Raw genomic sequence first — 57,671 nt, 5'->3', positions numbered from 1 at the left:
CCGCCAGATTCGGGCGGCCGCGCCGGATGAGGTCGCCGTCGAGCACGTCGTCATGCAGCAGGAGCGCGCTGTGCAGCACCTCGAAGGCCGCGGCCACCACGGCGGCCGACCGCTCATCCCCTCCCCCGAGGGTGCTGTGGGTCAGCATCACCAGCCGGGGACGCAGACGCTTCCCTCCGCGCGCGGAGAGCGCCGCACGTCGCCAGAGGGCGGCGGCCTGTGGGCCGAGCGCCTCTGCACGCGCGATGCGACGGGCGAAGTAGTCGTCGATGACCTCGGAGACGCGGTCGTCGACCACCGTCTGGTGCACGGTCATCGCACGGTCTCCCGCCAGGCGGCTGCGGAGATAACACCATCGCCACCCGACATCTCCTGTGCCTGGAGCACGAGCCACGGGCTGAAGGCCCAGGGAGCGGCAGTGAGAGCCGCGGCGAGATCCTCGGGTTCCATCCATCTCGCATCCATGGCCTCGTCGGGGCGCAGCACCGGCTCGCCCACCGCCACCGCGGTGTACACCGGGCAGATCTCGTTCTCGACCACGCCGGACGCATCGACGGCGCGGTACCGGAAGTCCGGGAGAACCAGCTGGAGATCGTTCAGCTCGAGGCCGAGCTCCTGCTCGGCGCGACGCTCGACGGCTTCGGGGATCGGTTCGAACGGCTGCGGGTGGCCGCAGAAGGCGTTGGTCCAGGTGCCCGGCCAGGTGCGCTTCGTCAGCGCACGCCGCGTGACGAGCAGTCGCCCGCGCTCGTCACGGACGTGACAGGAGAACGCGAGGTGAAGAGCCGTGTCGACGTGATGCACCGAATCCTTCGGGGCCACGCCGCACGGCGATCCGGTCTCGTCGAGGAGCACCACTCGCTCAATCGCATCGCCCACGTGACTCTCCCTGTCGATTGCTAGCCTAGCTAGTTACATGGTTACCATATATTTCGACGGGTATCCATTAATCACGTGTGCGCACACGAAAACGGCCGCAACAGCTCGGAGGAGCTGCGGCGGCCGGATCCATACGATTCGCGTGGGCTAGCTGTCGCCACCCTGCCTGCGGTCCCAGCGGTCGTTCATGCGGTCCATAAATCCCCCGCCCTGACGGGGGGAACGACGCGCAGACCCGCCGCTCGAGCTCGGCGTGGGCACGGTGCCCTTCACGGGGGTGACGGCGAGGATGACGCCGCCCACCATGGCGGCGAAGCCGACCACCCCGAGCACCAGCCCGAGTGCCAGGCTCGTGCTCCACAGGGCGATTCCGGCGATGACCGCACCGAGACCGCCGAGCACCACGACGGCGCCCACGATCAGGTTGCGGTAGCTCAGTACCTGCGGGCCCGCGGGCGCGCTCACGACGTCGGCGTCGTTCTGCATGAGATGGCGTTCCATCTCATCGAGAAGGCGCTGCTCCTGTTCGGAGAGTGGCATGTGTCCCCCTCAGTGATGAATAGCCCTCATTCTAGTCTCGGGCCGGAGAACTAGGCTAGGCCTGTGACGCCCCCGCACCCCTTTGTTGAAGAGATCTCTCAGCGTCTCGATAAGTTCGTGGCGGAGCGCCGGGCGGAGGCGAGCGAGCTGGGTGAAGAGGCGCTCTCGCTCGTCGATCACGCGACCGTGAGCCTGCAGGGCGGAAAGCGGCTGCGCGCGCGGTTCTGCTGGTGGGGCTGGCGCGGCGTCGCCGAGCGCACGGGCGCACCGGAGAGCGACGCGATGGCCGTCGTCGGCGTGGCCGCATCCCTGGAGATCTTCCAGGCCGCGGCACTCGTGCACGACGACCTCATCGACAACTCCGACACCCGACGCGGGCGGCCGTCGGCGCACCGCGCGCTCGAAGCGGGTCACCGCGCATCGGGCTGGGCGGGAGACGCCGACGCCTACGGCCGCGCAGCGTCCGTGCTGCTCGGCGATCTGCTGGTCGCCTGGAGCGATGACCTCCTCGAGGAGTCGCTCGCCCTCCTTCCCCCGGCGGCGGCGACCGCGGCGCGCGCCGAGTACGCGCGGATGCGGCGCGATGTGACCATGGGTCAGTACCTCGACATCGCCGAGGAGTCGGCGTGGAGCACCGCGGGCGACGATCCGGACGCGCATCGGGCGCTGCGCATCGCCTCATACAAGTCGGCGCGCTACAGCGTGCAGCAGCCCCTGGTCATCGGAGCCGCGCTCGCGGGCGCCGACGAAGCTCAGCTGCAGGCGATGCGCGACTTCGGCCATCCGATCGGGATGGCCTTCCAGCTGCGCGATGACGTGCTGGGAGTCTTCGGCGACGCCGCCGAGACCGGCAAGCCGGCCGGCGACGATCTGCGAGAGGGCAAGCGCACCGCCCTCGTCGCGTTCGCGCGCGCGAGCGCGACGCGGGAGGATCGTGCACGCATCGATGCGCTCCTCGGCGACGCGATGATGCGCGACGAGGACATCGCGTGGTTGCGCGCCCGCATTGAGGAGACCGCTCTCGGGCGCGTCGAGAACCTCATCGCCGACTACGCGGATGAGGCGGAGAAGGCGCTGGCATCGGCGCCTCTCGGGGCCGATGCTGCCCAGGAGCTCCGCGCACTCGCCCGCGCCGCGGTCGACCGCCGGGCCTGAGGTCGCGAGCCCGCCCGCTCAGAGCAGCGTGGCGGCGACGCGGCGCACTTCGGCCTTGCGGCCGGCGCGCAGCGCCTCGATCGGAGCGACGCCGATCGACTCCTCCGGGGTCAGCAGCCAGTCGATGGTGCCGTCGTCATCGAAACCCGCGTCGTTCAGCACGAAGATCGTGCCCCGCAGCGACGAGAGCACCTCGCCGTCGAGGAAGAAGACGGCGGGGATCTTCAGCGGCCCCTCGCGACGCGATGCCACGAGAGCGTTCTCGTCGAGGAGTCGTCGCACGCGCCCCGGAGTCTCGCCGAGGAGGTCGGCGACGTCCGGGATGCTGAGCCACTCGGTCTGGATCTTGTCGTGCGCGGTCACCGTGCAACTATCTCATCCGTCCGCTGGGAGGCGGGCATGCGAGTGCGGTTGTCGGAGCGACGCCGTCTGTTCACCGCAGTGATCTCATCAATCACACCAGTCGCAAGAACCACAGTGATCACAGAGGCACCTCTTTCCCCTCCCACACCGCAGGTCACTCCAGATAGCACTGGTTGACACAGTTACCGTTACGTGACACGGTTTTCGGAGCCGAATCTCCTGCGCTCCCGACGCGCCGGAGACGACAGAGGGGACCCACCGTGCATCGTCGCAACCCGACACGCGCCAGCCACGCAGGACAGACTCCGCCCATGCGCGCGCTCTTGAGCTCCGTGCCCGTGGCGCTCGCGGGATCGATCGCGCTCTCTCTGGGAGCCAGCCCCGCCGCGGCCGCAGAGGTCAAGGAGGGCCTGCGCGAGGGCCAGACAGATGCGTTCGGAGCTGTCCGCGGCGCCAACGCCATCAAGGCGGCTCCCGCACCTCGTGTCGAGACGGCGGTGCGCACGCCTGCCACCGCGGCGACCCACACCGTTCAGCCCGGCGACACGATCACGCGCATCGCGATCCGCGCCGGCCTGCGCACCATCGACGTTCTCACGTGGAACCGCCTCAGCTGGTCGAGCACCATCTACCCGGGACAGGTGCTTCGTCTCACGCCGGGAGGCTCCGTCGCCGCCGAGCCCGTGGTGGCCCGCCCCGCGACCGCCGCCGGCGCCACGTACACCGTGAAGGCCGGGGACACCGTCTGGGGCATCGCCTATCGCCACAAGACGACGGTCGACGCGGTCCTGCGCGCGAACGGCCTCGGCACCTCCGCGGTCATCTACCCGGGCCAGGTGCTTCGCATCAACGGATCCGCACCCGCGACCGCCGCGAAGCCCGCTCCTGCCAAGCCCGCTCCCGCTCCCGCCGCCGTGACGCCCGCGCCGGCGAAGGCCACCGGGTCCTACACCGTCAAGGCCGGCGACACCGTCTGGGGCATCGCGAACCGCCACGGCATCAGCGTCGCCACCGTCATCAGCCTCAACGGCCTGAACGCATCGGCCACGATCCACCCGGGCCAGACGCTCAAGGTCTCCGGATCGACTCCCGCCGCCGCGAAGCCGGCTCCGGCCGCTGTGTCCGCGCCGGCGCCCGCGCCCGCGTCTGTCGCTCCCGCCCCTGCGGCTGCCCCCTCGAAGTCGGTCGGCGGCAAGACCTACGAGGTGAAGGCCGGCGACACCCTCTGGGGCATCGCGTTCAACGCGGGCACGACCGTCGCGAACCTCCTGAAGGCGAACGGACTCTCCGCGGGCGCGATCATCTACCCCGGTCAGAAGCTGAAGCTGTCCGCTCCTGCGGCGGCCGCACCGGCCCCGGCGAGCGCCCCGGCCGCTGCCGAGGATCCCCGCATCCAGCGCACCGCGGTGCTCGATGCCCAGCAGATCGAGAACGCGAAGATCATCATCAGCGTCGGCCGCGAGATCGGTGCATCCGACCGCGCCATCGCGATCGCGCTGGCCACCGCCATGGTCGAGTCGGGCATCCGCAACCTGAACCACGGCGACCGGGACTCGCTCGGGATGTTCCAGCAGCGTCCGAGCGCCGGCTGGGGAACCCCCGAGCAGGTGCGCGACCGTTACCGCTCCACGCGCGTGTTCTTCGGCGGGCCGAACGACCCGAACGGCCACAAGACGCGTGGGCTATACGACATCAAGGGCTGGGAGAAGATGACCTTCACCAACGCGGCGCAGGCCGTGCAGGTGTCGGCGTTCCCGAACCGCTACGGCCAGTGGGAGACGGCCGCGTACGGCTGGCTCGCCCAGTTCGGCTGATCCGCAGATCACAACACCATTACGGCTCACCCCGGGGTACTCCCCCGGGGTGAGCCGTTCCCGGGCTCTCAGGACGCCGAAAGTAGAATTCACACGTGAGCACGAGTCAGCAGGTCGATCCCCTCATCGGGCGGCTTGTCGACGGCCGGTACCGTGTGCGCGCCCGGATCGCCCGCGGAGGCATGGCCACGGTGTACGTCGCCACAGACCTGCGCCTCGAGCGTCGGGTCGCGCTGAAGGTCATGCACGGCCACCTCAGCGACGACAGCGTGTTCCAGAGCCGCTTCATCCAAGAGGCCCGATCCGCCGCGCGCCTCGCCGACCCGCACGTGGTCAATGTCTTCGACCAGGGGCAGGACGGCGAGCTCGCGTACCTGGTGATGGAGTACCTGCCGGGCATCACCCTGCGCGAGCTGCTCAAGGAGCAGCGCCGTCTCACCGTCAGCCAGACCATCACGATCATGGACGCCGTGCTGTCCGGCCTCGCCGCCGCGCATCGCGCCGGTCTCATCCACCGCGACGTCAAGCCCGAGAACATCCTGCTCGCCGAGGACGGCCGCATCAAGATCGGCGACTTCGGCCTGGCGCGCGCCTCGTCGGCCAACACCGCGACCGGTGCGCAGCTGCTGGGCACGATCGCGTATCTGGCACCCGAGCTCGTGACACGCGGCACCGCCGACGCCCGCAGCGACATCTACGCGTTGGGCATCCTCCTCTACGAGATGCTCGCGGGCGAGCAGCCCTACAAGGGTGAGCAGCCCATGCAGATCGCTTTCCAGCACGCCACCGAATCGGTGCCGCGCCCGAGCGTGAAGAACCCCGGTGTGCCCGAGCATCTCGACGAGCTCGTGCTGTGGGCCACCGAGAAGGAACCGGACGAGCGTCCGTCCGACGCGGCCGAGATGCTCGAGCGCCTTCGCGAGATCGAGCGCGAACTGGGCATCGCGCCCGTCACCACGCGCTCCTCGCCCGCCTCGTTCGAGACCCGGATCCTGCCTGCGGACAACCCGACGGGTGGCGCGACGAAGATCCTGCCCGGACTGCTGCCGCACACCGCCGAGCTGACGGGCGAGGTGCCCGACGCCGCACCGGCGGCCGACAACACCGCGCGCCTGCGCCGTCGCGCCGAACAGCGGAAGCGGCGCGGTCCGTGGCTCCTCGTGGCAGTGGTGCTGCTCGCCGCTGCCGCCGGCTTCGCCGGGTGGTGGTTCGGCTCGGGTCCCGGATCCCAGGTCGCCGTCCCCGAGGTGCGCGGCCTCTCGTTCGAGGACGCCGCCTTCCAGCTCCAGGAGCGCTCCCTCACCGCGGTGCGCGCCGAGGACGACAGCCCCACGGTCCCCGCCGGCGAGGCGATCCGCACGGATCCGGAGGCGGGCGCACGGATCGACAAGGGATCGGACGTGCAGGTGGTCATCTCGACCGGCGCCGCCGAGGCGGTGCTGCCTTCCTTCGAAGGCAAGACGCTGGCCGACGCCCAGGCTCTCCTCGACGGCGTCTTCATCGCCTACGACGACGCGGAGAACCTGCTGCTCTTCTCCGACGCACCGGCTGACCAGGTGATCGGACTCGATGTCCTCCCGCGTGGCAGCGAGGAGCGCATCGACTGCTTCGCCGGCTGCACGGTCCACGAGGGCGACACCGCCGACTTCATCGTCTCGCTCGGTCCCTTGCCGGCCGCGGTCGGCATGCCCATCGCCGACGCACAGGCCGCTCTCGCCGACGCGGGTCTCGACGTCACCGTGAACAAGGAGTTCTCGGGCGACTCGGCCGCCGGCACGGTGCTGCGCATCGAGCCGCGGGCGGAAGAGGGCAACTGGCGCCCCGGCGACGCCATCACGCTCGTCGAGTCGCTCGGCCCCCTGCCGGATGTCGCGAACATGCCGGTCGCGCAGGCGCAGCAGGTGCTCACCGACGCGGGCCTGACCCCCAGCGTCACAGACGAGTACCACAACACCGTGCCGTTCGACGCGGTCATCCGGGTGGAGCCGCGCGCCCAGGAGGGCAATTGGCGTCCCGGAGATGCGATCACCATCGTCCGCTCGCTCGGCCAGCAGCTGTTCGAGGTTCCGGACGTGAAGGGCCTGACGCGCGACGAGGCCGTCGCCGCTCTCTCTGAGCATTTCGAGGTCGCGGGTGTGGTCTTCCCGTGGAACATCGCCGTCAACAGCCTGACCGAGGTGAAGAAGCAGTCGGTCAAGGCCGGGTCGCAGCATCCCGCCGGCACGGTGGTCGAGATCACGATCGACGTCCGGGACTGACACACGGCGCGCATCACGCCCGCCCGCAACACGAAGGGCCCCTGCCTCGCGGCAGGGGCCCTTCGTCGCAGGCGGGTCAGCGCTTTTCGAGCTCCTCAGCCACGAGGAAGGCCAGCTCGAGCGACTGCATGTGGTTCAGACGCGGGTCGCACAGCGACTCGTAGCGCGTCGCGAGGGTGGCCTCGTCGATCTGCTCCGAACCGCCGAGGCACTCGGTGACGTCATCGCCCGTCAGCTCGACGTGGATGCCGCCGGGGTACGTGCCGACGGCGCGGTGGGCCTCGAAGAAGCCGCGCACTTCGTCGACGACATCGTCGAAGCGACGGGTCTTGTAGCCGTTGGGGGTCGTGATGCCGTTGCCGTGCATCGGATCGGTGACCCACAGCGGCAGGGCGCCCGAGTCCTTCACCGTCTCCAGCAGCGGGGGCAGCGCGTCACGGATCTTGCCGGCGCCCATGCGGGTGATGAACGTCAGGCGACCCGGCTCGCGCTCGGGGTCGAGCTTGTCGATGAGCTGGAGCACCGTCTCGGACGAGGTCGTGGGGCCGAGCTTCACACCGATGGGGTTGCGGATCTTCGAGAAGTAGTCGACGTGCGCGCCGTCGAGCTCGCGCGTGCGCTCGCCGATCCACACGAAGTGCGCCGACGTGTTGTACGGCAGATTCGTGCGCGAGTCGATCCGCGTCATGGGGCGCTCGTAGTCCATGAGCAGTCCCTCGTGACCCGTGTAGAACTCGACGCGCTTGAGCTCGTCGAAGTCGGCGCCCGCGGCTCCCATGAACTTGATGGCGCGGTCGATCTCGGCCGCCAGGCGCTCGTACCGGTGGTTCGCCGGGTTGGACGCGAAGCCCTTGTTCCAGGAGTGCACCTCACGCAGATCGGCGAAGCCGCCCTGCGTGAAGGCGCGGATGAGGTTCAGCGTCGAGGCGCTCGTGTGGTACGCCTGCAGCAGACGCTGCGGGTTCGGCGTGCGTGAGGCCTCGGTGAAGTCGTAGCCGTTGGCGATGTCGCCCCGGTACGCCGGCAGGGTCACGTCGCCGCGCGTCTCGTTGTCATTGGAGCGGGGCTTGGCGAACTGTCCCGCCATACGACCCATCTTGATGACGGGCATCGAGGCGCCGTACGTGAGGACGACGGCCATCTGCAGCAGCGTCTTGACGCGGTCGCGGATCTTGTCAGCCGTCGCGCCCGCGAACGTCTCGGCGCAGTCGCCACCCTGCAGGAGGAACGCGCGCCCCTGGGCGGCCTCCCCCAGACGGTGCTTCAGCGAGTCGACCTCGCCGGCGAAGACGAGCGGCGGAAGCTGCGACAGCTCGGTCGAGACGCGCTCGACCTCGGCATAGTCCGGCCACTCCGGCTGCTGCTTGATCGGGAGGGAGCGCCATGCATCGAGGGCGCTCGGATCATGAAGAGCCGTGTGCGTCATGACTGAATTCTAGTGGGGCGTGGGAGGTCCCGAAGACCGCCCGATCCGGCTCGTCAGCCGGCGGGGGCGGCGTCCGTGCGGGGCAGCGAAGCGCTCGCGTCCACGAACGGCGGCTCGACGGCCTCCGCGCCCGATGGCTTGTTGCGCTTCGACGATGCGTAGACGTCCTCGTAGCGCTGCTGGCCGAGCTGCTGGAGCGCGATCATGATCTCGTCCGTGACGGAGCGCAGCACGTAGCGATCGTTCTCCATGCCGGCGTAGCGCGAGAAGTCGAGCGGCTTTCCGATCACGATGCCCACGCGCACCACACGCGGGATGTTCCTGCCGATCGGCATCATCGTGTCGGTGTCGACCATGACCACGGGCACAACGGGCACCTTGGCCTCCATGGCCATACGCGCGATGCCGGTGCGTCCGCGATACAGCACGCCGTCGGGGCTGCGGGTGCCCTCGGGGTAGATGCCGAGCAGCTCATCACGGCCGAGCACCTGCAGCGCCGTGTTCAGCGCGGCTTCGGATGCGGATCCGCCGGAGCGGTCGATGGGGATCTGGCCGGTGCCCTTCATGAACCACTTGGTGGCCCAGCCCTTGATGCCGCGACCGGTGAAGTACTCGGCCTTCGCGAGGAACGCCACCTGACGCTCGATCATCAGGGGAAGGAAGATCGAGTCGGCCACCGACAGATGGTTGCTGGCGAGGATCGCCGCACCGGACGGAGGGATGTTCTCGGCGCCGATGATCCACGGCCGCCAGATCGCCTTGGCGATCGGACCGACCACGATGTACTTCATCAGCCAGTAGAACACGGGGGTCAGTCTATGCGGGCCCACACCGCGGCTCGATTTGACGGCATCATCACATGATCAGCGCGTCATTCTCGCCGACATTGTCGAGTGGATCCAGGTCGCCGCCTCCTCCCGTCTCCGCGCCTGTTCGCAGCTAGGATCGAGCCGACGGGGCCCACCCAGTCCCGGTACCGAAGGAGTTACCGTGATCGAGTTCTCGACACCGCCGCTTGTCCGCCATGACCCTGATCTGAACATCGGCGGCCTTCTCGCGGATCGCGTCCGCGAGACGCCCGACCGCGCGCTCTTCGCCGTGCCCGACGGCGATGGCTGGCGCGATATCACCGCGCGGCGCTTCGAGGACGAGGTCATCGCACTCGCCAAGGGGTTCGTCGCCGCCGGCATCCAGCCCGGCGACCGCATCGGCTTCCTGGCGAAGACCACGTATGAGTGGACGCTGGTCGACTTCGCCCTGCACTACGCCGGAGCGGTGATGGTGCCGGTCTATGAGACGAGCGCGCCCGCGCAGATCCAGTGGATCCTGTCTGACTCGGGAGCCGTCGGCCTGATCCTCGAGACGGCCGAGCACTTCGCCTCCTATGAGGAGGTCGCCGCCGAGCTGCCTCTTGTGAACAACGTGTGGCGCATGGACCAGGATGTGCTCGCTGAGCTCGCGCGCAGCGGCGAGGCCGTGGACGACGCCGAGATCGAGCGTCGGCGCTCGCTCGCCAAGGCGTCCGACATCGCGACCATCATCTACACCTCGGGGTCGACCGGGCGCCCCAAGGGCTGCGTCCTCACCCACGCGAACTTCGTGGACACCGCCCGCAACGCGGCCGAAGCGCTGACCGATGTCGTGCACCAGCCCGACGCGTCGACCGTGCTGTTCATCACCACGGCGCACGTCTTCGCCCGGTTCATGTCGGTGCTCTACATCCACGCGGGTGTGCGCACGGGCCACGAGCCGAACACCAAGAACCTCGTGAAGACCCTGGGCTCCTTCAAGCCGAGCCTGCTGCTCGCCGTGCCGCGCGTCTTCGAGAAGGTGTACAACTCGGCCCAGCAGAAGACCGAGGCGGAGGGGAAGGGCAAGATCTTCCGCGCCGCCGCCGCGACCGCCATCGAGCACTCGCGCCGTCTGCAGGACGGCGAGAAGATCGGCCTCGGCCTGAAGATCAAGTTCGCGCTCTTCGACAAGCTCGTCTACTCGAAGCTCCGGGCGCTGATGGGCGGCCGCGTCACCCACGCGGTGTCGGGATCCGCTCCCCTGGGTCCGCGCCTCGGCCACTTCTTCCACAGCCTCGGCATCACGATCCTCGAGGGCTACGGCCTCACCGAGACCACCGCCCCGGCCACGGTCAACCTTCCGGCCATGCTGAAGGTCGGCACGGTCGGCCCGGCCCTGCCGGGCGTGAGCCTCCGCATCGACGACGAGGGCGAGGTGCAGGTCAAGGGCGTCAACGTGTTCCGCGAGTACTGGCAGAACCCCACGGCGACGGCCGAGGCCTTCGACGGCGAGTGGTTCAAGACCGGTGACATCGGCTCGTTCGACGAAGACGGATGCCTCACCATCACGGGCCGCAAGAAGGAGATCCTGGTCACCGCGGGCGGCAAGAACGTCGCTCCCGCGGCACTCGAGGATCCGATCCGTGCGAACCCCATCGTCGGCCAGGTGGTGGTCGTCGGCGATCAGAAGCCGTTCATCTCCGCGCTCATCACGCTCGACCCCGAGATGCTTCCGGCCTGGCTCCACACCCACGGCGAGAGCGGCGACCTCACGCTCGAGCAGGCCGCGAAGAGCCCCGTGGTGCGCGCCGAGGTGCAGCGCGCCATCGATGCCGCCAACAAGAAGGTCTCGCGCGCGGAGTCGATCCGCAAGTTCACGATCCTCGGCACCGAGTGGACCGAGGCGAGCGGACATCTCACGCCGAAGCTCTCGATCAAGCGCAACGTGATCCTGAAGGACTTCGCGCACGAGGTCGATGACATCTACGCGGCAGGCGACGCGACCAGCAACCTCTCCGTCGCGGGCTGACGCACAAGGGAGAAGGCCCGATCCGGATCATCCGGGTCGGGCCTTCTTCGTGTGCTCAGGTCAGAACCAGTCGCTCTCGCGGACCGCCTTCATCGCCTTGGCGCGCTCCTCCTTCGGGAGGCGCTGCAGGTAGACCATGCCGTCGAGGTGGTCGGTCTCGTGCTGCAGCATCTGGGCCATCAGCCCCTCGCCCTCGAGCACCACGGGCGCTCCGTCCAGGTCGATGCCCTCGACCTTCGCATAGGGGTGGCGCAGCGCGTCATGCCAGAGGTTCGGCACCGAGAGGCACCCCTCCCCCGTGGGCTGCGGCTCGCCCCGCACCTCGACGATGCGGGGATTGAGGATGTATCCGATCTCGCCGTCGACGTTGTAGCTGAACGCGCGCAGGCCCACACCGATCTGCGGCGCCGCCACACCGGCGCGGCCCGGCAGCGCCACCGAGTCGAGCAGATCCTGGACGAGAGCGCGAACGCCCTCGTCGATGGTGGTGATCTCCGCGCTCGGAGTGCGCAGCACGGGGTCGCCGTAGAGGCGGATCTCGCGGACGGTCACGCCTGGCGTTCCCGACGCAGGCCGTCGACGACGCGAGCGGCGAGGTCACGCGCGGCATCGCGGGTCGTGGGCTGCAGATCGCGATAGACGATCGCGGCACCGGTCGCGAGAGCACGGTCGTAGGGCAGGTGCACGATCGATCCCACGCGGCTGCCGAAGTGCACCTCCAGCTCGTTCAGGCGCACCATGGGCGTGCCCTCGGACTGCTGGTTGAGCACAACGATGGCCTGGCGCGCGAGGTCTTCGTAGCCGTTCGACTCGAGCCAGGTGATCGTCTCGGAGGCGAGGCGCACCTCGTCGAGGTTCAGACCCGTGACGATGATCAGCTGATCGGCGTGCGCGAGCGTCGCGGCCATCACCGAGTGGATGATGCCGGTGCCGGTGTCGGTGAGGACAAGCGAGTAGAAGTGCTCGGCGACGTCCGCGACGCGAGCGTAGTCGTCCTCGCCGAAGGCCTCCGCGATGCGCGGATCCGGGTCGGATGCCAGCACGTCCAGTCGCGTCTCATCACGAGCGACGAAGCGGGAGATGTCGTTGAAGCCGCGGATCTCCGTGGCCTTGTGCACAAGGTCTCGCACCGTCTTGTCGGTGCGCTTCGCGATGCGATCAGCCAGGGTGCCGCGATCCGGATTCGCATCGATCGCGATCACGCGATCGTCGCGGCCGTCGGCGAGCGCCATGCCGAGGAGGGTCGTGACCGTGGTCTTGCCCACACCGCCCTTGCGGCTCAGGACCGGGACGAAGCGCGTCTCGCCCGACAGCGGCGCCGCCACGCGGGCCTCGATCGCCTTGCGGGCTCGCACGCTGCGGCTGTCACCGAGGTTGAGCTTGCCACCCGTGAGGCCGTAGATGAATTCGGGCCAGGCACCCTCGGGCGCGGCCTTGGCCACACGACTCGGGTTCAGCACGCGGTCGGCCGTGAGCAGATCGCTGGACTCGCGCTCGGCGTTCTTGCCGAGGTCCTCGAGGCGGCGGGCGGTCATGGTGATGGCTCCATTCGTGGGCGTCTGCGTCTCCAGCTCCTGCGCCGGGCGGGTCGCAGCGGACTCCTCGGCCCAGATCCGGGCGAAGGACTTCTGCTTGTCGGCGTCGGCTGCGGCGGGAACGACGGCGGACGCGTCGTCGCGCTCGTCGGCCAGCAGCGCATCGAAGTCGCCCCCGGCCGTCGCGTCGGGCTCGGTGGCCTCGGGCTCGTCGGTTGCCGTCTCCGGCTCGTCTACCTCGATCTCGTCGGCCGCGAGCTCATCAGCCGCGAGCTCCTCAGCCTCGGGCTCGTCGGCCTCGGGCTCGTCGGCGTCGGCGTCGACGTCGGACTCATCCGGCACGTCGCTCTCGGCGATGCTGGCGGCGTGCTCAGCGGCGAGCTCGGCCGCAGCGGCGCGCCAGGCATCGACCCTCGCCTGCCTGGCTGCCTCGGTGGCGTCCGCACCTCGGTCGTCGTCCTGGGCGCCCGGTTCCTCCGCGGGCTCGTCGATGCCATGCTCGGCCGCGTCGTCGGCTGTCTCCAGCACCTCGACGGTCTCCGCTTCGTCGCCCTGATCCGCGTCCGCGACGACCACGACCTCGATCACCTCGACGGTCTGCTCGGCCTCGTCACCGGTCGCGGCATCAGCACCCGCGCGCACCACGGAGACGACATCGTCCTCGATCTCCCCCGTAAACGCCCGCTCCTCGTCGCCGGGCGTCGCGGCTTCCGCGTCCGCCGGCTCGTCGAGGTCGTCCTCCGAGCGGTTCTCGCTCGGCAGCTCGATCACGATCCCGCCGCTGCGGATGTCCCCGGGCTCGAGCTCGTCGTCGACGACCTCGTCGTCCGGCTCCTCCAGGCCCGAGGGCAGCAGCACACGCACCTGAGCGGTGTGCGGTGTGAGGATGCCGATCGCGGAGGTGTCGAGGGCGGTGTCGGCCAGGACGCCGTGGTCGTCGCCGTCCACGGCCTGCGATTCGGGATCGGTCGTGATCTTCTTCACCACTACGGGTTCACTCCAACGGTGCTGCGGCTTGCGCAAAGGGCGAGAGCCCGCGCGGCCCCGCGGATGCGGGACCCCACGGGCTCCCCAAGGTTACTTGTCGGTGCTGATGACAACCAGGAGGTCGCCGGCGTCCACCTGCTGTGTGGCGCTGATCGCCAGACGCTCCACCACACCGGCGTTCGGCGAGGTGATGGCGGCCTCCATCTTCATGGCCTCGATCGAGGCGACGGCCTGGCCCGCCTCGACGCGGTCGCCCACGGCGACCTTGAGGGTCACGACGCCCGAGAACGGCGCGGCGACCTGCCCCGGCTTCGAGGTGTCGGCCTTCTCGGCGCTGATCACCTCGACCGAGATGCTGTTGTCGCGAGCGGAGACCGGACGCAGCTGGCCGTTCAGCGTCGCCATGACGGAGCGGAAGCCCTTCTCGTCGGGCTCGCCGATGGCCTCGAGCCCGACCAGCAGGTTGACGCCGCGCTCGATCTCGACGACGTGCTCGCCGCCCTGCTCGAGGCCGTACAGGTAGTCGGCCGTGTCGAGCACGGACAGGTCGCCGTACGTCTCGCGCGCGGCCTCGAAGGCCTTGGTGGGCTGCGGGAACAGCAGACGGTTCAGCGTGGAACGACGCGTGGCGGAATCGCCGTCGAGCGCGTCCTGGTCGGCCGCCTCGAGAGGCGTGACGCCGGGCTTGATGTCGCGCCCCGCGAGCACCTTCGAGCGGAAGGGCTCCGGCCATCCGCCGGGCAGATCGCCCAGCTCGCCGGCCATAAAGCCCACGACCGAGTCGGGCACGTCGTACTTGTGCGGGTTCTCGGCGAAGTCGGCGGGGTCGGCCTTGACCGCGGCGAGGTGCAGCGCGAGGTCTCCCACGACCTTCGACGACGGGGTCACCTTGGGCACACGGCCCAGGATGTCGTTCGCCGCGGCGTACATGTCCTCGATCAGCTCGAAGTCGTTCGCGAGACCGAGAGCGATCGCCTGCTGACGCAGGTTCGACAGCTGGCCTCCGGGGATCTCGTGCTTGTACACGCGTCCGGTCGGCCCGTCCAGGCCCGACTCGAACGGCTTGTACTGGTGGCGCACGGCCTCCCAGTAGGGCTCGAGGTCGGACACCGCCTGCAGATCGAGACCCGTGTCACGGTCCGTGTGCGCGAGGGCGGCCACCAGGGCCGACAGCGAGGGCTGGCTCGTCGTTCCCGCCATCGGGGCCGAGGCCGCGTCGACCGCGTCGGCACCGGCCGCGCTGGCGGCGAGCAGCGTCGCCAGCTGACCACCCGGGGTGTCGTGCGTGTGCACGTGCACCGGCAGATCGAAGCGCTCGCGCAGGGCGGCCACCAGCTTCGAGGCTGCCGCCGGACGCAGCAGACCCGCCATGTCCTTGATGGCCAGGATGTGCGCACCCGCATCGACGATCTGCTCGGCGAGACGCAGGTAGTAGTCGAGTGTGTAGAGGTCCTCGGCGGGGTTGAGCAGGTCGCCCGTGTAGCAGAGGGCGACCTCGGCCACGGAGGTGCCGGTGTTCAGCACCGCGTCGATGGCGGGGCGCATCTGCGAGACGTCGTTGAGCGCGTCGAAGATGCGGAAGATGTCGATGCCCGAGGCGGCGGCCTCGCGGACGAACGCGTCGGTGACCTCGGTCGGGTACGGCGTGTAGCCGACCGTGTTGCGGCCGCGCAGCAGCATCTGGATCGCCACGTTCGGCAGCGCCTCACGCAGCTTGTCGAGACGCTCCCACGGGTCTTCCGCGAGGAAGCGCAGCGCGACATCGTAGGTCGCGCCGCCCCAGGCCTCGACCGACAGCAGCTGCGGCGTCAGGCGAGCGACCGCCGGAGCCGCGGCGACGAGGTCCTTGGTGCGCACACGCGTGGCGAGCAGCGACTGGTGGGCGTCGCGGAACGTCGTCTCGGTCACCGCGAGGGCGGTCTGCTCGCGCAGGGCCTTCGCGAAGCCGGCGGGACCCAGCTCCTGCAGCCGCTGGCGCGAACCCGCCGGAGCGGGGACGCTCACATCGACGGCCGGGAGCTTGATCGACGGCTGGTACGACAGCGGGTTCTCGCCGTTCGGCTTGTTGACCGTGACGTCGACGAGCCAGTTGAGCACCTTCGAGCCGCGGTCCTTGGAGACGCGACCCTTGAGCAGCTCGGGACGCTCGTCGATGAAGGACGTCGACAGGTCGCCCACGACGAACGCCGGGTCATCGAGCACCGCCTGCAGGAAGGGGATGTTCGTCGAGACGCCGCGGATGCGGAACTCGGCCAGAGCACGACGGGCGCGCGCCACGGCCGCACCGAAGTCGCGACCGCGCACGCTGAGCTTGGCCAGCATCGAGTCGAAGTGAGGGCTGATCTGCGCGCCCGCCGCTGTGGTTCCGCCGTCGAGGCGGATGCCCGCGCCGCCGGGCGAGCGGTACGTGGTGATCTTGCCGGTGTCGGGCCGGAAGCCCTGCGAGGGGTCCTCGGTCGTGATGCGGCACTGCAGGGCGGCGCCGCGCAGGTGCACGGTGTCCTGCGAGAGACCGAGGTCGGCGAGCGACTCGCCCGAGGCGATCCGCATCTGCGACTGCACGAGGTCGACGTCGGTGACCTCCTCGGTCACCGTGTGCTCGACCTGGATGCGGGGGTTCATCTCGATGAAGACGACCTCGCCCGTGCGGGGTCCGGCGGTCTCGAGCAGGAACTCGACGGTGCCGGCGTTCTCGTAGCCGATGGACTCGGCGAAGGCGACCGCGTGACGGTGGAGGTCCTTGCGGATGGTGTCGTCGAGGTTCGGCGCGGGCGCGATCTCGATCACCTTCTGGTGCCGGCGCTGCACCGAGCAGTCGCGCTCGAAGAGGTGGATGGTCGCGCCGGTCTTGTCGGCGAGGATCTGCACCTCGATGTGCCGCGGGCGCAGCACGGCCTGCTCGAGGAACATCCGCGGGTCACCGAAGGCGCTGCCCGCCTCGCGCATCGCCTCGGCCAGTGCGGGGGCGAGCTCGGCCTTGGTCTCCACGCGGCGCATGCCGCGTCCGCCTCCGCCGGCGACGGCCTTCGCGAACAGCGGGAAGCCGATCTCGTCGGCCTGGGCGACCAGAGCGTCGATGTCGTCGGACGCCTCGGTCGAGCGCAGCACGGGCACGCCGGCCTTGATCGCATGCTCCTTCGCGGTCACCTTGTTGCCCGCCATCTCGAGCACCTTCGACGAGGGGCCGATGAAGGTGATGCCCGCGGCGGCGGCCTTGGCGGCGAGATCCGGGTTCTCCGAGAGGAAGCCGTAACCCGGATAGATCGCGTCGGCACCGGACTCCACGGCGACGCGCACGATCTCGTCGACATCGAGGTACGCGCGGACCGGGTGGCCCTCGGTGCCGATCCGGTAGGCCTCGTCGGCCTTCAGCCGGTGCAATGAGTTGCGGTCCTCATGCGGGTAGACAGCGACCGTGCGCGCGCCGAGCTCGTAGGCGGCGCGGAAAGCGCGGATCGCGATCTCGCCTCGGTTTGCGACAAGGATCTTCGAGAACATGGGCGCCCTTCTGTTCTGGCCAGGCAGGTGGGGACATGCCGGGTCGGAGCGGGAGTCTCCCAACGGAGCAGACTCGCCACCGTGGGGAATTCATGGGGCGACTGTGAGTCGCCGACCTGGTTCCCAGCATACGGCGTTGTAACGTTGGGGATTGTGCACGTACTCAGCGTCAGTTCCCTCAAGGGAGGTGTCGGCAAGACGACCGTGACCCTTGGTCTCGCCTCCGCCGCCTTCGCCCGATCGCTGCGCACGCTCGTGGTCGATCTCGATCCGCAGGCGGACGTCTCGACCGGTCTCGATGTCCAGATCGCCGGACGCCTCAACATCTCCGACGTCCTCACGAGTCCCAAGGAGAAGATCGTCCGCCAGGCGATCACCTCCAGCGGATGGACTCGTGTGCACGACGGCACGATCGACGTGCTGCTCGGCAGCCCGTCGGCCATCAACTTCGACGGGCCGCACCCGACGGTGGCGGACGTGTGGAAGCTCGAGGAGGCCCTGGCGTCGATCGAGGCCGAGTACGACCTCGTCCTCATCGACTGCCCGCCGTCTCTCAACGCGCTCACCCGCACCGCCTGGGCCGCCAGCGACCGCGTGATGGTGGTCACCGAGCCGGGACTGTTCTCCGTGGCGGCCGCCGACCGCGCCCTCCGCGCGATCGAGGAGATCCGCCGCGGCCTCTCCCCCCGCCTTCAGCCGCTCGGCATCGTGGTCAACCGCGTGCGCCCGCAATCGGTCGAGCACCAGTTCCGCATCAAGGAGCTGCGCGACATGTTCGGCCCGCTGGTGCTCGAGCCCCAGCTGCCCGAGCGCACCTCGCTGCAGCAGGCACAGGGCGCGGCGAAGCCGCTGCACGTCTGGCCCGGCGAGTCGGCTCAGGAGCTGGCGGCCGACTTCGACGCGCTCCTTGACCGGATCATGCGCGCGGGCCGCATCACCGATCCTGCCGAAGAGACATCCGAGTAAGACCCCCGACATGAGGAAAGCCCCGCTTCGGCGGGGCTTTCTTGTCGTTGCGGCGACCGGCAGCGGGCATCGCCCGCAACACGTCAGGCGGTGCGCTTGGCGCGACGCTGAGCGAGTTCGTCGACGGCGTCGGGCATCGTCGCCTCGAAGTCGACGAGCGTCGCCTCGACCTCGTGGAGCACCTTGCCGACGGCGATGCCGAACACGCCCTGTCCGCGGCTCACGAGGTCGATGACCTCGTCGTTCGACGTGCACAGGTACACGGAAGCCCCGTCGCTCATAAGCGTCGTTCCGGCGAGGTCGCGGATGCCCGCGGCGCGCAGCTGCTCGACGGCGGTGCGGATCTGCTGAAGCGAGATCCCGGTGTCGAGCAGGCGCTTGACGAGCTTCAGCACGAGGATGTCGCGGAATCCGTAGAGGCGCTGCGAACCGGATCCGCTCGCGTTGCGGATGGTGGGCTCGACGAGTTCGGTGCGGGCCCAGTAGTCGAGCTGGCGGTAGGTGATGCCGGCCGCGCGCGCGGCCACCGCGCCGCGGTAGCCGGCCTCCGGGTCGAGCTCGGGGAGACCGTCGGTGAAGAGGAGATCGGTCATGCCGCGATCGTCGCGATCGTCAGCGTTCATGGGTCCTCCTCGGGGTGGGTGTTCCTCCACCGTATGGGAGGCCCTCGACACCGGCAATGACATCCGTCCGTTCGTGAACGCGTGTCGCGAACGCGTTACCGAACAGTGACCTTCAACAAGAGGTTAAAACCTGGGCGCTCCGCCGACTCAGTCGACGAGTCGTCCGAGAGCGTCCTTGACGAGGATCGTGCGCACCTCGTCGAGGCGGGACGCGAGCTGCGGCGCGAGCTCGCTGGCCTTGGCGCGAGAGGCCGCATCCGTGCGGCGCAGCAGCGCCGAGAGGGCCGATTCGACGAGGGCCACCTCGCGCTCGGCACTCTGGCGCAGGCCGCGAACGTGCCGGGGCTCGATGCCATGCCGCGACAGAGCGACGAGCGCGCGGAGCAGAGCGAGCGCCTGATCGTCATACGAGTCGGCCGCCTTCAGGAGCCCCGTGCTCACAGCGTCGTTCAGCAGCTGGGGCGCAGCCCCGGCCTCGCTCAGCAGCTCCTGACGGGAGTGGCGGCGTGCCGCCGGGTGGATCGACGCCGGAAGCGGCGGCAGAGCGGTCGCTCGCCCCGCCTCGACGTCGTCGAGGTGCTCGCGGATCACCTGCAGGGGCATGTAGTGGTCGCGCTGGAGCGTGAGTGCAAGACGCAGTCGCTCGACGTCCGCAGGCGCGAACTTGCGGTAGCCCGAGGCCGTGCGCTGCGGCGTGACGATGCCCTGGACCTCCAGGAAGCGCAGCTTGCTGGAGGTGAGCGCCGGGAACTCGGGCGTGAGCTTCGACAGCACCTGACCGATGCTGAGCAGCCCGGCAGGCCGGCTCGGGAGCGGCTCCCGCGCGGCGGCTGGCGCCATCAGGCGCCCTGCCCCGATCCGTTCTGACCCGGCGCGGCCAGGTCCTGCGGAGACACGAAGAAGTGGAGCCGGAACTTTCCGATGCGCACCTCGGCGCCGTTGCGCAGCTCGGCGCGGTCGACACGCTCGCCGTTGACGTACGTGCCGTTCAGCGAACGCTGGTCGACGATCTCGAACGACGTGCGGTGACGCGTGATCTCGGCGTGACGACGCGAGACGGTGACGTCATCGAGGAAGATGTCCGCCTCAGGGTGACGACCGGCGGTGGTGACGTCGGTGTCGAGGAGGTAGCGGGCGCCGGCCGTGGGGCCCGAGCGCGCCAGCATCAGCGCCGAACCCGACGGCAGCGCCGAGATCGCATCGCGCTCTGCGGGGCTGAGCTCGCCCGCGAACGGCACAAAAGACAGATCGGAGTCGTGCCCGAACGTCTGGGTCGAATCGCCCGAGCCGTCGTGGCCGAACCCGTCGCCGCGGTGAATCGGCGAACCGGCGCCGTACTCGTTCTGTGACACGTCTTCCCCTCCTTTCGGACCAGCCTAACCGATCCGTTTACCGAGATCACAAGTCGGTCACGGCAGTCCGGGCGGGTCACGCGGCCGACGGTCAGGATGACGGGGCTAGCGTGGACGGCATGCCCGTCGCGCGCACCTCGCACCTGCACCGTCTGACGACTATCGGCCTCGCGGCCCTCTTCGTCATCATCGGATCCCTCGGCGTGGCGGGGCCCGCGGCGGCCCACGATGCCCTCGTGCCCGAGGCATCCGATCCCGTGCCGGGTTCGACGATCGAGGCCATGCCCGCGGAGATCACGCTCGCCTTCTCGTCGGAGCTGCTCACGATGGGCCCGGCCGACACGATCATCGAAGTGCTCTCCCCCTCCGGCGAGGCCGTCTCCACCGGGGACGCCGAGGTCAACGGCGCTCTCGTCACGCAGGCGATCGGCGAGGCCACCGAGGCCGGCACCTACACGGTGAACTGGCACGTCGTCTCGAGTGACGGGCACCCCACCGAGGGCACCTACACCTTCAGCGTCACGACCGCCGCCGCTCCGTCGGCCGAGCAGACCGATCCCCCGGCCGCAACCGAGGAGCCCGCCGCGACCGAGGAGCCCGCAGCGACGACCACCCCCGTGGCAGCACCCGACGACGAGGCATCCGCGCCCGACGCGTGGCCGTGGATCCTGCTCATCACCGCGGCCATCGTGGTGGTGGCGGCCGTGCTGCCGCTGGTGATCCGTCGCGGACGGGACGGACGCATGAACGGACCGTCCGGCCAGAGCTGAGGAAGCCGCGCGGCGACTAGGCTGGAGCCATGGCTCATTACGACCTCGTCATCCTCGGCGCGGGTCCCGGCGGCTACGTCGCGGCCGTTCGCGGCGCGCAGCTCGGACTCAACGTTGCGATCATCGAAGAGAAGTACTGGGGCGGCGTCTGCCTCAACGTCGGGTGCATCCCGTCGAAGGCGCTGCTGAAGAACGCGGAGATCGCCCACACCTTCACCCACAAGGCCGACCTCTTCGGCATCTCGGGTGACGTGCACTTCGACTTCGGCAAGGCGTTCGACCGCAGCCGGACGGTCGCCAACACCCACGTCAAGGGCATCCACTTCCTGATGAAGAAGAACAAGGTCGTGGAGTACGAGGGCCGCGGCACGTTCACCGGTCCGAAGGCGATCTCGGTCGCCAAGGCGGACGGCTCCACCGAGGAGCTCACGTACGACAACGTGATCATCGCCACCGGCTCGAAGGTGCGCCTGCTTCCGGGCGTCACCCTCAGCGAGAACGTCGTGACCTACGAGGAGCAGATCCTCTCCCGCGAGCTCCCCGAGTCGATCGTCATCGTCGGCGCCGGCGCCATCGGCATGGAGTTCGCCTACGTGCTCTCGAACTACGGCGTGAAGGTCACGATCATCGAGTTCGCCGACCGCGCTCTTCCCAACGAGGACGTCGAGGTCTCGAAGGAGATCCAGAAGCAGTACAAGAAGTACGGCATCGAGATCCTCACCTCGACCGGCGTCAAGACGGTCACCGACAACGGCTCGTCCGTGCACGTCACCTACGCCTCGCGCGACGGGGTCGAGGGCGAGATCACCACCGGCAAGGTGCTGATGGCCGCCGGCTTCGCGCCGAACATCGAGGGCTTCGGTCTCGAGAACACCGGCGTCGCGCTCACCGAGCGCGGCGCGATCGAGATCGACGACTACATGCGCACGAACGTCGAGGGCATCTACGCCATCGGCGACGTGACCGCAAAGCTTCAGCTGGCCCACGTGGCCGAGGCGCAGGCCGTCGTCGCCGCCGAGACCATCGCCAAGGCCGAGACCCAGACCCTGGGTGACTACCGCATGATGCCGCGCGCGACGTTCTGCTCGCCGCAGGTCGCCTCGTTCGGCCTCACCGAGGAGCAGGCGCGCGCCGAGGGCCGCGAGATCAAGGTCGCGAAGTTCCCCTTCAGCGCCAACGGCAAGGCGAACGGCCTGGGCGAGCCCGTCGGCTTCGTCAAGCTCATCGCCGACGCCGAGCACCTCGAGCTCATCGGCGGCCACCTCATCGGCCCCGACGTCTCGGAGCTGCTGCCCGAGCTCACGCTGGCGCAGAAGTGGGACATCACGGCGCTCGAGGCCGCTCGCAACGTGCACACGCACCCGACGCTCTCGGAGACCCTGCAGGAGGGCTTCCACGGCCTTCTGGGGCACTTCATCAACATGTGATGAGGCCCGGCGCGCGACGCGCGCCGTGACCTGCAGAAACGGCCCCCGGAATCCGGGGGCCGTTTCGCGTCATGTGGACTCAGAACCCGAGCGCGCGCGCCAGTTTCGACGCCGAACTCGCGGGACGCGCTCCGGCGCGGTGCGCGGCTTGGGCTACCGCGGCGAAGAAGCTCTCGCGCGCGGCGCGGTCGGCAGGGGCGGCGGCACCCAGCTCGACCTCCCACTCGTGCCATTCGCGCTCCACGCCCTGGCGCAGGTCGACGGCATGCACGTGATCGTCCACGAACTCGGCGAGCACGCCGCCCGCCTCGTCACGCAGCTCGTAGGCCGTGCGGTCGTTGACGATGCGCGCCAGCGGGCTCAGTGCATCCTTCGTCCACCGGGCGAGCTCCTCGGCCACGGCCGCAGGAGGCTCGTCGCCTTCTCCGATCGGCCAGCCGAGCTCGGTGCGGCCTCCGTCGACCAGCGGGCCCTTGATGTGCCATCCGGCGTCCGGACCTCCGCTGCGACGGCGCAGGGCCACGCCCTGACGTCCGAGGGCCCCATCCGCCGTGTCGAGATAGAGCGCATCCAGATGCCGCTCCTCGCCCGCCGTCACGGACGCGACGCCCGGCACCGCCGTCCAGTCGGGCACAGGGGTGCCCGCGTCGACATCGAACTTGCGCTCGACCTCGATCGAGCGGGAGGGGGATCCGTCAGCGCTGCTCACTCGCCGGGCCGGACATCGTCGTCGCCGGGGGTCACTTCCTGCGGCTCCGAGGCGAAGCGGAACGCGACCTGCGTCGGGCCGTCGTCCTCTCCGGTTCTCTCCGCGGCGCCGTCGCGCTCGTAGACGAGCTGGCCCTCCGAGTACGGGAGGATCAGCTGATCCTGATCGGGGTCATCCAGGGGCAGGACCTGTCCGTCGAGGGGTCCGCCATGCAGTCGTGCGATCGCCATGGCCCCACCCTAGTCCCGCGGATCCTGTGCGCCCGGGGGGCTTGACGCGCGCTCCTTCTCCTCGGCATCGCGCGCCTCCTGCAGTTCGCGCACCGCGGTCTGCACGGCCGATTCAGCACGACGCACCTTGCGCTGCGCGAAGGTCTCCGCGCCGAACCGCTCGCGCAGATGATCGTGCTGCTCGTTGACCCCGACGATGATGTACGCGCACGCGATCAGCACGACCTGGACGGAGAGATTCACCCACAGCAGCAGCGCGATGAGCACCGCGAACGTTCCCAGCAGAGGATTGCGGGTGGCTCCCCCGACGAACAGGCCCGACAGCTGCTGGAGGACGATCAGACCCACCGCGCCGATCACCGCACCGGGCAGCACCACACGCAGCGAGGCCTTCATGCCGGAGAGCATCCAGAACATGATCGCGATCAGCGCTGCGTCGAGCACCAGCGTGACGATGATCGCGATGGCGCGTGTGATGAACACCGCGATGCCCGACTCCGAGATGCCCACCCACTCGAGCAGCGTGGTGACCAGCGCGGTGCCCATGAACGTCGTCACCGCGGCCGCGACGATGAGGGCGGCGAGGATGAGGGCGAAAAGCAGGTCGCGCACGATCAGCAAGATGGGCGACACGGCCTGGTGCGTGGTGCCGGCCGTGATGCGGATCGCATCTCGGAGCGCGGCGACCGCGCCGATGGCGGCGAAGAGGAGCGCGACGAGGGAGATGATTCCCGTGATCGTGAACTGGGCGGGCTGATCCAGCAGCACCCCCGGATCGACGAGGTAGCCCTCGCCCTTGCCCACGAGGCCCGGGATGACGTTGTTCACCGCGGAGACGAGCGCGTCGAACAGCTCCCGCTGGCCCGCCAGCCACACCGCCGCGATCGAGAAGCTCAGCAGCACCGCCGCGGCGATCGAGAACAGGGCCCGGTACGTGACCGCGGCCGCCAGCAGGGGACCCTTCTGCTCGGAGTACAGCAGATAGGCCCTGACCGGCTTGCGTACGAGCGCCCACGCGATGAGCGCCTTCACCTTCTCGATGATCCCCGCCATGCGGCCACGCTACCCGGCGGCCACGAGCCCGCGCGGAGGGTTGACACCGGGTCACACCAGCAGACCCGCCCACGCACCGGCGAGCATCCACGGGCCGAAGGCGATGTGCGTGTCGCGGCGGGCGCGCCGCAGCGCGAGCAGCGCGACCGCGTGCCCCCCGCCCAGCACGAAGGCGAGAACCGCGCCCACCGCGAGCTCGGCCCACCCGTGCCAGCCGAGCACCACGCCGACCAGCGACGCCAGCTTCACGTCTCCCCCGCCGAGGCCTCCCGGAACCAGCAGGCGCAGCGCGAGGTAGGACGCGAACAGCACCACCCCCGCGACGGCGGCGCGGCCGATCCGGCTCGGCTCGGCCAGACCGAGCAGCAGAGCGATCCCCGCCGCCGACGGCAGCACGATCGCATCGGGCAGCCGGTGCTCGCGCACGTCGATGCGGATCAGCCACAGCGACACCGCCAGGAACGCGACGTGCGCGACCAGCGCGACCAGCGCGAGCGCATCCGATCCGGACATCCCCACCTCCCCGCTCGAGGTTAGGGAAGATCCCGGATGCGCTCTGTGGGGGTGTGGATAAGTGTCAGAGCTCGAGCACGTCGAGGTGCACGTGCGCGGTGCCGCCCTCCACCAGGTTCTCCCTGTCTCGCACGGCCTTCTTCAGCGGCAGCGCGTAGGCGTCGCGTCCCGGGAAGATCGAGGTGCGCCAGGTGGTCGTGCCGATGCGGGCCTCGACGCGCAGCGATCCGAACCCGCGTGGCGGGGCGGGAAGCTCACGCAGATCGTGCGAGATCTCGGCCGGGACGTTCACGAAGAACCACGACTCCGTGCGAGCCTCCCACCGGTAGACCTCGGCCTCGAAGGAGATGCGCACGCCCATGCCGACAGGCTAGCGAGGTCACTCCCCCATGCGGTTGCGCGTGCGCATGGCGCGCTCGGCCTCGCGCTTGTCCTGCCGCTCGCGCAGGGTCTGGCGCTTGTCGTACTCCTTCTTGCCCTTCGCGACGCCGATCTCGACCTTCGCGCGGCCGTTCAGGAAGTAGAGCTTCAGCGGCACCAGCGTGTAGCCGCCCGCCGAGACGGCGTGGCTGAGCTTGACGATCTCGTCGCGGTTCAGCAGCAGCTTGCGGATGCGCTTGGACGAGTGGTTGGTCCAGCTGCCCTGCGAGTACTCCGGGATGTGCACGGCGTCGAGGAACACCTCGTTGCCGTTGATGTACGCGTAGCCGTCGGACAGGTTCGCGCGCCCCTGGCGTAGCGACTTGACCTCGGTGCCGGTGAGCACGAGACCCGCTTCATAGGTCTTCTCGACGTTGTACTCGTGGCGGGCGCGACGGTTGGTCGCGACGATCTTCTCGCCCTGTTCCTTCGGCATGTGCTCACCTCCTGCAATCGTGCACAGCCCTTCAGCCTACCGCGCGGCGCACCGATCCGGATCCGCGGCGCACGCGAGCGTTCGGAGCGGGTGCCGCGCGGCGACTGTGACGCAGCATGACCGCGAGATTGCTCCTGTCGGAACCCGCCGGTTCGATACAGGGATGACCCGTGTGATCCGCTTCAATGCCTTCGACATGAACTGCGTCGCGCACCAGTCGTCCGGACTGTGGCGTCACCCGAAGGACCGCTCGCGCCAGTACAACACTCTCGAGTACTGGACCGAGCTTGCGAAGCTGCTCGAGAAGGGCACCTTCGACGGCATCTTCATCGCCGACGTGCTCGGCACCTACGACGTGTACGGCGGCACCAACGAGGCCGCGATCCGCAACGGCGCGCAGGTGCCGGTGAACGATCCGATCCTGCTCGTCTCGGCGATGGCGCTCGTGACCGAGCACCTTGGATTCGGGATCACCGCCGGCACGGCTTTCGAGCACCCCTATCCGTTCGCCCGCCGACTCACGACCCTCGACCACCTCACCAGGGGACGCGTCGGATGGAACGTCGTCACCGGCTACCTGCCCAGCGCCGCGCGAAACATGGGGCAGGAGGACCAGCTGAAGCACGACGACCGCTACGACCACGCGGACGAGTACGTCGAGGTGCTGTACAAGCTGTGGGAGGGGTCGTGGGAGGACGACGCGGTCGTCGAGGACCGCGAGAACGGCGTGTTCACCGATCCCTCGAAGGTGCACGCCATCGGTCATCAGGGCACGCACTTCACCGTGCCCGGGATCCACATCTCGGAGCCCTCGCCGCAGCGCACCCCCGTGATCTACCAGGCGGGCGCCTCGCCGCGCGGCGTGCGATTCGCCGCAGAGAACGCGGAGGCGATCTTCGTCGCCGCGCCGTCGAAGGAGGTGCTCGCCGGCACGGTGAAGCGCATCCGCGACGCGCTGGAGGCCGCCGGGCGCGACCGTTACGACGCGAAGATCTACACCCTGCTGACCGTCATCACGGCCGCCACCCACGAGGAAGCCGTCGCCAAGCACGAGGAGTACCTGCAGTACGCCAGCGCAGAGGGGGCGCTGACGTTCATGTCGGGCTGGATGGGCGTCGACCTCTCGCAGTACGCCGAGGACGAGCCCGTCGGCAACGTGGAGTCGAATGCGATCCAGTCGGTGCTGCACCACCTGCAGGAGGAGGCCGATCTCGGCCGCGAGTGGACGGTCGGCGACCTCGGCCGCCACAATGCCATCGGCGGACTCGGACCGACGATCGTCGGATCGGGCGAGGAGATCGCCGATGAGCTGCAGTCGTGGGTCGAGGAGACCGACATCGACGGCTTCAACCTCGCCTACGCGGTGACCCCGGGAACCTGGGAGGACGTCATCGAGCATGTGATCCCGGTGCTGCGCGAGCGCGGCGCCTACCCGGAGGCCTATGCGCAGGGCACCCTGCGCCAGAAGCTGCACGGCTCGGGCGACCGCGTGAAGGACACGCACCGCGTCGCGCGGTACCGCTACACGGCGTCGGCGTCGGCGTCGGCATAGGCGTCAGTCGCGCGCGATTCGCCCCGGCCGCCCCGCCGGAGTGGGATGCTGGGCGCATGACGGAGACCCAGAGCACCGCACTGTTCGACGCGCTCGTGGCGGATATCACCACGCGCGCCGCGAGCGGACGGATCCTGATCGCGATCGACGGTCCCGACCCGGAGGCCACGGGTCGCTTCGCTGACCACGCCGCAGCGGCGCTGCGCGATGCCGGCCGCACCGCGGAGCGCGCATCCGCCCCCGGCGAGGTCTACCGCCACGATGCCGACTGGAGCGGGCTGCGCGCCACGCTGAGCGCGTTCCGCACGGAGGACGGCGACGGCTATCTGCTCGTCGACGGTCGTTTCCTGCTGAGTCCGGGCATCCGTGGCGCCTGGCACATCAAGATCTGGCTCGAGGGCGATCTCGAGCTGTCGCCGGAGGCGTACGCCGAGCAGCTGAAGTACGTGCGAGACGAGGGGCCCCGTGCCCACGCGGACGCGATCTACGACGTCACCGACCCCGCGCTGCCCCGGCGCGTCTGGGGCGACTCCTGCTGACCGGCTGACGCGGGGCGACGTCCCGCGCGCCCCGGTCCTCGGAGGCCTCGGCCCGCGGGCCGGAGCTCAGGCCCGGAGCCAGCGCCGGATGGCGAAGCCCGCCGACAGGGCCGCGAGGATCACGCCGATCGCGACGACGACGGGCACCACCAGGAACGCATCGCCGAGTCCGACCCACGGGATCGTGCCCATGCGCTCGGTCAGGTATCCCTCGACCCCGAACTTGACGCCCACGAGCACCGCGCCGCTGGCGAGCAGCGAGCCGATCAGGGCAGCGACCACGCCCTCCAGCACAAACGGCGTCTGGATGAAGCGGTTCGAGGCACCGACCAGGCGCATGATGCCGATCTCTCGCCGACGCGCATACGCCGACAGGCGGATCGTCGTGGCGATCAGCAGCACGGCGGAGATGAGCATCAGCCCCGCGACTGCGATCGCCCCGTAGGTCGCGATCGTCAGCGCCGAGAACAGCGGATCGAGGTACTGCAGCTGATCCTTGATCTGCTCCACTCCCTCCTCACCGGTGAACGCCTCGACGATCACGTCAGAGCGGGTCGGGTCCAGCAGCGTGATGTGGAACTCGGCGCTGGTCTGCGCCTCGCTGAGGACCCCGGCGTTCTCGGGGAAGTTCTCCACGAATGAGGCATACGCCTCGGCGGGAGACAGGAAGGTGTACTCCTGGATCAGCGGAGACAGCGTGCTGCCCTCGAGCTCTGCCTTGACCGCCGAGATCTGCTCCTCGGTGGCGGCGCCGCCGGTGCACGTCTCGCCGACCTTGAGGTCGGAGCACATGTAGACGTCGACCTGCGCGCGGTCCTGGAAGTAGTCGCGCATCGTCGCGATCTGCGCCTGCATCAGGATCGCGGCGCCCACGAAGGTCAGCGACACGAAGGTCACGAGGATGACCGACACGACCATCGACGCATTGCGGCGCAGGCCGGTCAGGACCTCGGAGAGGATCAGTCCCACTCTCATGTCGTCGGGCCCACCTCGTCGTCGCCTGCCTGAAGCCCGAGGCGATCCGCCATGCCGAGCTCCTCGATGTCGATATCTGTGCTGCGCCGGGGCTCGTCGCGTTCCTCGGGAGCGGGCGTCTCCGGTGAGGCCTCCTCCTCGGCGGCCGACGCCGGGACCGGCTGGGGCGCGGGATCCGGCACCACAAGCGGCTCGGGTGCGAGAAGCGGCTCGGAGGAGATGATCGCCTCCTGCTCCATCGGGGTGGCGTCACGCAGCTGAGGGATCGCGCCCGTGGGGTTCGCGACCGCCTCGCGGTGGACATCGAGCACCGAGGTCAGCGCCGCGATCGCGGCCGTCCCGCGCTCGATCTGAGGCTCGAGCGTCTTGATGCCCGAGCGGTCGCCGTAGCCGCCGTGGCGCTCATCACGCACCAGCTGACCGCCCTTGAGCTCGATCACACGGCGCTGCATCTGGTCGACGAAGGTCGCCTCGTGCGTAGCGCAGAGGATGGTGGTGCCCGAGGCGTTGATGCGCTCGAGGAGCATCATGATGTCGACCGACGTCGCCGGGTCGAGGTTTCCGGTGGGCTCGTCGGCGAGGAGCACCTGCGGACGGTTCACGATGGCGCGTGCGATGGCGACGCGCTGCTGCTCACCACCGGACAGCTCGTGCGGGAAGCGCTTGGCCTTGTCGGCGAGCCCCACCAGCTCGAGCGCCTGCGGCACGGCCTGCTTGATGAACGCGCGGGAGGATCCGATCACCTGGAGGGTGAATGCGACGTTCTGGAAGACCGTCTTCGACGGCAGCAGGCGGAAGTCCTGGAAGACCGAGCCGATGTGGCGGCGGAAATAGGGGGTGCGACGATTCGACAGCGTCTTCGTGTCGCGTCCGAGCACAACCACGCGGCCGTCGCTCGGGGTGTCCTCTCGGAGGATCAGCCGCAGACAGGAGGACTTGCCGGATCCCGAGGCGCCCACGAGGAAGACGAACTCCCCGCGCTGCACCTCGAAGTCGACATCGTCGAGGGCCGGTCTGGCGGTCCCCCGGTATCGCTTGGTGACGTGTTCGAACCGGATCATGGCGTACCGAGACTAAGCGCCGCCTTCCGCGAGCCCGGGAGCGACACCCGCGGATCCGGATCCCCTGCCGCAGGTATTCCGGTTCTCCTGCGGCAGGGGGCGGTCATGCTCAGCGCATGTCCTCCAGCTCCATGCCCTTCGTCTCGCGGACCTTCCACCACACGAACACGAGGGACGCGAGGGCGCACGCCGCGTAGAGGCCGTAGGCGAACGAGAGGCCGATGCCGCTCAGCACCGGGAAGGTCGTCGAGACGATGAAGTTCGCCACCCACTGCGCCGCCGCGGCGACCGCGAGAGCGCTCGCGCGGACACGGTTCGGGAACATCTCGCCGAGGAGCACCCACACCACCGGGCCCCAGGTGGCACCGAAGCCGATCACGAAGAGGTTGGCCGCGAGCAGCGCGACCATCGACCAGGGCCCCTCGAGCGTGACCTCGCCGCCGACGACGGTGGCGAAGGAGAACGCGACGGCCATGGTGCCGAGCGCGACGGTCATGATGATCGAACCGGCGATCAGCAACGTGCGTCGTCCGACCCGGTCGACGAGCAGGATCGCGACGATCGTCGCCAGGATGTTGATCACGGAGGTGATCACCGACGTGAGCAGGGCGCTGCTCTCGTCGAAGCCGACGGAGCGCCAGAGCGTGGTCGAGTAGTAGAAGATCACGTTGATGCCGACGAACTGCTGGAACACCGACAGCAGGATGCCGACCCACACGATCGGCCGGAGCCCGAGGGCGCTGCCGCGCAGGTCGCGCAGCGACTCCTTCTCCTCCGACTCGAGGGAGTCGCGGATCTGCTGGATCTTGAGGTTCACGTCGGTCACGCCGCCGAGGTCGAGCAGCACCTGCGAGGCCTTGTCGACATCTCCCCGCAGCACCAGGTAACGCGGCGACTCCGGCAGACGGAAGGCCATGATGCCGTAGACCAGCGCGGGCACGGCAGCGACGACGAACATCCAGCGCCATGCGGGGATGCCGAACCAGAGCACCTCGGCGGCGCCGCCCGAGAGACCCGCGAGCCAGGCGTTGGAGAGCAGAGCGGCGAAGATGCCGGTCACGATCGCGAGCTGCTGGAGGGATCCGAGCCGGCCGCGGATCGCGGCCGGTGAGACCTCGGCGATGTAGGCCGGCACGATCACCGAGGCGGCTCCGACGCCCAGACCGCCGACCACGCGCCAGATGATCAGGTCGACGACGCCGAAGGCGAAGCCGGAGGCGATCGAGGAGACGAGGAACAGGATCGCGGCGATCACCATCACGGGGATGCGCCCCCAGCGGTTCGCGATCGATCCGGCGAACCACGCGCCGACCGCGCATCCGAGCAGGGCGCTCGAGACGGTGAAGCCCTCGATCGCGCCGTCGATCCCGAAGTCGTCGGAGAGCGCGACGACGGCGCCGTTGATCACGGCGGTGTCGAATCCGAACAGGAAGCCACCCAGGGCTGCGGCGAGGGCGATGCCCGTCACCCGCGCATTCACGCGTCGATATGCCGTCTCGGTCATGTGTCCAGCGTAAAGCGGGTCGGAGTGCCGCCGGTCTCCCGCACGGACGCGCGGTCGCGTGCGAGGGGGCCGCTTCGCATCATCCGCGCAGGGCGAGCGCGAACGGGAGCACCGTGCCCGCGCCGGCGCGTCGCAGCTCCCGCGCGGCGACCGTGAGGGTCCAGCGACTGTCGGCGAGATCGTCCACGAGCAGGATCGGACCCGCCGGCAGGTGCAGCGACGAGGCGTCGAACCGACCGTGCAGATCGGCGACACGGAATGCGCTGTTGCCGCCGGGTCGGCCCGCCGGAGCACCCGGATCGGCGGCGAGTTCGCCGAGGAAGGGAAGGCGGCCGATGCCGGCGATGCCCTCGGCCAGCGAGGCCACCAGCCGCGGGCGCGTTCGCGAGGGCACCGCGACGACCGCGACGGGGCGCTCGGACCAGCCCCAGCCGGCGAGGACCCGCACACACGCGTCGAGCAGACGCGCAGGCACCTCCTGATCGGGGCTGCCTGCCGCGAACAGCTCGCGCAGCGCGCCGCCCCAGCCGAGGTCGGTGAGGCGGGCCAGCGCGCGGCCCTCCTCTGCCTGCTCGCCCTGCGGGATGCGTCCGGAGAGCGGCACCCCGAGGCTCGCCAGCCCCGACGGCCACTGGCGCCGCGGCTCGATCGGGACTCCCACGCGGTCGAGCGCCGACGCGGCCTCACTCGCCTGGGCGCGGCCGATCTCGGCCGTCAGCCAGGGCCCCGCGCAGTTGTCGCAGCGACCGCACGGCACCGCGGTGGCGTCATCGAGACGGCGCTGGAGGAACTCCATCCGGCACTCGGTTGTGGTCTCGTAGGCGAGCATGTCGTCCTGCTCGGCCCGCCGCGCCGCCGAGATGCGGGCGTAGCGCTCGGCGTCGTACGTCCAGGGTTCGCCCGTCGCCACCCATCCACCGCGCTCGCGGCGCACCGCCCCGTCGACATCGAGCACCTTCAGGAGGAGCTCGAGCGGCGTGCGGCGGATGTCGACCTGCGCCTCGAGCGCCGGCGTGGAGAGCGGCCCGCTCGACGCGGCGAGCGCTGCGAGGACGCGCTCGGCGCGATCCTGATCAGGCATGGAGGCCGTGGCGAAGTAGTGCCAGATGTCCCTGTCCTCGGGCCCGGGAAGGAGGATCACGTCGGCGGAGTCGGTGGCGCGTCCCGCGCGGCCGACCTGCTGGTAGTAGGCGACGGGCGAACTCGGCGCGCCGAGGTGCAGGACGAACCCGAGATCGGGCTTGTCGAAGCCCATGCCGAGGGCGCTGGTCGCGACGAGAGCCTTGACCTCGTTGCGCTTGAGCATGCCCTCCGACTCCGCGCGCTCATCCGCATCGCTCTGCCCCGTGTAGGCGCGCACGTGATGGCCGTGCTCGTTGAGGAATCGGGCGGTGTCGACGGCGGCGGCCACGGTCAGGGTGTAGATGATGCCCGACCCGGGCAGCTCGTCGAGATGGGACAGCAGCCACGCGAGGCGGGCCGTGGCGTCGGGCAGCCGCAGCACCCCGAGACGCAGCGAGGCGCGGGCGAGCGGACCGCGGATGGTGGTGACGTCGTGCGAGCCGAGCTGGTCGACCACGTCTTCGACCACCCGGCTGTTGGCGGTCGCGGTGGTGGCGAGCACAGGCACGGACGGCGGCATCTGGGCGATGAGATCGCGAAGGCGACGATAGTCGGGTCGGAAGTCGTGCCCCCAGTCGCTGATGCAGTGCGCCTCGTCGACCACGAGCATGCCGATGCGCCGCACGAGTGTCGGCAGCTGCTCGTCGCGGAACGACGGGTTGTTGAGCCGCTCGGGAGAGACCAGCAGCACGTCCACCTCGTCGCGGTCGAGCTGGGCGAGCACCTCGGCCCACTCGTGCGCGTTGGTCGAGTTGATGGCCACCGCCCGCACTCCGGCACGCGCAGCCGCCTCGACCTGGTCGCGCATCAGGGCGATGAGCGGCGAGACGAGCACGGTCGGCCCGGCTCCCCGATCGCGCAGCAGGCGCGTGGCGACGAAGTACACCGCGGACTTGCCCCATCCGGTGCGCTGCACCACCAGCGCGCGGCGTCGCTCGCCGACGAGCGCGGCGATGGCCTCGAACTGCCCCTCGTGGAACACCGCGTCGTCCCGGCCCACCAGGCGACGAAGGGCGGCCAGGGCCTCGGTCTGCAGCGCGTCGGTCATGCACCCAGCCTCGCAGGAGCCTCCGACATCCCTCGCATGTGCGCGCACAGATGGCAGGTCCTGCGGGTGCTTCGCCGTCGAAGCACCCACCCCGCCTCGCCTCGCCGAGGCCGGGAGGGAACGGCAGACTGGAGCGGATGTCCTCCCCCGCCGCCGCCCTCCGCCCCGTGTTCCCGGGGCTGACGGAGCGCGCGTTCGAGGAGGCGGCGGGCGCGTGCGGCTTCGAGCTGGGCGCCGCTCAGCGGGGCGCGGTGCGCGTGCTCGCGGCCCCGGAGCGGAGGAACCTGTACCTGCACGGCCCGGCGGGGCGGGGCAAGACGTGGCTGATGGACGTGGCCTTCGCCTCGGCTGACACCGAGCACAAGCGACGGGTGCATTTCCACGACTTCTTCCCCGCGCTGCACGCCGCGATCTTCCGTCACCACCACCGGCTCGACGCCGCGCTCGATGAGCTCGTCGGCGACCTCGAGCTGCTGTGCTTCGACGAGTTCCACGTGCACGACGTCGCCGACGGGGTGCTGGTGCGCCGGTTGCTGTCTGCCCTCGCCGAACGCGACATCGCCACCGTGCTCACCTCGAACTACTCCCCCGAGAGTCTCCTGCCCGACCCGCGGTTCCACGGGTCCTTCCTGCCCGCGATCGCGGAGATCCGGGAGCGCTTCGAGGTGGTGCGGGTCGACGACGGAGCGGATCACCGTGAGAGCGGCCTCGCTCGCGGCGGGTTCGCGAGCGGACGGTGGATCGCTGGGGACACGTCCGGCGCAGACGACGAGAGCGAGCTGATCCGGATCGGCGACCGCGACGTCGAGATCGGAGCGCTGACGGCGGGAGAGCTGCGGGCGACGTTCGCGCAGCTGTGCGAGCGACCGCTCGGAGCGTCCGACTACGCGCGGCTGGCGGATCGCGCAGGGCGATGGCAGCTCACGCGCATTCCGCCGCTCGAGACGGTGTCGGCGCCGGCAGCCCAGCGCTTCGCGAACCTCGTGGACGTCGCCGCCGACCGGGGTGTGACGATCCGGTTCGGCGCCTCCGGCTCGTTCGAGCGCCTCGCCGACGCCCCCGTGCCGCCGCTCGACCTGCCGCGCACGCTCAGCCGGCTGCGGTCGCTGCGCGGGGCCGACTGAGGCGCATCACCGAGATCGTCCTCGCCGGACGACGGGCCGGCGGTAGCGTGGCCTCGTGTCCGCATCGCCCAGCGCAGCGCCGTCGGCCGACCAGCTGCTCGTGCTGCTCGCCGTCGCCCGAACCGGCCGCTTCACAACCGCGGCACAGGCGCTCGGTCTGACCCACACGACGGTCAGCCGCAACATCGCCGCTCTCGAGACCGCCCTCGGCGGTCGGCTGCTGCTGCGGGGAGCGGACGGATGGGCGCTCACCCCCCTCGGCGAGCGCGCCGCGCGCGCCGCGGAGGGGGTCGCCGCCGCGCTCGAGCGGCTCACCGAGGGCGAGGGGCCGACCGATCCGGTGACGGGGGTCGTGCGCATGACCACAACGGATGGCTTCGCCGCGCTGATCGCGGCGCCCGCGGTCGCGGCCCTGCGGGAGGAGCATCCGCACCTCACGGTGGAGATCGTGACGCTCACGCGCCGCGCGGCGCTTCACCGCACCGGCGTCGACATCGAAGTGGTGGTCGGAACGCCCCAGGTCAATCGCGGCCGCTCGCTGAGACTCGGAGAGTACGAGCTGGGGCTCTACGGCTCCCGGAGCTACCTCTCGCGTCACGGCACCCCGCGATCGGCCGCAGAGGCTGCCGAGCACGGTCTTGTGTACTTCGTCGACTCGATGCTGCAGGTCGACGATCTCGACCTGCCGCGGCGGCTGCTGCCCGGCATGCGCGACGCACTCACCTCCACGAACGTGTTCGTGCACGTCGAGGCCACGCGCGCGGGAGCGGGACTCGGGATCCTCCCCTGCTTCGTCGCCGACAGGCACCCCGACCTCGTGCGCCTCCTGCCCGAGGAGGTGCGTGACCGGCTGCCCTATCACGCCGTCGTGGACCCGGAATCGTGGCGGCGCCCGGCGGTCGCCGCCCTGCTCGACGAGCTGCGTCGCCAGATGGCGCGACAGCGTGGCGCCCTGGAGGGTCTCGGCGTCTCGCAGTGACATCCATGTGCGATTTCGCACATCAGGTGTGCCACAATGCGCGTTGCCTGCACATCCTGAGACTGCAACACTCGCTCTCGTCCAGCGCCGCCGACGAGGTCGGCGCCGGGGTCAATGACGACATCCCGAAGGGAAACGACGGCAATGAGCCAGTCACGCAGCGCCGCGGCGCGCACGCAATCCGGCACCGAGCCCTCGGTGCTCCGCAAGATCGTCGCCGCCTCGATGGCGGGGACCATCGTCGAGTGGTACGACTTCTTCCTCTACGCCACGGCATCGGCCCTCGTGTTCTCGAAGGTGCTCCTGCCTCAGATGGGCAACGTGTACGACGCGATCATCGCGGCCTTCGTCACGTACGCCATCGGCTTCCTGGCCCGCCCGCTCGGCGGCGTGGTGTTCGGACACATCGGCGATCGCCTGGGCCGCAAGCACACCCTGCAGCTGACCATCATGCTCATCGGCGTGGCGACCGTGCTGATGGGATGCCTCCCGACGTATCAGCAGATCGGTGTCTGGGCGCCGATCCTGCTCGTTGTGCTGCGCTTCGTGCAGGGTCTCGCCCTGGGCGGCGAGTGGGGAGGAGCCGTGCTTCTCGTCGCCGAGCACGCGCCGACCTCGCGCCGCGCGACCTGGGCCGCCTGGCCGCAGGCCGCCGTGCCCGTGGGCAACCTGCTCGCCACGCTCGTGCTCACCCTGATGGCCAACGTGCTGTCGGACGAGGCGTTTATGGCCTGGGGCTGGCGGGTGGCGTTCTGGCTCTCGGCCGTGGTGGTGATCGTCGGGTACTGGATCCGTCGCTCCGTCTCGGAGGCACCCGTGTTCGAGGCGGCGCGGGCCGAGCAGGCGCACGGCCAGGCGATGGGCTTCGGCGTGGTGGAGGTGCTGAAGAAGCGGCCGCTCGGCGTGCTGAAGGGCATGGGCCTGCGCTTCGCGGAGAACATCATGTATTACCTGGTGGTGACCTTCTCGATCGTGTACCTGACCGAGGACCAGGGCATGGAGAAGGGCCCGCTCCTCACCCTGATCGCAATCGCCCACGCGAGCCACTTCGTGGTGATCCTTCTCGTCGGACGTCTGGCGGACGGCGCCGGCCGCAAGCCCGTCTACCTCGCCGGCGCGCTGCTCGGCGCAACGTGGGGCTTCTGGGCCTTCCCTCTGCTCGATACCAAGGTGGATGGTCTGATCCTCCTGGCCCTGATCGCCGGACTCGCGATCCACGCGCTGATGTACGCCTCGCAGCCGGCCGTGATGGCGGAGATGTTCCCGACCCGCATGCGCTACTCGGGCATCTCGATCTCGTACCAGGTGACGTCGATCTTCGCCGGATCGCTCGCTCCCCTGCTCGCGACCCAGTGGCTCAAGGACACCGGCTCCTGGATGAACACCGCCATCTACCTCGCCGTGGCGGGCCTCGTCACCGCCGGCGTTGTGCTGACCCTCAAGGAGACGAAGGGGACGTCGCTCGAGGAGCTCGACGCGATCGACGCCGCCGAGACGCGGGCAGCCGAGCGCAGCGAGGTGACGACGGCGTGAGCGAGACGGTCAGCGGGGTGCACGCCGAGCGCCCCCCGGAGCGAACGCTCGGCGGGCGGAAGGCCCTCGTCACGGGAGGCGGATCCGGCATCGGCGCGGCGATCGCGCGAGAGCTCGCGGCGCGCGGCGCGCAGGTGATCGTGGCCGACGTCGCGGCCGACGCCGCGCACGCCGTGGCACAGGAGATCGGCGGCACGGCCTGGGAGGTCGATCTCGCCGACACCGAGGCGCTCGATGACCTCGTGCTGGATGTCGACGTGCTCGTCAACAACGCGGGCATCCAGCGGGTCAGCCCCATCGAGGACTTCGAGCCCGACGCGTTCCGGCGGATCCACTCGATCATGCTGGTCGCCCCCTTCCTGCTCGTGCGCGCGGCACTGCCCCACATGTACGCGCAGGGCTGGGGCCGCATCGTCAACATCTCGAGCGTGCACGGGCTCGTCGCCTCGCCCTTCAAGAGCGCCTATGTGTCGGCCAAGCACGGCCTGGAGGGCCTCAGCAAGGTGACCGCGCTGGAGGGCGGCCCGAAGGGCGTCACGAGCGTGTGCATCAACCCCGGATACGTGCGCACACCGCTCGTGGAGAAGCAGATCGCCGAGCAGGCCGCGGTGCACGGCGCGGCCGAGGAGGACGTGATCGATGACATCCTGCTGCGAGAGGCGGCGGTGAAGCGACTGCTCGAGCCACGCGAGGTCGCCTCTCTCGTCGGATGGCTCACGGGCCCCGACGGCGCCATGGTGTCCGGCGCGTCCTGGGCGATGGACGGGGGCTGGTCGGCGAGGTGACCCGGTCCGGGGCGCACCCGATCCGGCAGACTTGACGGATGACGCACCGGGCCGGACGGATCATCACCATCGAATCGACCGCGGAGCTGGACCGTCGACTCGCCCGCGGCGCGCGGCACCTGCGCGGATGGCGGCTGGTGGGACTCGACCTGCGGGGGCGGGCGGATGAGCTCGATGCGCTCGACACGTCGCGCACGACGTTCGCCGGGTGCACGTTCGCCCCCGGCGACGCCGACCTGCACGCCGCCCGCGGGGCGCTGGTGCTGCCCGAGGTCGATGCAGCACCTATCGATCCCCATCGCGACACGCTCTACACGGCCGATGAGCTGTATGACGAGCGCGACTACCGCCGCGCCCTCGACGGCCGTGCCTTCGCGTGGTCGCAGAGGGCGGAGCGGGACGCCATCCTCGCGCGCGCCCTGCACGACGACGGCATCGACCAGGCGCTGACCGATTGGACGGCCACGCGCCGGCTGGTGGGGGTGATGGGCGGGCACGCGATGCGGCGCGGCGACGCCGACTTCGCGGGCGCCGCGCGCCTGGGCCGCGCCCTCGGATCGACCTTCACAGTCGCCACCGGCGGAGGACCGGGCGCGATGGAGGCCGCCAATCTCGGAGCCCGCTTCGCGGGGGCCGAGCAGGCCGTGCTCGACCGTGCGCTGGACGTGCTCGCGGTGGCCCCGTCGTACCGCCCCTCGGTCGACGCCTGGGTGGCATCCGCGCGCGAGGTGCTCGCCGAGCTGCACGACGTGCCGTCGGTCGACACGCTCGGGGTGCCCACCTGGCACTACGGCCACGAGCCGCCGAACCTGTTCGCGACCGCGATCGCGAAGTACTTCCGCAACGCCCTCCGCGAGGCGATCCTGCTCCAGGTGTGCGGGTCGGGCATCGTCTTCCTGCCCGGGGCCGGCGGCACCGTGCAGGAGATCTTCCAGGACGCGTGCGAGAACTACTACGCCGCGGAGGACGCCATCGCGCCGATGGTCCTCGTCGATGTGAAGCACTGGACCGAGGATCTCCCCGCCTGGCCGCTGCTGCAGGCGCTGGCCGCGGGCCGTCCGATGGAGGGGCACATCCATCTCGTCGATTCGGTCGACGAGGCCGCCGCCCTCATCCTGGAGGGCGCCGCGTGAGCGCACCCCAGGTCTCGCCGTCATGGCGCATGTGGCTGATGTGGGGCATCGGCGTGGCCGGCTACGTGCTCTCGGTCACCAACCGCACGTCGCTCTCGGCCGTGGGCATCGACGCGCAGCACCGTTTCGACGCCGATGCCTCGACGCTTGCCATGTTCGCCGTGCTGCAGCTGGCGGTCTACGGGTTCATGCAGCTTCCGGTGGGCGTGTGGCTCGACAAGTGGGGAGCCCGGCCCATCATGGCGATCGGCATGGTGCTAATGGCGGTGGGTCAGGTCGTGATGGCCTTCTCGCCCAGCGTGGGCGTGGCGATCGCCGCGCGCATGCTGCTGGGAGCCGGCGACGCCGCCATCTTCCCCAGTGTGCTGCGCCTCGTCGCCGTGTGGTTCCCGGCCCAGCGATCGTCGGTGATGATGCAGCTCACCGGCATCTGCGGCCAGCTCGGGCAGGTCATCGCACTGGTGCCCGTGCCGTTCCTCCTGCACGCGACGAGCTGGGAGGTGACGTTCGGATCCCTCGCGGGCGGCGCGATCGTGTTCTCGGTGCTGATCGCCGCGGCGGTGCGCAACCACCCGGCGCAGATGACCGAGGACGTCTCGGTCAACACCGATACCGGCGCGATCACCGTCGTGACGAGCCAGGTCGACACGCGGGTCGGCATCCGCGCCGCGTGGGAGCATCCGGGCACCCGCCTCGCGTTCTGGACGCACTTCACCACGCCGTTCGCGGGGTCGGCGTTCCTGATGCTGTGGGGCATCCCGTTCCTCACCGCCGCGGAGGGCTTCTCGATCGGCCAGGCCTCGGCGATCACGTCGGTCTTCGTCGGCGCGGGCATCGTGATCGGTCCGATCGTGGGCGCGTTCTCGGCGCGCCACCCGAAGCGGCGCTCGCGGTTCCTCGTGCTGCCGGCGGTCTACGCGCAGATCGTCGTGTGGGGCGCGGTGCTGCTGTGGCCCTCCCCCGTGCCCGCGTGGCTGCTCGTGCTGCTGATGGTCGCGCTCGCGATGGGCGGCCCCGCATCGATGGTCGCGTTCGACTTCGCGCGCGCCTTCAATCCTGCGCATCGGCTCAGCACCGCCACCGGCATCACCAACGTCGGCGGCTTCCTGGCCGGGCTGCTGGCGATCCTCTTCATCGGCATCGCCATGGATGTGCAGGGCGCGTCCCGACCCGAGCTGTACACCGACACCGCGTTCCGGTGGGCCTTCGCGACGCAGGTGCCGCTGTGGATCCTCGGCATCGCGATGATCATCCGCGAGCGCGCGATGATCGCGCGGCGGTCAGGGTAGGAGTCCCGGGAGGGCTGCTCCCGGGCTCCTCCTACCGGACGGGCTGGGTGAAGACCGCGACCGTCCGGGCCGGGATCGTCACCGTCGCCGTGCGCGCGTCCCAGGTCGCGGTCTTGACCACCGGATCCGATCCCTTCGCCTGCGCGGCCGTGAGCGCGAACCGGCGGCCCTGCAGGCCGTCGATTCTCTGCGTGAGCGGCTCGGGCGACGCGTTGAAGACGACGAGCGCCCCGTCGAGCTTCTTGTCGGCGCTCTTGCCGATCGTGTCGTCGATCAGCATCACCAGGGATCCGGGTGCCTCCGAGGCCGGGAAGGACACCTTCTGCTGGATCAGCTGCGCGGATCCGAGGCGGAGCAGGCCCACCTCCGAGCGCACCCGCAGCAGGTCGAGCGCGGCCGCCTCGGCGGAGGCGATGTCGGTGGCGCCCGGCTTGAGGGCCGGGTTCTCCAGCAGGGGCTTCATCACGCCCCACTTGGCGCCGTTGTCGGCCTTCGGAGGCAGCCCCGAGCCGAAGGTCGACTCCTTGCCGCTCCAGTCGATGCGGTTGAACCAGTCGCCCGAGTCGTAGCTGTTGCGGTCGAGCGACTTCGACCGCAGCAGCTCAGTGCCCGCATGCCAGAACGACACCGACTGCGAGAGCGTCACCGTGGCCAGCGACAGCGTGTTCATCCGGACTCGGTCGGCCATCGGCGTCGTCACCGGCAGCTTCAGCACCGACAGGTCGTACAGCGTCTCGTTGTCGTGCGCGTCGACGTAGTTGATCACCTCACCGGGCTCAGCCGCGTAGCCGGCCGGGGAACCGCGGTAGTCCAGCTCGTCGCCGCGGTGCACCGCGCCGTCCGAGGCGAGCAGCTCGTACGAGGCGAGGTTTCCCGCCAGTCCCAGCTTGACGAGATCGGTCTCGTGTCCGAGGTCGGCCAGCGCCTGCTCCGGCGTGCCGTTGATGGGGTCGCCGTTCGGATCCGTCGCCAGTCCCGTGCCGAACCCCTGACGGAACGTCGAGGAGGAGTCGACGGGGCTGCCGCCGTGCACCGCATCACGCAGCCGGTCGTTGAACGTGCCGATGCCCGTGCCGCCGAGGTTGCCCTGCGTGGCCTGCTCGAACAGCGCGTCTCCCGCGACCTCTCCGAAGTCCCAGCCCTCGCCGTAGAGGTACACGCTCTTGCCGTCGACACCGTCCTTCTTCAGGGTGAGCGCATCGAGCGCGTCGCGGATCGCCGCCATGTTGGCGGTCGAGTGGTGGCCCATCAGATCGAAGCGGAAGCCGTCGACCTTGTAGTCGCGCGCCCAGGTGACGACCGAGTCGACCATCAGCTTCTGTGCGGCGGCGTGCTCGGTGGCGACGTTCTGGCAGCACGTCGAGGTCTCCACCCCGCCCGCGGCGTTGAGGCGGTGGTAGTAGCCGGGCACCACGCGGTCGAGCACCGAGCGCTCGGCCTGGCCGGAGGCGGCGGTGTGGTTGAACACCTGGTCGAGCACGACCTCGAGGCCCATGCCGTGGAGGGCACCCACCATCGAGCGGAACTCGGCGACGCGCGCGCCGCCCTCCGGATCCGTCGCGTACGAGCCCTCCGGAACCGAGTAGTGGTACGGGTCGTAGCCCCAGTTGAAGCCGTCCTGACCCGCGACCGCCGAGGTGCGGGCCTGCTGCTCCTCGGACGCCGGCCCGAAGGAGGCGAGGTCGCCCTCGGGCGTCTTCTGCGCGGCGCGGTCCTCCTCGATCGTCGCGATGTCGAACGAGGGCAGCAGGTGCACCGTGGTGATGCCCGCGTCGGCGAGCTGGCGCAGCTGCTTCGTGCCGTCGGACGTGCGGGCGAACGCCCGGTACGTGCCGCGCTCGGCCTCGGGCACGGTCTCGTCCGTGATCGAGAAGTCGCGGATGTGGAGCTCGTAGATCGCGCGGTCCACGTCCTTCTCGACCTCGGGCGCCTTCTGCGTGGTCCACTGCTTCGGCGCCCATTCCTTGTCGGAGAGGTCGATCGCGACCGAGCGCTCGGAGTTCAGGGTGAGGGCCAGGGAGTAGGGGTCGGTGACGAGGTTGGTCTCGATCTTCCCGGTGGTCGGCGCGAACACCCGCACCTCCCAGAGGTACTCGTCGCCCTTCGCCTTCTTGTCGCCCGACACCCGCCAGACGCCGGTCTCGTCGTCGAACGATGCCTCGTGGCGCACGGGATCGCCGTCGGCGCCGGCCTCCCAGGTGAGCAGGGTCGCGGCCTGCGCGGTCGGCGCCCACAGACGGAAGGTCGGCCGCTTCTTGTCGAAGGTGACGCCGAGCTCCACCTCCTCGAGCGCCGCGGCATAGAGGTCATCGAGCACACCCGGGATCTGCACACCCGTGAACGCCGTCAGCGCGCCGTCCGCCGTGCGCTGCGACACGGCGAGCTGACCTCGCACCAGGTCGGCGGCATCGCCGTCGACCTCCAAGGCGAGGTACGACGCGAGGGCCGGGAAGCGCTGCTTCTGCTCGGCGGTGAGGCCCCCGGCGATCGGCGAGAGCGCGAGCTCCTCGCCGCCGGCGATCTCGTCGCCCTCCTGGGCGAGAGACGCGTCGGCCGACGCGTGCAGGGCGTAGACGGCATCCTGCGGCTGGCCGAGGTCGGACGGCCACGCGATGGTGTGCGCGTCGATCCAGTGCGCGCGCTGCTCGCCGGTGCCGGCCAGCGGCGGCTCGCCCGCCTCGACCTGCAGCACGTGAGTCGCGAGGGTGTAGGTGAACTGCACAAGCGCTCCCTCCTCGACGCTGAACGCGATGTTCGCGCCGCCCGCGGCTCCATCCTGGCCGTAGTTCTCGTCCCACGTGCGGCCGTGCGCGACCTTCGCCTCGTACGACCCGGCGGGGACGCCGGCGAGAGCGAGCTCGTAGACGCCGTCGCGGTCGCCGTCGGAGAGCAGCGATCCGAGGCAGTCGGGCGCCCAGTCGCCGGGGCATCCGATCTCGTCCTGGAAGCTGCCGGGCACCGTGATCACCGGGCCCTCGGCGGTGGACTGGACGACGTTCGAACGCGGATCGAAGAGGAACGTGATCGGACCGCCCGCGTGGTGGATCGCGAAGTTCGCGCCGTCGCGCACACCGCCCACGCCGTAGTTGATCGCCCAGGATCCGTCGATGGCGACCTTGTACTCGTAGTCGCCGGCCGGCAGGTCGAAGGTGCCCTCGTAGACGCCGCCGTCCCGCAGGGTGAGCCGGACCGCCTCGCAGGCCGGATCCCAGTCGCCCGCGCAGCCAAGCTCGGAGTTCAGGCTTCCCGGGACCGTGACCATCGAGATCGGGGTCTCGGGCTCCTCCTCCACCTCGAGCGAGACCGCGTTGCCGACCGATGCGTACGTCGAGGCTGCCGAGCGGTGGCCCGCAGCGTCGGTGACGACCGCGCGGTACTCCACGAGCGTGCCGTCGGCCAGGCCCGCGATGTCGTGGAAGACGCGCGGCGTGGTGTCCTCCGCCGTGCCGAGCGGCTTCCACTCGTCGGAGCCGGCGACGCGCCACGCGAAGCTCGTCTCGATCCAGCCGTCACCCGCGACGTCGGCCGAGACAGCGGCTTGGCCGGCGAGACCGGCCCCCGCGGCGGGCGCGCTCAGCGTGACGACGGGCGCCTCGGCGCCGACCGTCACCGTCTTGTCGGCGCGGTAGACGACCGCGCCGAGTGCCGGGACGGTGACGTCGACGGATCCGGATCCGTCACTCGCGACCGCGGCGTCGGCTCCGTAGAGCGGGGCGAAGGACGCGTCGGCGGTGAGCGCCGGCACCGTGACCGTGCGCTCCTGCTCGGCGTTGTTGACGGCCACGAGGTACTCGACCTTGTCGTCGCGGTCGACCCGCGAGAAGGCGTAGACGCCCGCGCCGTCGTCGGCGTAGCGCTCGATCTGGGCACCGGTGGCGAGGGCCGGGTGCTCGTCGCGCAGTTCGGCCAGCGCGGAGATGTGCGTGTAGAGCGGGGCATCGGTCGCGTAGCGGTCGACCGATCCGGCGTTCTCGCCCGTCACCAGCGGCTGGTCGGCGTACGAGGCCACCTGGGTCGCGAAGAGCGACTGCCGGGCGTCCTTGTCGCCGCCCGTGCCCGCGAAGCCCTGCTCGTCGCCGTAGTAGATGACCGGCTGGCCGCGGGTGAGGTACATCAGCTCGTGCGCGAGCTCGTCGCGCTGCAGCGCCTCTCCCGTGCTCAGCAGGAAGCTGCCCACGCGGCCCATGTCGTGATTGCCGAGGAAGGTCGGCAGCGACGCGGCCGACGTGTCCGGGGTCGTGTAGCGGTCATCCCCCGCGAACAGGCCCTGCAGCGTCTTGGCCGAGTTGCCCGCCGAGTAGCCCACGGCGGACGACTGGAACGCGAAGTCGAGCACCGAGTTGACGTCGGTGTCTCGCACGTAGGGCGACAGCTTCACCGGATCGGCGTCGTAGACCTCGCCGAACATAAAGAAGTCGGGCTTGCCGTGCGCGTGCGCATAGTCGAGCACCTGGGTTGACCACTGCTGCCAGAACTCGAAGTTCACGTGCTTCATGGTGTCGATGCGGAAGCCGTCGATGCCGAGGTCGATCCACTGGTCGTAGACATCGACTAAGCCGTTCACCACCGTCGGATGCTCGGTCATGAGGTCGTCCAGACCCGAGAAGTCGCCATAGGTGACCGACTCTCCCGACCAGGTCGAGTCGCCGCGGTTGTGGTACAGCGTCGGGTCGTTGAGCCACGCGGGCGTCTTGGCGTCGGGGTCGGTGACGACGGGCGTGTACGGGAAGGAGGTGGCCGCGTCGAGCGCCGGGAAGTCACCCGTGCCCGCGTAGTCGGCCGGGTCGAACACGGTGCCCGAGGCGTCCTTGTAGGGCGCGGTGGCCTGGTCGATGTACGCGTACTGCTTCTGCGCGTAGTCGATGACGTCGGCGGTGTGGTTCGTGATGATGTCGAAGTACACCTTGATGCCGCGCGCGTGCGCCTCGTCGATCAGGGCGTCGAGCTCCTCGTTGCTGCCGAGGTGGGGATCGATCCGGGTGAAGTCCGTCACCCAGTAGCCGTGATAGCCGGCGCTCGCGTTCGCCCCCTCCCCCTGCACCGGCTTGTTGGCGAAGCTGGGCGTCAGCCACAGCGCCGTGGTGCCGAGTCCTTCGATGTAGTCGAGGTTCGCGCGCAGTCCCGCGATGTCGCCGCCCTGGTAGAAGCCCTTGTCGGTCGGATCGAAGCCGTGTGCGAGTCGGTCGCCCGCGATCCCGCCGGTGTCGTTGGCCGTGTCGCCGTTGGCGAAGCGGTCGGTCATCACGAAGTAGAACCGCTCGTCGCCACCGGCCTGGCGCGCGGGAGCCGCGGCGAGCGCGGCGTCCGACTCGGTGTAGCCGCCCGGGAGATCCTCGACCGCGACGCCGACGCGATGCGTGGTGTCGTCGAAGGTGAAGCGCAGCGTGGCGGGGCCTGCGACGGTGAGGGGGATGTTGTCTGCCCCGCCGTTCAAGCCGTACGCCTCATCCCACGCGTCGTTGAGCGCCACCTTGTACTCGTAGGAGCCTGCGGGCACCTCGAACTCCGCCGAGTAGATGCCGTCCGTGCTCGTGGGGGCGAGCTCGGTCGCCGCGCAGTCGGGCGCCCAGTCGGCGGCGCAGCCGAGCTCTGACTGCAGGCTGCCCACGAGGGCGGGCGAGCGGTCGGCTGCGACGGCCGGCAGGATCGGCACGATCGCGCCCGACAGTGCCAGGGTGGCGGTCGTCAGCAGGGCCGGCAGTGCGCGTCGCGAGGTTCGGGCACGCACGGGAGTCGTCTTCGACACGTCATCTCCATTGATGATCACGAGTGGGGGAACGCCGGGGCGTCTCGGTGAAAGTAGCAATCGGATCGGCATACTGCAAGCGCTTACAGTTCTTACATTCGCGAATGGAACGGCTTGCAGTCCGGCGTCTGCCACGATGATCCGGTGACGCACGACGCCCTTCCCCTCCACCACCGGCCGCGACGCATGGTGGGCCGCGACATCGGCGAGCGCCATCGCGCCGCCACACCCCTCGAGCTGCTGTTCGATCTCACCTTCGTCGTGGCGTTCAGTCAGGCCGGATCGCAGGCCGCGCACCTGCTGGAGCTCGGGCACTGGGGCGCCGCGATCACGGGCTTCGTTCTCGGCGTGTTCGGCGTGATCTGGGCATGGATCAACTACACCTGGCTCGCCTCGGCCTTCGACAACGACGACCTCTGGTTCCGCCTCGCGACCTTCGTGCAGATGGTGGGTGTGATCCTGCTGGCGCTCGGCATCCCGGCGCTGTTCCATTCCATCGACGAAGGTCACCACCTCGACAACGTGCTGCTCGTGGCCGGGTACATCGTGATGCGCATCGCGGGCATCGCGCTGTGGCTGAGGGTCGCCCGCCAGGATCCGGCCCACCGCGGCGCCGCCCTGCGCTACGCGGGGCTGGTGGGGCTGATGCAGATCGGCTGGATCGTGCTCCTCGTCATCGATCCGCCCCTGGTTGTCGCGGTCACCCTGTTCGTCGTGCTCGGCGGACTCGAGATGCTCGTGCCGATGACGGCCGAGGGCGGCGGCCGCAGCACCCCGTGGCACCCGCACCACATCGCCGAGCGGTACAGCCTGCTCACGATCATCACGCTCGGCGAGGTCGTGCTCGGCACGGTGCTGTCTGTCTCGGCGGTCGTCGAGGAGGAGGGGTGGTCGCTGGTCGCCGGCGTCGTCGCGTTCGGCGGCACCGCCCTCGCGTTCGGCCTGTGGTGGGTCTATTTCATGATGCCGTCGGCGCAGGTGCTGTCGGTGCGCCGCGAGCGGTCGTTCGCGTGGGGGTACGGCCACATCGCGATCTTCGCCTCGATCGCCGCCACCGGGGCGGGCCTGCACGTCGCGGCCTACGCGATCCGCGACGAGGCGCACATCGACGACATCGCCGCGCTCCTCACCGTGGCGATCCCCGTGGGCGTCTTCGTGGTGGCGCTCTACGTCATCTACACCGTGCTGCTGCGGGCGTTCGACCCGTTCCACCTGCTGCTGTTCGGCGGCACCGTCCTCGTGCTGATCGCGGCGGTGGCCGCGGTCGCGCTCGGCGCACCGCTGAGCCTCGGGATCGGGATCGTGGCCCTGGCACCGATCGTGTCGGTCATCGGATACGAGACGGTCGGGCACCGGCATCAGGCCGCGCTCCTCGAGGAGCTGCGCGCCTAGCCGTCGCCGCCCGCTCGCGCAAGGTTCACGCGAATGTCGGCGGTGCGTGCCAGGGTCGGAGCATGACAGGCCTCCTCCCCCACCGCGGCCCCGATCGCTCGCCACACCACGGCGCCCGCTATGGCATCGTGCCGCCGTTCCTCCTCGCTCGCATCGCGCAGAGCGAGGGCGAGCTGTCGGATGCGCCGGAGGCGGCGCGACGCACGCTCGGCATCGACGAGCCCTTCCGGCAGGGGCGCGTCGAGCGTGACCAGCCGGGCCTGATCCGGCACTCCACCCGCGCAGAGCTGCGTCAGACGGTGACAGGCTCCACCGACCCCGGATGGCCTGACCGCCTCATCTTCGACGGGCACGGGACCGAGGACCTGCCCGGCACCCCCGTGCGCGCCGAGGGCGAGCCCGCGTCCGACGACGTCGCGGTCAACGAGGCCTATGACGGCCTCGGCGAGACGTACGCCCTGTTCTGGGACGCCTACGAACGCGACTCGATCGACGGATCCGGCATGCGCCTCGACGCCACGGTCCACTTCGGCGAGCGCTACGACAACGCGTTCTGGGACGGGGCCCGCATGGTGTTCGGCGACGGCGATGGTGAGGTGTTCCGGGGGTTCACCGGATCGATCAGCATCATCGGCCACGAGCTGGCGCACGGCGTCACCGAGCGCACGGCGAACCTCGTCTACCAGGGACAGTCGGGAGCACTCAACGAGCACCTCTCCGATGTGTTCGGCGCCCTCGTCGAGCAGCGGGTGCACAAGCAGACGGCGGATCAGGCGACCTGGCTCGTCGGAGCGGGCATCTTCACCGAGACGGTGCACGGCGAGGCCATCCGGTCGATGAAGGCCCCCGGCACGGCCTACGACGATCCGGTGCTCGGCAAGGATCCGCAGCCGGCCCACATGCGCGACTACGTCGACACGCAGGACGACAACGGCGGGGTGCACATCAACTCGGGCATCCCCAACCGGGCGTTCGTGGCGGTGGCCGAGGCCCTCGGCGGGCATGCCTGGGAGCGCGCGGGCCGCGTCTGGTTCGAGACGCTCACGGGCGAGCGGTTGACGGCCACGGCCACCTTCTCGCAGTTCGCCGCGGCCACCGCGGTGGTGGCGGCCGAGCTGTACGGCGCGGGTTCCGACGAGTCCGCCGCGGTGCGCGCTGCGTGGGAGCTGGTGGGAGTCGCGCCCGGCCGTGTGCGGGAGAAGATGCTTCGCGAGTAACCTCGCGACCATGAGGATCACCGTGGTGCGCACCGGCGGTTTCGCGGGCCTGCGCACCAGCTGGACGGTGCACATCGAGGCGCAGCCCGACCGCCGCGAGTGGCGGGAGCTCGTCTCCTCGCTGCCCTGGGACGACACTCCCCCCGAGGGGCACGGCGAGCCCGACCGCTACGTCTACCGCATCTCGTGCGAGCCGCACGAGGTGGTGCTCGGCGAACGGGCGCTCGAGGGCCCGTGGCGGGTGCTCGTCGACCGTGTGCGGGACGCCGCCGCGGTGGAGCGGGATCCGGACGGCTGAGCTGCCCGCGCCGAGCCGCGTCAGCCGCGAATGGCCGCTGTCTCGAGCGAGACAGCGGCCATTCGGGGCAAAGGGCGGGTTATTCGGCGCGGTCCGGCTGCGCGAGAACGCGGGTGAGCACCGGACGCGTAGCGCGCAGGGCCAACCAGACCAGGGTGATGCCGGCCGCGAAGCACAGCCCGATCACCAGCAGCGACAGCGGCGCGATGATGATCGCCATGCCCACGAGGGGGAAGACGAGCACCCCGCCCACCAGCGCCGAGGCGATGACGGTGAACAGCAGCGGCGCCATCGTGGCGCGCGTGCGTGCCGCCTCCATGACGTCGCGGGGCATGCCGATCCGGTCGAGCGCGACGTGCAGTCCGCGGCGATCGAGGATCGCGGCGGCGGCGTTGACGCCCACGGAGCAGGCCACCATCGCGAACGACACCGCGAGCGTGAGCAGCACCCCCGTGAGGATGTCGCGCATCAGCACTTCGCCGTCCTGGATGTCGCCGACCAGGGCGGTCGCCGAGCCGGCGACCACCGCCACGAACGACGTCATCGCGACGCCGCCGACCTGACGCCAGGCGGCCTTCGGGGACTCGAGCACCGTGCGCGCCGCGATGAGGCGCGGCGCGGTCTTCGCCCGCTTCACCTGCGCCTTCGCGAACATCCCGATCAGCCACGGGCCGAGCGCATTGAGCGCTGCCATGCCCGCCCCGAAGACGCCGGCGATGACGAAGGCGTACATCACGCCCGCCTGGAGGGCGGGCACGTTGAGCGCGAGGAAGCCCGCGAAGATCACCGCCGCCGCGATCACCACGCGCACCCAGTGCAGCTTCGGGGCGTCCGTGCGGGCGCGCACACCGAGAGGCGACACGACCACCTGGCGCAGGCCGACGGCCGCGCTCACCGCGGCGAGCAGCGCGACGCCGATCACCACCACCGGGATCCACGGCACGGCCGCCAGCAGCTGCACCGCCCCGATGGGACCGCCACCGAACGACACCAGGCCGACCAGCGGGGTCAGCGCGAAGAAGAGCACCACACCGGCGAGCGCCCCGACGAGCGCCACCCCCGCCGACTCGAGCACGGTCATGCCGCTCACCGTCGCGGTGGTCGCGCCCAGGAGGCGCAGGGTGGCGAGCCGGTCGTCGCGACGACGGGCCGACAGGCGGGCCGCTGCGCCGCCGAGCGAGACGAGCGGAATGACCAGCACGGCGAGCGCGATCACACTGAGCAGCTGATAGACGGGGGCGTCGATGGTGTCCTCGAGCGTCCAGCTCCAGAACATCAGCGTGCCGCCCAGCACGATGAGCATCAGCGCCGTGGTGACGGCGAAGGCGATGGCCGGCAGGATCAGCGCGGCGCCGCTCTGCGCGGAGGGGCGCGAGAGCAGCCACGTGAGGCGTGCCACCGGCGCGCGGCCGGTGGCGGGCGCGAGCGGTGCCGGGGCGAGGGCCATGGGCGCTGTCGCGGCGCTCATCGTGCGGCCTCGCCGGTCGATGCGATCTGAGACGCCGACACCGGCGCCGGAACCGCAGCCCGAGCGGGCGCCGCAGCCGGCGCGATCCGGCCGTCCTGCATCCGGATCACCCGGGTGCAGCGCGCGGCGACATTCGGGTCGTGCGTCACGACGACGAGCGCGTGGCCCCTGCTGAGCGTGGAATCGAGGAGCGCGGACATCACGTCAGCCGACGTGGCCGAGTCGAGCGCACCGGTCGGCTCATCCGCGAAAACGATGCGCGCCCCGGTGGCCTGCGCGCGGGCGATCGCCACACGCTGCGCCTGGCCGCCCGAGAGCTGGCCGATGCGACGCTGCTCCATACCCGCCAACCCCAGAGCGGCGAGCCAGCTGCCCGCGTGCGCCTCCGCCGCGGCGCGGGGGTGCCCCGTCAGCAGCAGCGGCAGCGCGACGTTCTCCACGGCCGTGAGCTCCGGAATCAGCAGCCCCTGCTGGAACACGAAGCCGAACTCCTCGCGTCGCAGCCGCGAGCGCTCCTTGTCGCTGAGCTCATCGATGCGGATGCGGCCGATCGCGGCGTTGAGCAGGACCGATCCGGTGTCTGCGGTCAGGATGCCGGCGAGCGTGTGCAGCAGCGTCGTCTTTCCCGAGCCGGAGGCGCCCATGATCGCGACGGCCTCCCCCGCGCGCACCTCGAGGCTGACGTCGTCGAGGGCGCGGGTGGTGCCATAGCTCTTGACCAGGCCGGACGCGGACAGGATCACGGGGTTGTCGTTCATGCTTCCAGCCTCGCGATCGCGGGCGCTCAGCGGATCGGTCCGCGGGGCGATCCGGGTCATCCTCGCGATGTATCTGCTGCGCGGAGGCCGCCGCGTCGCGACCCGCTCGTTCCTCTCTCGCTCGACGAGCGAGGCGCGCCGCCCTACTGCGCGGCGCGCACGCGGAGATCCCGCGCCAGATGGTCGCGCTGCTCGACGACCACGCGGCGCAAGGCCGCGGGGGCGTCCTCGTTGGCGGCGAGCCAGGCGTCGACGGGCTCGAGCGAGTCGGCGGCCGGGAAGAAGCCCACGACCAGCCGCTTGGCGATCTCGATGCTGCGCTCCGACCAGGCATCGCGGATCCGGGCGAAGTACTCGTCATCGAACGAGGCGATGAGCGCGCGCGAGTCGCCGGTGCGGAACCCGCCGATCGTCGCATCGAGGTGGTCGTTCGTGAGCGTGTGGTCGTCCCATGCCGATACCCACGCGGCGGCGCGCACCTGGGCGTCGGGCCGGGCGGCGAGCACCCGGATCTGCGCGGTGCGCCCCGTGGCGGTGTCGTCGCGGGTGAGCTCCTTCTCGGCGTCGAGCACCGAGGCGTGGCCGGTGGCGGAGAGCGACGTGAGCAGAGCCCAGCGCAGGTCGGCGTCGAGCTCGAGGGGCGTCTCCGCGCCCGCGAGCCACCCGATGAGCGAGGCGGCGTGGGTGTCGGCGTAGGCGGCCGCGGCAGCCAGCGCACGCGCCCAGACGAGCTGCGCATCGCCGGTCTCGTGGTGGGTGGTCTGCTCCCATGTGGTCTGCAGCCACGCTTCGCGCTCGGCCGCCCGGTCCGCGTCGGCGACGTAGTGGCCGACCGCGAACGCGGCGTTGGCGGTGGCGGCCGTGAGCAGTCCGATGTGCGTCTCGCGCGGGGCGTGCCGGCGCACGATCTCGAGGTAGCGGCGGGCCGGCAGGTCGCCGTCCCGCGTGGCGTTCCACAGCGCCGACCACACGAGGCCGCGCGCGAGCGCGTCGTCGATGCCCGACAGTCCGGCCTCGACCGCGTCGAGCGAGCGCTCGTCGAGCCGCGCCTTGGCGTAGGTGAGGTCGGTGTCGTTGATGAGGATCAGATCCGCGTCCGGCAGCTCCAGCGCGGTGCGTGCGTCGACGAGATCCGTCTCGACGAGATCCGTGCGCACGAGGTGGTCGTCCTGCCACGACCAGCAGCCGATCGCGAGGCGGTGCGGGCGCGGGTCGGTCTGGATGAGCTCCCGTGTCTCGCGGTCGTAGACGATCGTCGACATGCCGGTCGTCTCGAGCCAGGCCGCCGACCAGGACGTGAGGTCTCGTCCGGACGCGTCGGAGAGCTCGGCGAGCAGATCCGCGAGAGTGGTGTTGCCATATGCGTGTCGCTGGAAGTACCGGCGGGCGCCCTCGAAGAAGGCGTCCTCCCCCACATACGCCACGAGCTGCTTGAGCACCGACGCGCCCTTGGCGTAGGTGATGCCGTCGAAGTTGAGCTTCGCCGCCTCGAGATCGGGGATGTCCGCGACGATCGGGTGAGTGCTCGGCAGCTGGTCCGCCTGGTAGGCCCAGGCCTTTCGGCGCGCGGCGAACGACACCCAGGCGTCGGTGAAGCGCGTGGCTGCGGTCGACGCGTGCGATCCCATGTAGTCGGCGAACGACTCCTTCAGCCACAGGTCGTCCCACCAGCGCATGGTGACGAGGTCGCCGAACCACATGTGCGCCATCTCGTGCAGGATCGTGTTCGCCCGGGCTTCGTGCTGCGCCTGCGTGGAGGCGCCGCGGAACACATACGCCTCGGTGAAGGTGACGAGCCCGGGGTTCTCCATGGCGCCGAGGTTGTACTCCGGCACGAACACCTGGTCGTACGTGGACCACGGATAGGGGAAGCCGAAGGCGTCGTCGTAGAAGTCGAGCCCCTGGCGCGTGATCTCGAGGATCTCCTCGGCGTCGAAGTGCTCATGCAGCGAGGCTCGGCAGTATGCCCCGAGCGGAATGCGCTGGTCGCCCTTGACCCACTCGCCCGTCACGCGGTGGTACGGCCCGGCCACCACCGCCGTGATGTAGCTCGAGATCGGCAGCGTCTCGGCGAACTGCACGGTCTGCACGCCGATGCCCTGGTCGACCTTCGCGACGGCCTGATTCGACAGCACGACCCAGCCCGCAGGAGCCGACACCACGAAGGTGTAGCGCGCCTTGAGGTCGGGCTGCTCGAAGCACGCCATGACCCTGCGCGCGTCCGCCGGCTCGTACTGGGTGTACAGATACGCCTGGCCATCGACCGGGTCCACGAAGCGGTGCAGGCCCTCGCCCGAGCGGCTGAAGGCGCCCACCGCCTCGACGCGCACCTCGTTGTCGACACCCAGACCGCGGATGCGGATGCGGGCGCCGTCCCACTCGACCGGCTGCTCGGTGCCATTCACGACGACGCGCTCGACGCGCTCGCCGAGGAAGTCCAGCCACGTCTCCTCCGCCGTGCTCTCGAAGGCGAGGGTCGTGGCGGTTGCGAAACCGGAACGCAGCGGATCCGGCGCCGTCGTCAGATCCAGTTCCACGCGCACCGCGTGGAGCGCGATCGCGGCGGACCGCGCGGCGGTCTCCTCGCGGGTGAGATTGGCGGCTTCGTGGGCACTCATGTCGTCATGCTGTCACGCGAACCCGGCTCTCGTCAGGAGGATTCACACAGGCGGCGGGATGCTGGGCGCGTCTGTCAAGCCCGGTTCGCTCGGGCGGCGCAGTCCGTACGGTCGGATCACGATGAGCGGTCAGAGTGCACGCGGGCGGGTATGGGTGGGCGTCTCGGGGTGGCGCTACCCCAGCTGGCGCGGCGACTTCTATCCGCGCGGGCTCGTGCAGCGGCGCGAGCTCGAGTACATCGGCACGCAGATGCCGAGCGCCGAGATCAACGGCTCGTTCTACTCGCTGCAGCGGCCGTCGAGCTACGTGCACTGGGCGGAGGCGGTGCCCGACGGCTTCGTGTTCGCGGTCAAGGGCCCGCGGTACATCACCCATATGCTGCGCCTGCGCAGCGCGGGCACGGCCCTGGCGAACTTCTTCGCGTCCGGGCCCCTGGCGCTCGGACGCAAGCTCGGACCGATCCTGTGGCAGCTGCCCGCGCGCCACCCGTTCGAGCCCGCGGTGCTCGATGCGTTCCTGGCCTCCCTGCCGCGCACCACCGGCGCGGCGCTCGAGATCGCGCGCGGACACGACCAGCGTATGGAGGGACGCACCTGGCTCGCCGACGACGAGGGCGATCGGCCGCTGCGGCACTCGCTGGAGCCGCGATCCGAGTCCTTCGCCGATCCGGTCTTCGCGGACATCCTGCGTGAGCACGACGTCTCGCTGACCGTCGCCGACACCGCGGGCACGTTCCCGCTCTTCGATGAGGTGACCGCCTCCGATCACGTGTACGTGCGGCTGCACGGCTCGCAGGAGCTGTATCTCAGCGGCTACACCGACGAAGAGCTGGACGAATGGGCCGCGCGCATCCAGGCGTGGACCGACGGATCCGGATGCCCCGATGGGCGCCCCCGCGACGTGTACGTCTACTTCGACAACGACGGACGCGGAAGGGCGCCGCATGACGCGGTCGCCCTCGCGGCGCGGTTACCGTTGACAGGTGCCTGAAACTCCCCTCGTCGACGCGTACACGATCGCCACGGACGGCGCCTGCCAGGGCAACCCCGGCCCGTGCGGATGGGCGTGGGTCGGCGAGGACGGGCAGTGGGCCGCGGGGGCGATCCCGCAGGGCACCAACAACATCGGCGAGCTCACGGCGCTGCTGCGCGGCATCCAGCACAACGCGCACGTGAAGCACCTCACGATCCAGGCCGACTCGATGTACGCCATCAACACCTACGGGTCGTGGATGGACGGCCACAAGCGTCGCGGCTGGAAGACCTCGGCCAAGCAGCCGGTGAAGAACGTGGATCTGCTCGAGGCGCTCATCGAGGCCCGCGACGCGCGCCGGGCGGCCGGGCTTCCCGACGTCATCCTCGAGCACGTGCGCGGTCACGCGGGCCACCGCCTCAACAGCTGGGCCGACGAGCGCTGCGTGCGCGCCGCCACGCACGCTGCCAAGGGCGTCGAGGGCTTCTGGGAGTCGCGCGGCGGCGCCCATCCGGCGCTCGATGTCACCGTCGACCCTCCGCGCAGCGCGCAGGACAAGGTGCGCAAGCGCTGATCCGTCGGGCGCGGCCCCCGCTACCCCTCCCCCGCTCGTCGAGCGAGCGGAGCGAGTCGAGACGCCCGGGCCCGGCGCAGGCAGGTTCCCTCCTCGTTCGTCGAGCGAGCGGAGCGAGTCGAGCCGCCCCGAACCCGGCGCAGGCAGGTTCCCTCCTCGTTCGTCGAGCGAGCGGAGCGAGTCGAGACGCCCCGCACCCCTGCGTAGGCAGGTTCCCATCTCGTTCGTCGAGCGAGCGGAGCGAGTCGAGACGCCCCGAACCCGGCGCAGGCACATCGCGGCGCGACGCTCGCGCTCGTTCGTCCACACGCAGGAATGGGCGAACCACCTCTCCAGCCTGGTTTGATTCGAACAAATGTCCGAACCTCGTGGGACAATAGCCCCATGCCCACCTTCACCGATTCCCCGCCTCTCACCTGGGATTTCACCCCGGATGAGCGGTCGCGTGCGCGGGCGGGCATTGCGGAGCTTGCGGCGATCCGCACCGCCCGGGCGGTGCTGGATGCGCGGGAGGCGCGTGCGCAAGCAGGCCTGATGCAGATCGCCCTCGACCTACTCGGGCGGATGCCACGCGCGTCGGATTATGCGTTCCCGGTGCGGTCGATGGCCGCTGAGGTGGCGCTGGCGTTGAAGGAATCACCGCGCACGATGGAAGCGCGCCTGGACAGCGCCTACGACCTCGTGGTCCGGTTCCCCGCCACGACCACCGCACTCGAGGAGGGGCGGATCACGCAGCGTCACGCCCGAGAGATCGTCGAGGCCGGCTCCCGCATCGCCGACGACTCCACCCGGGCGGCGTTCGAGGCGGACATCCTCCCGATCGCCGAGCGCAGCACCCCGTCTCGGATGAAGCGTCAGGCTGTGCAGGTGGCCGAGCGGCATGATCCCGAGCCGATCCAGGAGCGGCACGACAGGGCCCGCGCCGATCGGCGCGTGTATGTCGTGGATCTGCCGGAGGGGATGGCGGAGCTGCGCATCCTCACCACCGCCGTCCGCGCCCGCGCCATGCACGACCGCCTCACCGCACAGGCGAAGGTCGTCGCCCGCGACAACCGCGCCGCCGCCCGCGCCCAGAACGCAACAACGACCGCACCGACCGCCGCGCCCGAGGCCACCGGCACAACCACGGCAACAACCTCCGCATCACCCGCTGCGCCGCGAGTGCTCGCTGCGATCCGCCCCACCGGCGCGCCCGAGGACATCGGTCGGGGTATCGACGCACCCGCTGCCGACACCACTGACGCGCCCGCGAGCTCAAGTGAGACCCATGGCGCGCGCGAGAACTCAAATAGGGCCACCATCGACGCGGACGCCATCACCCCCGACTCGGCTCCCACCGAGCCGGGCCTCGCCGCTCCCGCCCCCGCCGACTCTGCCCACACGGAGTCGGGCGCCCCCACCGAACCGGGCACCGATGATCGTCGCCTCGGTCAGCTGCGTGCCGACCTCGCCACCGACCTCCTCTTCACCGGCGAGCCCACGGCTCACGACCTCGACGCCCACATCACCGCCACCGTCGAAGTCACCATCCCCGTCACCACCCTCCTCGGCCTCGACGACGGGCCCGCCCTCCTCGACGGATACGGTCCCATCGACCCCGACACCGCCCGCCGGCTCGCCGCCCGAAGCCCCGGATGGGAACGCGTCTTCCTCCACCCCGACACCCGAGCGCTGCTCACCGTCGACCACTACACCCCCACCGCCGCCCAACGCCGCCTCCTGCTCGCCCGCGACAAAACCTGCCGCCTGCCCGGATGCGCCACAAAGGCCAAGCACACCGACATCGACCACACCGTCCCCTACTCGGCAGGTGGACCCACCAGCGTGCACAACCTCGCCTGCCTCTGCGAAGGCCACCACATGATGAAGCACCACGCCCCCTGGACATTCCACAACCACGGGCACGGCCACTTCACCATCACCACCCCCTGCGGCTACACCTACAACGACGATCCACCCGCCATCCACACAACCCCGGTGGAGACCTCCGCCCCGTTCTAGGACGGACGGGATAGCACCATGACATCGGCACCGAGAAGGCCGGCCTATGCGCCCGCACGGAATGCGCCGCCGCCGCACGCGGTTGACTTCGGCATGAACCCGCGCACCGCCACCGTCGTCGTCATCGGCGCGGGGCAGGCGGGGCTCTCCGCCGCGTTCCACCTGAACCGCGGTGGGTTCGCCAGCGCGCTCACCTCACCCGACGCCC

48 protein-coding genes (2 of these 48 running past the window's edge) are annotated in these 57,671 nt (G+C 70.1%); 22 read left to right on the top strand and 26 right to left on the bottom strand.

Annotated features, from left to right (window positions below; all coding sequences use genetic code 11):
• From J5V96_RS14505 to J5V96_RS14495, 3 genes are all read right to left on the bottom strand, one after another.
• Nucleotides 1–316 carry the 5' end (the start) of a polyprenyl synthetase family protein gene (locus J5V96_RS14505; RefSeq protein WP_208504622.1) on the bottom strand. It extends 734 nt beyond the left edge of the window, so 316 of the gene's 1,050 nt are visible here — the first part of the coding sequence; its start codon is at nt 314–316; its stop codon lies off the left edge, out of view.
• Nucleotides 313–879, bottom strand: coding sequence for an isopentenyl-diphosphate Delta-isomerase (gene idi, locus J5V96_RS14500; RefSeq protein ID WP_208504620.1), 567 nt, complete (start codon nt 877–879; stop codon nt 313–315). Before idi ends, J5V96_RS14505 begins: the two co-directional genes overlap by 4 nt.
• Before the next feature lie 147 nt (nt 880–1,026).
• Nucleotides 1,027–1,419, bottom strand: coding sequence for a DUF3040 domain-containing protein (locus J5V96_RS14495; protein WP_208504618.1), 393 nt, complete (start codon nt 1,417–1,419; stop codon nt 1,027–1,029).
• Between the two features lie 63 nt (nt 1,420–1,482).
• On the opposite strand from J5V96_RS14495, the gene J5V96_RS14490 reads away from it, so the two are divergent.
• On the top strand, nt 1,483–2,574 hold the full coding sequence (locus tag J5V96_RS14490) for a polyprenyl synthetase family protein (RefSeq protein WP_208504617.1): 1,092 nt from the start codon (nt 1,483–1,485) through the stop codon (nt 2,572–2,574).
• Between the two features lie 18 nt (nt 2,575–2,592).
• Here J5V96_RS14490 and J5V96_RS14485 read toward each other — a convergent pair whose 3' ends face one another.
• Nucleotides 2,593–2,937 (bottom strand): Rv2175c family DNA-binding protein, encoded by a 345-nt coding sequence (locus J5V96_RS14485; RefSeq protein ID WP_208504615.1) that lies wholly within the window; start codon nt 2,935–2,937, stop codon nt 2,593–2,595.
• A gap of 311 nt (nt 2,938–3,248) precedes the next feature.
• On the opposite strand from J5V96_RS14485, the gene J5V96_RS14480 reads away from it, so the two are divergent.
• Together J5V96_RS14480 and pknB are read left to right on the top strand one after the other, a co-directional pair.
• The gene (locus tag J5V96_RS14480; RefSeq protein WP_208504613.1) at nt 3,249–4,751 is read left to right on the top strand and encodes a LysM peptidoglycan-binding domain-containing protein; all 1,503 of its coding nucleotides are present in this window, start codon (nt 3,249–3,251) and stop codon (nt 4,749–4,751) included.
• A gap of 95 nt (nt 4,752–4,846) precedes the next feature.
• On the top strand, nt 4,847–7,009 hold the full coding sequence (gene pknB, locus J5V96_RS14475; RefSeq protein WP_208504611.1) for a Stk1 family PASTA domain-containing Ser/Thr kinase: 2,163 nt from the start codon (nt 4,847–4,849) through the stop codon (nt 7,007–7,009).
• Nucleotides 7,010–7,085: 76 nt separating this feature from the next.
• Here pknB and J5V96_RS14470 read toward each other — a convergent pair whose 3' ends face one another.
• Nucleotides 7,086–8,435 carry a class II 3-deoxy-7-phosphoheptulonate synthase gene (locus J5V96_RS14470; RefSeq protein ID WP_208504608.1) on the bottom strand — a complete coding sequence of 450 codons (1,350 nt, stop codon included), beginning with the start codon at nt 8,433–8,435 and terminating at the stop codon, nt 7,086–7,088.
• A 53-nt stretch (nt 8,436–8,488) separates the two neighbouring features.
• The gene (locus J5V96_RS14465) at nt 8,489–9,241 is read right to left on the bottom strand and encodes a lysophospholipid acyltransferase family protein (protein ID WP_208504606.1); all 753 of its coding nucleotides are present in this window, start codon (nt 9,239–9,241) and stop codon (nt 8,489–8,491) included.
• Nucleotides 9,242–9,425: 184 nt separating this feature from the next.
• On the opposite strand from J5V96_RS14465, the gene J5V96_RS14460 reads away from it, so the two are divergent.
• Nucleotides 9,426–11,255, top strand: a complete 1,830-nt coding sequence (locus tag J5V96_RS14460) for an AMP-dependent synthetase/ligase (protein ID WP_208504604.1) — start codon at nt 9,426–9,428, stop codon at nt 11,253–11,255.
• A gap of 60 nt (nt 11,256–11,315) precedes the next feature.
• Here the strand turns inward: J5V96_RS14460 and J5V96_RS14455 are convergent, their stop codons facing one another.
• From J5V96_RS14455 to J5V96_RS14445, 3 genes are all read right to left on the bottom strand, one after another.
• Nucleotides 11,316–11,807, bottom strand: coding sequence for a peptide deformylase (locus tag J5V96_RS14455; protein WP_208504602.1), 492 nt, complete (start codon nt 11,805–11,807; stop codon nt 11,316–11,318).
• A complete protein-coding gene (locus J5V96_RS14450; RefSeq protein WP_307793664.1) occupies nt 11,804–13,777 on the bottom strand; it encodes a MinD/ParA family ATP-binding protein in 1,974 nt (657 codons plus the stop codon). The genes J5V96_RS14455 and J5V96_RS14450 overlap by 4 nt, the downstream gene beginning before the upstream one ends.
• 90 nt (nt 13,778–13,867) lie before the next feature.
• Nucleotides 13,868–17,275, bottom strand: a complete 3,408-nt coding sequence (locus J5V96_RS14445) for a pyruvate carboxylase (RefSeq protein ID WP_208504600.1) — start codon at nt 17,273–17,275, stop codon at nt 13,868–13,870.
• 153 nt (nt 17,276–17,428) lie between these two features.
• Between J5V96_RS14445 and J5V96_RS14440 the strand changes: the two genes are divergently transcribed.
• Nucleotides 17,429–18,241, top strand: a complete 813-nt coding sequence (locus J5V96_RS14440; protein WP_208504598.1) for a ParA family protein — start codon at nt 17,429–17,431, stop codon at nt 18,239–18,241.
• Nucleotides 18,242–18,324: 83 nt separating this feature from the next.
• Here the strand turns inward: J5V96_RS14440 and J5V96_RS14435 are convergent, their stop codons facing one another.
• The 3 genes from J5V96_RS14435 to J5V96_RS14425 all read right to left on the bottom strand — a co-directional run bounded on the left by J5V96_RS14435 (nt 18,325) and on the right by J5V96_RS14425 (nt 20,216).
• The gene (locus J5V96_RS14435) at nt 18,325–18,864 is read right to left on the bottom strand and encodes a MerR family transcriptional regulator (protein ID WP_208504596.1); all 540 of its coding nucleotides are present in this window, start codon (nt 18,862–18,864) and stop codon (nt 18,325–18,327) included.
• A 147-nt stretch (nt 18,865–19,011) separates the two neighbouring features.
• Nucleotides 19,012–19,704 (bottom strand): transcriptional regulator FtsR, encoded by a 693-nt coding sequence (gene ftsR, locus J5V96_RS14430; RefSeq protein WP_208504594.1) that lies wholly within the window; start codon nt 19,702–19,704, stop codon nt 19,012–19,014.
• Nucleotides 19,704–20,216: an FHA domain-containing protein gene (locus tag J5V96_RS14425; RefSeq protein ID WP_372439946.1), complete on the bottom strand. Its 513-nt coding sequence runs from the start codon at nt 20,214–20,216 to the stop codon at nt 19,704–19,706. The genes ftsR and J5V96_RS14425 overlap by 1 nt, the downstream gene beginning before the upstream one ends.
• A 119-nt stretch (nt 20,217–20,335) precedes the next feature.
• Between J5V96_RS14425 and J5V96_RS14420 the strand changes: the two genes are divergently transcribed.
• Together J5V96_RS14420 and lpdA are read left to right on the top strand one after the other, a co-directional pair.
• Entirely contained in the window at nt 20,336–20,986 is a 651-nt protein-coding gene (locus J5V96_RS14420) for a copper resistance CopC family protein (RefSeq protein WP_208504592.1), read from the top strand.
• Nucleotides 20,987–21,015: 29 nt separating this feature from the next.
• Complete coding sequence (lpdA, locus tag J5V96_RS14415) at nt 21,016–22,413, top strand: dihydrolipoyl dehydrogenase (RefSeq protein WP_208504590.1); 1,398 nt, start codon at nt 21,016–21,018, stop codon at nt 22,411–22,413.
• Nucleotides 22,414–22,492: 79 nt separating this feature from the next.
• Here lpdA and J5V96_RS14410 read toward each other — a convergent pair whose 3' ends face one another.
• The 6 genes from J5V96_RS14410 to smpB form a co-directional block, all read right to left on the bottom strand.
• Nucleotides 22,493–23,122: a CYTH domain-containing protein gene (locus J5V96_RS14410; RefSeq protein WP_208504588.1), complete on the bottom strand. Its 630-nt coding sequence runs from the start codon at nt 23,120–23,122 to the stop codon at nt 22,493–22,495.
• On the bottom strand, nt 23,119–23,352 hold the full coding sequence (locus J5V96_RS14405) for a response regulator (RefSeq protein WP_208504579.1): 234 nt from the start codon (nt 23,350–23,352) through the stop codon (nt 23,119–23,121). Before J5V96_RS14405 ends, J5V96_RS14410 begins: the two co-directional genes overlap by 4 nt.
• A 9-nt stretch (nt 23,353–23,361) precedes the next feature.
• Complete coding sequence (locus J5V96_RS14400) at nt 23,362–24,405, bottom strand: YihY/virulence factor BrkB family protein (RefSeq protein ID WP_208504577.1); 1,044 nt, start codon at nt 24,403–24,405, stop codon at nt 23,362–23,364.
• Between the two features lie 51 nt (nt 24,406–24,456).
• Nucleotides 24,457–24,918, bottom strand: a complete 462-nt coding sequence (locus J5V96_RS14395; protein ID WP_208504575.1) for a prepilin peptidase — start codon at nt 24,916–24,918, stop codon at nt 24,457–24,459.
• A 64-nt stretch (nt 24,919–24,982) separates the two neighbouring features.
• Entirely contained in the window at nt 24,983–25,279 is a 297-nt protein-coding gene (locus tag J5V96_RS14390; RefSeq protein ID WP_208504573.1) for a DUF1905 domain-containing protein, read from the bottom strand.
• 18 nt (nt 25,280–25,297) lie between these two features.
• The gene (gene smpB / locus J5V96_RS14385) at nt 25,298–25,774 is read right to left on the bottom strand and encodes an SsrA-binding protein SmpB (RefSeq protein WP_208504571.1); all 477 of its coding nucleotides are present in this window, start codon (nt 25,772–25,774) and stop codon (nt 25,298–25,300) included.
• Nucleotides 25,775–25,937: 163 nt separating this feature from the next.
• Between smpB and J5V96_RS14380 the strand changes: the two genes are divergently transcribed.
• Together J5V96_RS14380 and J5V96_RS14375 are read left to right on the top strand one after the other, a co-directional pair.
• Nucleotides 25,938–27,326 (top strand): LLM class flavin-dependent oxidoreductase, encoded by a 1,389-nt coding sequence (locus J5V96_RS14380; protein ID WP_208504563.1) that lies wholly within the window; start codon nt 25,938–25,940, stop codon nt 27,324–27,326.
• Nucleotides 27,327–27,382: 56 nt separating this feature from the next.
• Complete coding sequence (locus J5V96_RS14375; RefSeq protein ID WP_208504560.1) at nt 27,383–27,865, top strand: nucleoside/nucleotide kinase family protein; 483 nt, start codon at nt 27,383–27,385, stop codon at nt 27,863–27,865.
• A 66-nt stretch (nt 27,866–27,931) separates the two neighbouring features.
• Here J5V96_RS14375 and ftsX read toward each other — a convergent pair whose 3' ends face one another.
• From ftsX to J5V96_RS14355, 4 genes are all read right to left on the bottom strand, one after another.
• Nucleotides 27,932–28,840, bottom strand: a complete 909-nt coding sequence (gene ftsX, locus J5V96_RS14370; RefSeq protein ID WP_208504558.1) for a permease-like cell division protein FtsX — start codon at nt 28,838–28,840, stop codon at nt 27,932–27,934.
• Complete coding sequence (ftsE, locus tag J5V96_RS14365) at nt 28,837–29,901, bottom strand: cell division ATP-binding protein FtsE (protein WP_208504553.1); 1,065 nt, start codon at nt 29,899–29,901, stop codon at nt 28,837–28,839. The genes ftsX and ftsE overlap by 4 nt, the downstream gene beginning before the upstream one ends.
• A 109-nt stretch (nt 29,902–30,010) precedes the next feature.
• Nucleotides 30,011–31,405: a sugar porter family MFS transporter gene (locus J5V96_RS14360; protein WP_208504551.1), complete on the bottom strand. Its 1,395-nt coding sequence runs from the start codon at nt 31,403–31,405 to the stop codon at nt 30,011–30,013.
• Nucleotides 31,406–31,484: 79 nt separating this feature from the next.
• Entirely contained in the window at nt 31,485–33,575 is a 2,091-nt protein-coding gene (locus tag J5V96_RS14355; RefSeq protein ID WP_208504549.1) for a RecQ family ATP-dependent DNA helicase, read from the bottom strand.
• Nucleotides 33,576–33,712: 137 nt separating this feature from the next.
• Between J5V96_RS14355 and zapE the strand changes: the two genes are divergently transcribed.
• The 6 genes from zapE to J5V96_RS14330 all read left to right on the top strand — a co-directional run bounded on the left by zapE (nt 33,713) and on the right by J5V96_RS14330 (nt 40,418).
• Nucleotides 33,713–34,699 carry a cell division protein ZapE gene (gene zapE / locus J5V96_RS14350; protein ID WP_208504547.1) on the top strand — a complete coding sequence of 329 codons (987 nt, stop codon included), beginning with the start codon at nt 33,713–33,715 and terminating at the stop codon, nt 34,697–34,699.
• Between the two features lie 55 nt (nt 34,700–34,754).
• Nucleotides 34,755–35,678, top strand: coding sequence for a LysR family transcriptional regulator (locus J5V96_RS14345; RefSeq protein ID WP_208504539.1), 924 nt, complete (start codon nt 34,755–34,757; stop codon nt 35,676–35,678).
• 144 nt (nt 35,679–35,822) lie between these two features.
• Nucleotides 35,823–37,211, top strand: a complete 1,389-nt coding sequence (locus tag J5V96_RS17120; RefSeq protein ID WP_236014825.1) for an MFS transporter — start codon at nt 35,823–35,825, stop codon at nt 37,209–37,211.
• Nucleotides 37,208–37,996 (top strand): 3-hydroxybutyrate dehydrogenase, encoded by a 789-nt coding sequence (locus J5V96_RS17115; RefSeq protein ID WP_307793661.1) that lies wholly within the window; start codon nt 37,208–37,210, stop codon nt 37,994–37,996. The genes J5V96_RS17120 and J5V96_RS17115 overlap by 4 nt, the downstream gene beginning before the upstream one ends.
• 38 nt (nt 37,997–38,034) lie before the next feature.
• Nucleotides 38,035–39,129: an LOG family protein gene (locus tag J5V96_RS14335; RefSeq protein WP_208504537.1), complete on the top strand. Its 1,095-nt coding sequence runs from the start codon at nt 38,035–38,037 to the stop codon at nt 39,127–39,129.
• 29 nt (nt 39,130–39,158) lie between these two features.
• Nucleotides 39,159–40,418, top strand: a complete 1,260-nt coding sequence (locus J5V96_RS14330; protein ID WP_208504851.1) for an MFS transporter — start codon at nt 39,159–39,161, stop codon at nt 40,416–40,418.
• A gap of 31 nt (nt 40,419–40,449) precedes the next feature.
• Here J5V96_RS14330 and pulA read toward each other — a convergent pair whose 3' ends face one another.
• On the bottom strand, nt 40,450–46,164 hold the full coding sequence (pulA, locus tag J5V96_RS14325) for a pullulanase-type alpha-1,6-glucosidase (RefSeq protein WP_307793660.1): 5,715 nt from the start codon (nt 46,162–46,164) through the stop codon (nt 40,450–40,452).
• Nucleotides 46,165–46,308: 144 nt separating this feature from the next.
• Here pulA and J5V96_RS14320 point away from each other — a divergent pair, with 144 nt between their 5' ends.
• The 3 genes from J5V96_RS14320 to J5V96_RS14310 all read left to right on the top strand — a co-directional run bounded on the left by J5V96_RS14320 (nt 46,309) and on the right by J5V96_RS14310 (nt 49,071).
• Nucleotides 46,309–47,556 (top strand): low temperature requirement protein A, encoded by a 1,248-nt coding sequence (locus J5V96_RS14320; RefSeq protein ID WP_307793659.1) that lies wholly within the window; start codon nt 46,309–46,311, stop codon nt 47,554–47,556.
• A gap of 62 nt (nt 47,557–47,618) precedes the next feature.
• On the top strand, nt 47,619–48,773 hold the full coding sequence (locus J5V96_RS14315) for a M4 family metallopeptidase (RefSeq protein ID WP_208504533.1): 1,155 nt from the start codon (nt 47,619–47,621) through the stop codon (nt 48,771–48,773).
• Nucleotides 48,774–48,783: 10 nt separating this feature from the next.
• Nucleotides 48,784–49,071: a protealysin inhibitor emfourin gene (locus J5V96_RS14310; RefSeq protein ID WP_208504531.1), complete on the top strand. Its 288-nt coding sequence runs from the start codon at nt 48,784–48,786 to the stop codon at nt 49,069–49,071.
• A gap of 79 nt (nt 49,072–49,150) precedes the next feature.
• On the opposite strand, the gene J5V96_RS14305 is transcribed toward J5V96_RS14310, so the two are convergent.
• The 3 genes from J5V96_RS14305 to pepN form a co-directional block, all read right to left on the bottom strand.
• Nucleotides 49,151–50,539 carry an FtsX-like permease family protein gene (locus J5V96_RS14305; RefSeq protein ID WP_236014824.1) on the bottom strand — a complete coding sequence of 463 codons (1,389 nt, stop codon included), beginning with the start codon at nt 50,537–50,539 and terminating at the stop codon, nt 49,151–49,153.
• Nucleotides 50,536–51,297 carry an ABC transporter ATP-binding protein gene (locus J5V96_RS14300; RefSeq protein ID WP_208504529.1) on the bottom strand — a complete coding sequence of 254 codons (762 nt, stop codon included), beginning with the start codon at nt 51,295–51,297 and terminating at the stop codon, nt 50,536–50,538. The genes J5V96_RS14305 and J5V96_RS14300 overlap by 4 nt, the downstream gene beginning before the upstream one ends.
• A gap of 143 nt (nt 51,298–51,440) precedes the next feature.
• Nucleotides 51,441–53,915, bottom strand: coding sequence for an aminopeptidase N (pepN, locus tag J5V96_RS14295; RefSeq protein WP_208504527.1), 2,475 nt, complete (start codon nt 53,913–53,915; stop codon nt 51,441–51,443).
• Nucleotides 53,916–54,036: 121 nt separating this feature from the next.
• On the opposite strand from pepN, the gene J5V96_RS14290 reads away from it, so the two are divergent.
• From J5V96_RS14290 to J5V96_RS14275, 4 genes are all read left to right on the top strand, one after another.
• Nucleotides 54,037–54,906: a DUF72 domain-containing protein gene (locus J5V96_RS14290; RefSeq protein ID WP_208504525.1), complete on the top strand. Its 870-nt coding sequence runs from the start codon at nt 54,037–54,039 to the stop codon at nt 54,904–54,906.
• Nucleotides 54,899–55,462: a ribonuclease H family protein gene (locus J5V96_RS14285; protein ID WP_307793657.1), complete on the top strand. Its 564-nt coding sequence runs from the start codon at nt 54,899–54,901 to the stop codon at nt 55,460–55,462. The genes J5V96_RS14290 and J5V96_RS14285 overlap by 8 nt, the downstream gene beginning before the upstream one ends.
• Before the next feature lie 384 nt (nt 55,463–55,846).
• Nucleotides 55,847–57,463, top strand: a complete 1,617-nt coding sequence (locus tag J5V96_RS14280; RefSeq protein ID WP_208504522.1) for an HNH endonuclease signature motif containing protein — start codon at nt 55,847–55,849, stop codon at nt 57,461–57,463.
• A gap of 93 nt (nt 57,464–57,556) precedes the next feature.
• Nucleotides 57,557–57,671, top strand: the 5' end (the start) of a protein-coding gene (locus tag J5V96_RS14275; RefSeq protein WP_208504520.1) for an NAD(P)-binding domain-containing protein. The gene runs 1,010 nt beyond the window's last position; only the first 115 of its 1,125 coding nucleotides appear in the window; it begins with the start codon at nt 57,557–57,559; its stop codon lies beyond the right edge, outside the window.

This window comes from Microbacterium stercoris (assembly GCF_017592545.1).
Classification (GTDB): Bacteria; Actinomycetota; Actinomycetes; order Actinomycetales; family Microbacteriaceae; genus Microbacterium; species Microbacterium stercoris.
Note: the sequence above shows the minus strand (reverse complement) of the source record. Positions and strands in the feature narration are given on the sequence as shown.

Coding starts and splice junctions, on each gene's coding strand:
- J5V96_RS14495 (WP_208504618.1), bottom strand. CDS start 1,419: ATGCCACTCTCCGAACAGGAGCAGCGCCTTCTCGATGAGATGGAACGC.
- J5V96_RS14480 (WP_208504613.1), top strand. CDS start 3,249: ATGCGCGCGCTCTTGAGCTCCGTGCCCGTGGCGCTCGCGGGATCGATC.
- J5V96_RS14470 (WP_208504608.1), bottom strand. CDS start 8,435: ATGACGCACACGGCTCTTCATGATCCGAGCGCCCTCGATGCATGGCGC.
- J5V96_RS14445 (WP_208504600.1), bottom strand. CDS start 17,275: ATGTTCTCGAAGATCCTTGTCGCAAACCGAGGCGAGATCGCGATCCGC.
- J5V96_RS14435 (WP_208504596.1), bottom strand. CDS start 18,864: ATGAACGCTGACGATCGCGACGATCGCGGCATGACCGATCTCCTCTTC.
- ftsR (WP_208504594.1), bottom strand. CDS start 19,704: ATGGCGCCAGCCGCCGCGCGGGAGCCGCTCCCGAGCCGGCCTGCCGGG.
- J5V96_RS14420 (WP_208504592.1), top strand. CDS start 20,336: ATGCCCGTCGCGCGCACCTCGCACCTGCACCGTCTGACGACTATCGGC.
- lpdA (WP_208504590.1), top strand. CDS start 21,016: ATGGCTCATTACGACCTCGTCATCCTCGGCGCGGGTCCCGGCGGCTAC.
- J5V96_RS14405 (WP_208504579.1), bottom strand. CDS start 23,352: ATGGCGATCGCACGACTGCATGGCGGACCCCTCGACGGACAGGTCCTG.
- J5V96_RS14400 (WP_208504577.1), bottom strand. CDS start 24,405: ATGGCGGGGATCATCGAGAAGGTGAAGGCGCTCATCGCGTGGGCGCTC.
- J5V96_RS14395 (WP_208504575.1), bottom strand. CDS start 24,918: ATGTCCGGATCGGATGCGCTCGCGCTGGTCGCGCTGGTCGCGCACGTC.
- J5V96_RS14390 (WP_208504573.1), bottom strand. CDS start 25,279: ATGGGCGTGCGCATCTCCTTCGAGGCCGAGGTCTACCGGTGGGAGGCT.
- smpB (WP_208504571.1), bottom strand. CDS start 25,774: ATGCCGAAGGAACAGGGCGAGAAGATCGTCGCGACCAACCGTCGCGCC.
- J5V96_RS14380 (WP_208504563.1), top strand. CDS start 25,938: ATGACCCGTGTGATCCGCTTCAATGCCTTCGACATGAACTGCGTCGCG.
- J5V96_RS14375 (WP_208504560.1), top strand. CDS start 27,383: ATGACGGAGACCCAGAGCACCGCACTGTTCGACGCGCTCGTGGCGGAT.
- ftsX (WP_208504558.1), bottom strand. CDS start 28,840: ATGAGAGTGGGACTGATCCTCTCCGAGGTCCTGACCGGCCTGCGCCGC.
- ftsE (WP_208504553.1), bottom strand. CDS start 29,901: ATGATCCGGTTCGAACACGTCACCAAGCGATACCGGGGGACCGCCAGA.
- J5V96_RS14360 (WP_208504551.1), bottom strand. CDS start 31,405: ATGACCGAGACGGCATATCGACGCGTGAATGCGCGGGTGACGGGCATC.
- J5V96_RS14355 (WP_208504549.1), bottom strand. CDS start 33,575: ATGACCGACGCGCTGCAGACCGAGGCCCTGGCCGCCCTTCGTCGCCTG.
- zapE (WP_208504547.1), top strand. CDS start 33,713: ATGTCCTCCCCCGCCGCCGCCCTCCGCCCCGTGTTCCCGGGGCTGACG.
- J5V96_RS17120 (WP_236014825.1), top strand. CDS start 35,823: ATGAGCCAGTCACGCAGCGCCGCGGCGCGCACGCAATCCGGCACCGAG.
- J5V96_RS14335 (WP_208504537.1), top strand. CDS start 38,035: ATGACGCACCGGGCCGGACGGATCATCACCATCGAATCGACCGCGGAG.
- J5V96_RS14330 (WP_208504851.1), top strand. CDS start 39,159: ATGTGGCTGATGTGGGGCATCGGCGTGGCCGGCTACGTGCTCTCGGTC.
- J5V96_RS14315 (WP_208504533.1), top strand. CDS start 47,619: ATGACAGGCCTCCTCCCCCACCGCGGCCCCGATCGCTCGCCACACCAC.
- J5V96_RS14310 (WP_208504531.1), top strand. CDS start 48,784: ATGAGGATCACCGTGGTGCGCACCGGCGGTTTCGCGGGCCTGCGCACC.
- J5V96_RS14305 (WP_236014824.1), bottom strand. CDS start 50,539: ATGAGCGCCGCGACAGCGCCCATGGCCCTCGCCCCGGCACCGCTCGCG.
- J5V96_RS14300 (WP_208504529.1), bottom strand. CDS start 51,297: ATGAACGACAACCCCGTGATCCTGTCCGCGTCCGGCCTGGTCAAGAGC.
- pepN (WP_208504527.1), bottom strand. CDS start 53,915: ATGAGTGCCCACGAAGCCGCCAATCTCACCCGCGAGGAGACCGCCGCG.
- J5V96_RS14290 (WP_208504525.1), top strand. CDS start 54,037: ATGAGCGGTCAGAGTGCACGCGGGCGGGTATGGGTGGGCGTCTCGGGG.
- J5V96_RS14280 (WP_208504522.1), top strand. CDS start 55,847: ATGCCCACCTTCACCGATTCCCCGCCTCTCACCTGGGATTTCACCCCG.